The following is a 53,414-nucleotide window of genomic DNA, read 5'->3' on the forward strand; positions in this document are numbered from 1 at the left end:
AAATCCAACAAAAAATAGCTATCAGTTTTGAGCTGTCAGCTGTCAGTTTAAGATATCAAAAAAATAGCTATCAGTTTTTAGTTATATGCTTCAAAACATCGATGATTGATAGGTTTTTACTGACAGCTGACAGCTTCAAACTAAAAGCTTATTACTAAAAGCTTAAAACTCATGCCTCACATTTGCCTCTTTCTGATATTTTACCAATCTGCGTAAGCATTAAATCAGCATAATCCAGTCACGATTGCATAACGAAATTACTCTTTTTATGTCACTTCTGAAGATATTCCAAGCATTGCTGCATTCATTAACTATATTTTCATAGCCATTAAAATATCTATTGGCCAAGCAGTTTTTTCTTAGCCATTGCCACACTTGCTCAATTGGGTTTACTACCAATTGATATAAACCATCGATCATTCTAAAGCGGTTTAATTATCCAGTATCTACGTTGCTTTCAATCCCAATTGCCTGCTATTGCTCGACAATTGCTCCTGCATTGTTCTACTTACGGGCATCCATACCCTAATCAATCAAGCGCCTTGCTACTGAAAATTGATCGATTCATTAAATCAATTGTTATTACTGATAGCTCAAAGTCAATTACTAAAAACTTAAAACATATAGCTTTTGCTGCTAACTATTTAGTTGCAAATCTTCAATGACTGGTAGGTTTTTACTGACAGCTGACAGCTTCAAACTTAAAGCTTATTACACAAACATATTATATTATCACTGATACAAGAATATATAAATTCATCTATAAAGGGCGCGATAGGTAAGCTAAAACCTCTATATTCTATTTTTGTATAAAAAAGCCATTTCTATTCTTTTTCTTTCCGCTAAAATAAGCTTATTCTATCCTTATAAATTAGTAATGGGCGTATATTCGAATGTTGCCGGAACAGAAAAAATTAAACCAAACAATGCTAGATACCAATCAATTGGCTTCTTTCAAGCAAAGCATCAATGATCTTTCTCCGCTACAGTTAGCGTGGGCTAGTGGCTATTTAGCTGCAAAAGCTGAAAACCCTGAAACTGGTGTTGCTCAAGTAGCTGTTTCGAGCGCCGTAGCACCTACGTTAACCATTTTATACGGTTCACAAACCGGCAATGCTAAAGGTGTTGCTAAAAATTTAGCGGCACAAGCTACAGCTGAAGGCTTAACTGTAGAATTAAAAAGTATGGGCGAAATAAAGCCTAAAGCTATTAAGAATATTACGCATTTGCTAATTGTTGCTAGTACAAATGGTGAAGGTGAAGCACCAGATGATGCTATTGCATTACATGAGTTTTTAGCATCTAAGAAAGCACCTAAATTGGATCACTTAAAATATAGTGTTCTTGCTTTAGGTGATACTAGCTATGAATTTTACTGTCAAACAGGAAAGGATTTCGATCTTAATCTTGAAAAGCTTGGTGCGAAAAGAATAGCACCGCGTATTGACTGTGATGTTGATTATGAAGCTGATGCAAAAACTTGGTCAGATGCTGTTATCAAACAAACTAAAGAGCTTTTGGGTAGTGATACTACTACCAATAATGTTGTTGCTTTATCTAATGATTCAACAGCTGAAGATATATATACCAAGCAAAACCCTTACTCTGCAGAGTTGTTAGTTAGCCAAAAAATTACAGGCAGAGACTCAGCCAAAGATGTTAGACATATCGAAATTGATCTAGGCGAGTCTGGTTTAACGTATCAAGCTGGTGATGCGTTAGGTGTTTGGTTTGATAACTCTACTAGTTTAGTTGATGAGCTTATTACTGAGCTTGGATTTGACGACAAAGAACTCATTATTGTAGCTGACCAAAGTATGAGTATTGCTGAGGCGTTAAAGACAACATTTGAGATAACACAAACTTCAATTCAGTTTATCGAATTTTGGGCAATTAAATCACAAGCGATTAGTTTACTTAACTTACTTGAAGATAAAGCAGCTTTACGTGAGTACGCAGCTAATCACCAAGTTGTAGATGTCGTTAAGTCTGCACCGTTAGCAAATGAGACTAAAGTAGGCGCGCAAGATTTCATTGAAGCGTTAAGAAAAATAACACCGAGATTATACTCAATTGCTTCATCACAAAGTGAAGTCGAAGAAGAAGTTCACTTAACTGTAGGCCTTGTTCAGTATCAAGCTGGAGATGCCAGCCGTCAAGGCGGTGCGTCTGGTTTCTTAGCTCACGGCATAGATGAAGGCGGTGAAGTTAAAGTGTTTGTTGAACACAATGATAACTTCCGTTTACCTACAAGTAGTGAAACACCCGTTATTATGATCGGCCCTGGTACCGGAGTCGCCCCTTTTAGAGCTTTTATGCAAGAGCGTGAAGCGACTGAAGCCAGTGGTGATAACTGGTTATTTTTCGGTGATCAAACATTCACTCAAGATTTTCTTTATCAAGTTGAGTGGCAAGGATATTTGAAGTCGGGATTACTGACTAAAATTGATTTAGCTTTTTCTCGTGATCAAGCTGAAAAAATTTATGTTCAAGATAGGTTGTTAGAAAATGCAGATGATATATTTGCTTGGCTTGAGCGTGGTGCACATATCTATGTATGTGGCGATATGAGCCGTATGGCTAAAGATGTTGAAGCAGCGTTGTTATCTATTATAGCGACCAAAGGCCAAATATCTGAAGAACAAGCAACTGAGTACTTAAAAGATTTACGTAACGCTAAGCGTTACCAGAAGGATGTATACTAATGACTGACTTAACCAATAAAGATCAGGCAAACGGCCCTTTAATTGTCGAAGGTAAACATGCTGATAATGAAAGATTAAAAGCAGAAAGTAACTATTTACGTGGCACAATTACTGAAGATTTAAAAGATAATGTTACCGGCGGTTTTACCGCAGATAACTTTCAACTAATCCGAACGCATGGCATGTATCAGCAAGATGATCGTGATATTCGTAACGAACGCGCTAAGCAAAAGCTTGAGCCATTACATAATGTAATGCTTCGTGCTCGTATGCCTGGCGGTATTATTACGCCAACACAATGGTTAGCGATTGATAAATTTGCAGATGAAAAAACCAGTTACGGTAGTATTCGTTTAACAACTCGCCAGACGTTTCAGTTTCATGGCGTATTAAAACCTAATATTAAATTAATGCACCAAACGTTAAACAAGTATGGTATTGACTCAATTGCAACTGCGGGTGACGTAAATCGTAATGTACTTTGTACGACTAACCCTGTTGAGTCTGAATTACATCAAGAGGCTTATGAGTGGGCTAAAAAAATTAGTGAGCACTTATTACCCAAAACACGTGCTTATGCTGAAATTTGGCTGGATGGTGAAAAAATTGAAGAAGGCAAAGACGGTAAAGAAGTCGAACCTATATTAGGTGCAAACTATTTGCCACGTAAATTTAAAACCACTGTAGTAATTCCACCGCAAAATGATGTTGATGTGCATGCAAACGATTTGAACTTCATTGCTATTGCTGAAGCAGGAAAGCTTATTGGTTTTAACGTATTAGTGGGTGGTGGCTTAGCCATGACTCATGGCGATAAATCTACTTATCCACGTAAAGCCGATGATTTCGGTTTTGTTGAGTTAGACAAAACGTTAGATGTAGCAGCCGCTGTAGTTACTACTCAACGTGATTGGGGGAACCGTGTTAATCGTAAAAATGCTAAAACCAAATATACATTAGACCGTGTTGGTGTTGATACTTTTAAAGCAGAAGTTGAAAAGCGTGCAGGTATTACATTCGCACAAAGTCGTCCTTATGAATTTACAGGCCGAGGTGATCGTATCGGCTGGACTGAAGGTTTTGAAGGGAAGCATCATTTAGCACTATTTATTGAAAATGGTCGATTACTTGATAAACCAAACTTACCGTTAAAAACAGGCATGGCAGAAATAGCGAAAATCCATAAAGGTGATTTCCGCATGACAGCAAATCAGAATTTAATAATTGCCGGTGTTGCTAGTGAAGACAAAGCTGAAATTGAACGTATAGCGCGAGCTCATGGCCTAATGGCTGACGATGTGTCTACACAACGTAAAAACTCAATGGCTTGTGTAGCATTTCCTACCTGTCCATTGGCAATGGCTGAAGCAGAACGTTATTTGCCAGGGCTAGTTAGCAATGTTGAAACGATATTAGCTAAACACAATGTGGCAGACGAGAGCATTATTTTGCGTGTTACAGGTTGTCCAAACGGTTGTGGTCGCGCAATGTTGGCCGAAATAGGCTTAGTTGGTAAAGGCCCAAGCAAATACAACATGCATTTAGGTGGTAATATCGCTGGTACGCGAATTCCTAAAATGTATAAAGAGAACCTCAATGAGGAAGATATTTTAGATGAAATCGACAGTTTAGTTGCTCGCTGGGTTGCAGAAAGAAACACAGCTGAAGCGTTTGGCGATTTTGTTATTAGAGCTGGTATTATTGAAGAAGTAATAGTCAGCAAGCGAGATTTTCATGACTAATATTATTCAAGCGAGTAAACCGCCCGTAATAAACAATAAATTCCCTGCATCGTTACCAGAGCCTTGGTTAAAACAGTGGAATGAATTGTTAGAAAAGCAGTCGGCTACTCAACGTGCAGAATGGGCGATGGAAAATTTACCATCGCAATTTGTACTATCGTCTAGTTTTGGTATTCAATCTGCGGTGATGCTTCATATGTTGACGCAAATTGATCCTAATATCCCTGTATTAATAACAGATACAGGGCATTTGTTTCCTGAAACTTACCAGTTTATTGAAAAAATGACTGAGCGTTTAAACTTAAACTTACAAGTGTATAGCGCGAAAGAAAGTGCGGCATGGCAACAAGCAAAATATGGTGAAGAGTGGTCGAAAGACGAGGCTTCTTTAAAGGCTTATAACCGTCGTAATAAAGTTGAGCCACTAGAGCGTGGTTTAAGCGAACTGCAAGCAGGTACATGGTTTTCAGGGGTACGCAGACAGCAATCAAGTCACCGTGAAGGTTTGTCAGTCGTTAGTATTTTACGTGGGCGATTTAAAGTACACCCAATTATTGATTGGACAAATAAAGATGTTCACCAATATTTGACTAAACATAATTTGCCATATCACCCATTATGGGATGAAGGCTATGTCTCTGTTGGCGATGTACATAGTACACGCCCACTATCGGCAGGTATGGACGAAAGTGATACGCGCTTTTCAGGTATGCAAAGAGAATGTGGTTTACATACTGATGGTGATGGTATTTAGCCTACACAATAAAAAAATGCGCTGGTCGCATTTTTTTTTGCTTAAAAATTGTTGAAGAGGATATTCCGTCAATAATATTCACATCATTTAGCCACTAATAGAAAAATTTTCCGAAAGTCCTGTTTTTAAATCCGACAGATAAGTTTCATTTATATTGTCGTTAATCAAATGTGCGAGCTCTGTACCAATTGGCGTGAATTTGTAAAAGGTCAAAATGCAATCGGTTTTTTTCGCAACAAAACTAACGGGTTTACCATTAAAGTTGAACTGAATTTTTTCACCTTTAGCTAGAGGGTGGCTTTCCGTTTCTTGTTCAAACATTAAATGGTTGTCGGCTAAGGTTAAAATATCTGCGTAACTGAGCCCAGCCTGATTAAGATCTACTTGTTGTTGTCGCTGTTTATTAAAAAAGTTAAATAACCTAGGAATTTGATAAGCACCACTGATGACACGAATATTTCTTTTACGTGTATCCGACATAGCTAAACTGCAAGCTTTTGCCAATAATTTAGCTTCTGTTATGCTCATGGTTCGAAACGTTTGTAATGTTTTAAGGGAAAAAGAGCCAGGCTTAGATACTTCGCCTGCTAAAATTTTCGCCCATAAGTCTTGCATACTTTTATTGCTAATTCCTTCGGCTAATGTAATAAAAGAACTAAACCAATCTTGGTCAGCTCTATCGGTAATATTTTCATCAGAACAGTATTGAATAGCGCGTAAAACTATAGCTTCCATATTTTGTTGTTTACGTAATTCATCAATTTTTTTACGCTTTAAAGCTCTATCTTCTATCGGAGCTTGTTTAATTTCAGGCAAAAATGCAGCATTAAGTGAGAATTTTTTAGCTAAGAGTAAAATTTGTTTTTGTGAAGAAGCATTTGCGGTTGAAGTAGAATTTTTATGCTGGGTAGCCTTACCTTCATGTTCGATAATCACAGACTTATTTTGCTCGCTAGTATGCTCAATTATTTTATTTTCATCTGCTGAATTAGACACTCAATGGCCCCTCGAAAACTAAAAATTTGTTATCGAACCAACATAACATCGCCGACAAATTAATCATAGTGTAAAAATTAATGATTCCTACTAGATTTAAGTTTTCAAAAAACCTTACAAACGCTAAAATATTATCTTTAATTTATAAGCGTTTAAGTTTTATTGTATATTAATTAATGTGTTTTTGAATGATTTAGTATCTATACTGCATGTAAATGATAATATTATTAAAACTAAAATGAATTATTGAATAATCTTAACCCTAATTTTATTATATACTTATTATACGGTGACAATTTATAATGAGACCGGTGTTCAAAAATTCAGCTAGTTGTTGTTTACTAGTGCATTGAGGATGATATGCAAGTTTCCGAAAATACCAACGACGATTTTTTGTTTATCGATGATAGCGATGAAGATGAAATATTTGATCCCGCTATAACAGATACCTGGAAAGTATTAATTGTAGATGATGATCCTGAAATCCATTCAGTAACTCAGCTTGCCTTATCAGATCTTGTCGTTTTAGGTCGCCACTTAGAATATATACACGCCTACTCAGGCCAAGACGCTTGTAAATTAATTGAACAACACAACGATATTGTCCTGGTTCTACTCGATGTTGTTATGGAAAGCGATGATGCTGGTCTTCTTGTTGTTAAGCATATACGTGAGCAATTAAAACGTGATGATATTCGTATTGTGTTACGCACCGGACAACCAGGTTACGCACCTGAAGAAAGTGTAATAAAAGACTACGATATAAATGACTACAAAACTAAAACAGAATTAACCCGCCGTAAATTGGTCACTACAATTTATGCTGCTATTCGTTCATATCAGCAAATTGAGTCGGTTACTAAAAATAGACAAGGTTTGGAAAAAATTATTGGCGCTGCTGGTACTTTACTTGGGCAACACACTGTTCATGGCTACGCTAGTGGTGTTTTAGCTGAATTTAACATGTTAGTTGATAGTAACAGCAGTGTTTTTTGCTCGCGAGGGCAAGGTATTATTAATGGTGCTGACGATTTAAGTTTGTATATTTTAGGGCAATCCGGCTTGTCTGAAGCTGCTATAAACACAAAGTTATCTACTTTAGAAGATAAAGATGTCAATAGCCAAATCACCCGTTGTTTTCAACAGAAAAAGCATTTTTTCGACTCGGAGTCTGCAACATTTTATTTTTCTAGTGGGGGCTTTAGAGCCGTAATTCACTTGGCGTTAAATAAAGCCTTAACAACAATAGAAGTTCAACTTATTGAAGTGTTTTTAACTAATATAGCTACAGGTTATGAAAATGTTCATCTTTTTCAAAAACTGCGTAACGCGGCTTATAAAGATTGGTTAACAGACTTACCTAATCGTTTAGACTTTGTAAATTTGCTTGATGATTTTTGTCAAAGTGATAACGATGAACTGGTAACTGCACTCATAGATATTAATCACTTTAGCGATATTAATGACGGTTTAGGGCAAGATATTGGTAACCAGTTATTAATGGCGGTATCAGCTCGTATTCGTACTTTGAGCGAAAAAAATCATTTGGCCAGAATTGGAGCCGATGTTTTTGGTATTATTGGCCCTAAAGAGTGGGTGAACCCAGAAACGTTGACCGCTTTGTTTAGCCAACCTTTTTCAGTTGGTGAGCAAAACTTGTTGATTAATGCTTGTTTTGGATTTTGTGCAAAAAATTCAGCAGGTTCTCGTGGTGTTAAAGTGCTTAATCAAATAAATATTGCACTTAATTTAGCCAAAAAATCATTACATGAACCCTATGTTTATTATCACCAAGAGATGGAAGATAAAACACTTTGGCGCTTAGGGATGATCAGGCAATTACGTACTGACTTTGCTGATAACCGTTTAGAGCTTTATTATCAGCCACAATTAAGTTTGGCTTCTGGAAAAGTTATTGGGGCAGAAGCACTATTACGCTGGAAAACAGCAGAAGGTAAGTTTATTTCCCCTGCTGTATTTATTCCATTAGCTGAATATTCAGGCTTAATCATTGAAATTGGTAATTGGGTTGTTGAGCAAGCGTGCCAACAACTTAAAAAACTAGCAGCCAGCAAATTTAATGATGTCAGCATCTCGGTTAATGTTTCTATCCCGCAATTTAAGCGTGATAATTTTGTTGATACAGTAATAGAAATAGCAAAATTTAATCAAGTAGATACCAGTAAATTAGAGTTAGAAATTACTGAGAATGTCCTGATGGATGAACCTCAAGTTATTATAGATGCTTTAATTAAATTAAAGGCGCAGGGCATTAGCATTGCGCTTGATGACTTTGGAACAGGTTTTTCTTCTCTGAGCTACTTACAAAAACTCCCACTAGATCGTTTGAAGGTCGATAGAGCTTTCGTTAGTGATATTGTGATGCCAGGAGGATCAATAATTGCCGATACAATTATTAACCTTGGTAAGCAAATGAGTTTAAACGTCGTCGCTGAAGGCATAGAAACGTTAGAGCAAGAAGTAGAGCTTAGAAAGCTAGGTTGTGATGAAGTTCAAGGCTTTCATTATGCGAAACCTATGCCTGCAGATGAGTTCTTCAGCTTTTTAGAGAAAGTTAACCGAGAGTAGGTTTAATTGTTCGCGTTATATTGATCTTAAACTTTATTTTTAAGCACTTGTTAACCAAGTGCTTTTTCTTTTCTACGAAACTCTACATTTAGCTTTGGTACTAAAGGCATAAAAAAGGTGAGTAATAAAGAGCAACAAGCAAAGCCTGCTCCAATATAAAATACCCATGATGGATTAACTAACCAAACCATGCCTAATAGCGCAGGAATAACAACTGCCGCAATATGGTTAATGGTAAAGCTAACTCCTGCACTTGAAGCTATATCTTCAGGTAAGGCTATTTTTTGAAAGTAAGTTTTTATGGCAATGGCGAGTGCGAAAAATAAGTGGTCAACTACATATAAAATGGCGGCAAGGTTAGCGTTATCAACCACACCATAAAGCACAAATAGAATCGTTAACCCAATATATTCAAATCTGAGTACATAGCGTTCGCTAACTCGACCAATAAACTTGCCAATTTTTGCGGCAAACAACCAATTAAAGGCATAATTAATCATAAACAATGCACTAACATCTGCTACGCTATAATTAAATTTTTCTACCATTAGAAACCCCGCAAATACGACAAAAACTTGTCTGCGAGCGCCACTAAAAAAAGTTAACGCATAATAAAGTAGGTATCGTTTTCGCAAAATTAAACGACGTGATTGCTCAACAGGAGCCACAAAAGATGGAAATGATATAGCCAACGCGATAGTAAAAACTAAAGCAATACCTCCAAACAATAAATAAGTTGCTTTATAACCCCATGCAAACTGCTCCATTAATATCCATATGCTGCCAAAAGCAAGCAAGGAAGCGATAGATTTTACAGATAAAGCTCTACCTAAAAAGTGTGCGGTATTCTCTTTTTTGATCCACTGTAACGTAAGCGATTGATTAACGGTTTCAAAATAGTGAAAGCCAACTGACATAATAACTGTAGTAAGGTATAAGCCGACAACCGATGGGAAAAAGCCTGTAGCTGCAACGCCTAGGCTCGTTAGGCCGAGTGAAAGCAAGGCTAATCTTTGCTCTTTAATTAGTAATAAAACATAAATAGCGGTAAAGGCAAGAAATCCAGGTATTTCCCTTAAACTTTGCAGTATGCCTATTTCTATACCGGTAAAACTCGCTCGCTCAATAACAAAATTATTTAACATCGCCATCCAAACAGAAAAAACGAGAGGCATAATAAAGGCCATCGCTAATAGTAAATTCTCTGGCGAGCGTAACTTTGTACTTGTTGGCATGTTAATTTCAGTTTTATAGTGTTGATGGGCAGGTTATTGTAAGTTAATTGCGCAGGAAATACATAATGAAAGCTGCATATAAAGGCATGTTAATACTGTTTTAAAATCAACATAAAACCAATTGGAATAAAGCTACTATTGAGGCATTAATGAACATTAACAAAATAGCAGAGCTCAACTATGAATGGGTTGAACGTATGGGGTGGCATAATAAAACTACCTTAGAGGCACTGGCTTTGGTGGCTTCTGAAGTAGGAGAAGCAATTAATGAATGTCGTGGTGAAGAACCAACTCACGACTTTGCTGAAGAGCTTGCCGATATTGTCTTGCGTGTGTTGGATATTGCACATTGGCACGGCATAAATATAGAGCAAGAATTATTGAATAAAATGAAAAAAAATGAGCAAAGAGGGACCCGCGGACGTATTAAGTAGTTACTCGCGTTAAAGTACCCGTAACCGATTTTATGCAACTGCTTAGGTTATATCTAATTGAAAGTAAAAACGTGCAAGGAGTCTGTTGCGGGCTCACACGTTTTCGACTTATGATTGAATACGAAGACCTAATTTCGGGTTATATTTTAAAGTGGGACTTACGTAGATATTGTTACAAGGGCATTTAAGCTGACACAGCAATTAAAACGTTCTACCATAAATCGAGTAAAGGTGTGTTAGCACACCAATTACTCGACTTTGTCATACTAAACTCAAGAGCGAAGCTTAGTTTAGTGGACTTAAGGTAAGGTAATAGTAACGGTTGTTCCTTTGCCTTCTTGACTATCGATTTTAATATCACCAGCTAATTTTTTCTTAACTAAGTCATATGTCGTACTCATACCAACGCCTACGTAGCCGCGGCTGCTTTGAGTTGTAAAAAATGGGGTAAACACTTGCCCTAATGTGGCTTTACTCATTCCTCTACCATCATCAGAGTAAATTATTTTAGCGCCGCCTTTAGGTCCTTTTTCAACTTTTAGTGCTATTTTGCCGTTGCCATTGTTATCAAAGCCATGTTTCAAAGAGTTATTGACTATATTCAATAATATCAATGCAATATAACTTGGTACTGATTTGATGTTTAGTTCTTTCTCACCAGAATAAGTATAAAGAATGTCACTTTGGCTAAATTCAAATTCATAAAGCATCATCATTTTTTGGATGTAAGCGATAACATCAAAGTTTTGAGGGCTAGTGTCGTCTTGGTCTGCGGCAATTAAATTAAAGTTCGTCAATAGGGCCGCAATGGGTTTAAGTGTTGCTGAATTTTTAGTATCGCCAGCAGTCTCAAGTTTAGCTTGTAAATCATCTAAAGATAAACCAACAGCGTAGGTAATATCAGTAGCGATATATCCTATGGCAGCAAAATTTTCTGATTTGATTAATTGTTCTTCTCTTGCAGTTAATAACTGACTGTCTTCATTATTTGAAGGTACGGCAGTTTGCAACGCTGAATCTTTAGCTTTTTTCCATATTATATATGCAGCGACTAAAGCAATAATGGAAATAACAAGGAAAACATAAAATAGCATTTGAAAGCTTGTTTGGCCTTCACTTTCCTTAACGGCTTTAGTTAAGGTTATAACGCTATTACTTTGTATTTGATTTTGCTTTTTAAGCTCTTCATTTTGTTTTTCAAGTGCTTCATTCTTTACTTGAAGTTCATCATTTAGTTCAGTGGATAGTTCAATGGGGGGCGTATCGGTTTCTTCATTATTACCATCAACGTTAATCGCTGAAACTTGCTGATTTTGTTCTAATAGTTCTTTTTGCTCATTAAATTGAGTTTCTAAGCGCTTTAATTTTTCATCTATAGACTTAATTTTTTCACTTTTTTTAGCGTTGTCTTGTTGGACTGTTTCTAAGCGTTCTTCCTTCTGCTGTAAAGCAACGTAATATTTTTGGGAGCTTTCTTTACTTAAAGTTAAAGTTTTATTAAGTTCGCTTAATGCCGATTCTTGGCGCTCTATTTTGCTTTTAAGTGATGATAATTCTTTTGCTCTTTGACTCTTTAGCGCAAAAGTAGGGCTTACTGAAAGTATGTCATCATTCTCTTGGTTATCTACCAAATAAGACAAGTCAGGCATTGTTAATTTTGCATCAAAAATATTGGCCTCAACAACTTTAAAATCAATTTTAGAGTCTTCTTGGTCAAGTGAAATATCAACCATAGCCAAAGGAAGGTTATTAGAATCTTCGGTGATTAGTAAAACGGATGAATCACCAATAAGTCTCTCTATTAAGTTTAATGATCTTTTTTGATTCGGTGATGATATATATAAAATATGGACGTTTTTGGCATCACTAAGCGTGTTTACCACACGTACGGAAATGTCTTTACCCTTAACACCTTTATTTTCAAAAAAATTAGTGAAATATTCATATTTTTCTTCATCTTTGTAGACGCCGATAACAAAATTTCGTTGTTCAGCTTCAGCAGGCCAACTAACGTATCTTGCTAATTTACTAATTAAAATAGCTTTTTCATTATCTATCGTTTCTGCTTGTGCCAGAGTTTGCCCCCCTACAGCTAAGCCCATGCTAAAAATAAGTAACATAAAACTTGATTTTAATCTTAGAAACACCGCTTTCATAACATCCCTTACTAAATATTATTATTATGGCTATATAGTACGTTGAATTTATCTTAAATCAATAAGCTTATTAATAAGTTAACTACCGAGAGGATTAATTCAATTCAGAAGATACCTTGGACTCATTAAAAACAGTACATACGAACAAGTCTAGGGGGATAGAAATTTATTAAGGTAATCATCATTTTCATTATTTTAAGCTGAAATCAATATTAATACACTTAATTAAAACGCTTGTTTAAAAAAGTTTGCTTTCGAGCATCTTTCAAGGCAAACTCAGGGCACTTTATTTCTTTTACACCTTAATTAAATTTAAGGTGTAAGCTTAATATTCACACGCTCGGTAGTAGTCTATGATTACGTATTACCATTGATAGACCCACAAAAGTCAGGAGAGTAGGCATGTTATTTCAAGGCAAAAGCCTTTCTGCCAAATTGTTAGATGATGGCATTGTCGAATTTAAATTCGATGCACAAGGCTCAGTTAACAAGTTTGATCAGGCAACGTTTAAAGAATATATCGCTGTAGTTGATGCGATTAATAATTGCAGTGAAGCAAAAGGGGTACTTGTTACTTCTGGTAAGTCTTCTTTCATCGTTGGTGCTGATATCACCGAGTTTTTAGAGATATTTAAAAAGCCAGAAGCTGAATTAATGCCTTGGATAAAACAAGGCTCTGACGTTTTTGACTCATTTGAAGATATAAATTTACCTACTATTGTCGCTATTAATGGTTTTGCGTTAGGTGGTGGTTGTGAAATGAGCTTAGCTTGTGACTACCGTATTGCTGATACAACGTGTTCAATCGGTTTGCCAGAAGTTAAATTGGGTTTAATACCTGGTTTTGGTGGTACCGTGCGTTTACCACGTGTTATTGGTGCTGATAATGCTGTTGAGTGGATGTCGACAGGTAAAGCTTTTAAAGCTGAGCAAGCAATGGCTGTAGGCTTAATTGACGCAGTAGTAGCGCCAGAGCATTTACGTGAAGCTGCACTAAAAATGTTAAATCAAGCGATTGCAGGCAAATTAGATTGGCGTGCTAAACGTCAGCCTAAGCTAGAAGCATTAAAGCTTTCTCCAGTAGAAACTATTATGACCTTTAATACCTGTAAAGGTATGATCGCCGCTAAAGCGGGTAAACATTACCCAGCGCCTATGGTCATGGTTAAAACTATTGAAGCAGCAGCTGGTTTAGACCGTGCTGGCGCAATGGCATTAGAAAATGCAGGCTTTGCAAAGTTAGCAAAAACTGACACGGCTACGGCACAAATTGGCCTATTCATGGCTGATCAGGTTGTTAAAGGTAAAGCTAAAAAAGCTGGTAAGCAAGCAACTAAAGCCGTGAATAAAGCTGCAGTATTGGGTGCAGGCATTATGGGTGGTGGTATTGCTTACCAGTCAGCCTATAAAGGCACGCCAATTATTATGAAAGATATTAATGATCAAGCGCTTGATTTGGGCTTATCAACAGCTGCAGGTATTTTAACTAAGCAGGTTGAACGCGGCCGCATGAATGCTAAAAAAATGGCTGGCGTGTTAAATAACATTACACCATCATTAAGCTACGACAGCGTGAAAGATGTTGATATTGTTGTTGAAGCTGTAGTAGAAAATCCAAAAGTTAAAGCCATGGTTTTAGCTGAAGTTGAAAGCTACGTTAGCGAAGACGCTATTGTTACCTCAAACACTTCAACTATTTCAATTGACTTACTAGCAGAAAGCTTAAAACGTAAAGACAAATTCTGTGGCATGCATTTCTTCAACCCGGTAAATAAAATGCCACTAGTTGAAGTTATACGTGGTAAAGAAACTTCTGATGAAACCATTGCTGCTGTTGTTGCTTACGCTGCGAAAATGGGTAAATCACCTATCGTAGTAAACGACTGTCCTGGTTTTTATATCAACCGTGTTTTATTCCCATACTTTGCCGGCTTTAGCCAATTAGTACTTGAAGGTGCTGATTTTGTTGCTGTTGATAAAGTTATGGAAAAACAATTTGGTTGGCCTATGGGCCCAGCCTATTTACTAGATGTTGTTGGTATTGATACGGCTGATCATTGTACGGGTGTTATGTCAGCTGGTTTCCCAACCCGTATGACTAAAATTGATAATGACCCCGTAAGTGCTTTATATAACGAAAAACGTTTAGGTCAGAAAAACGGTAAAGGTTTCTACGATTACGGTAAAGATAAGCGTGGTCGTCCAACGAAAGTTGCAGCTCAAGCAGCTTATGACCTGTTTACTAGCGTAGAGAAAAAAGACTTTACTCAAGACGAAACAATCGCTCGCTTGATGATCCCTATGGTTAATGAAGTGGTGCGTTGTCTAGAAGAAGGTGTAGTTGATACTGCAGCTGAAGCTGACATGGGCTTGATATACGGTTTAGGTTTCCCTCCATTTAGAGGTGGTCCAATTCGTTATTTAGAAACACTAGGTTTAGATAACTTTATTGCAATGGCAGATAAGTACGCACACTTAGGCGAAATATACCAAGTTACTGATGGTATGCGCGCAATGGCTAAAACAGGCCAATCATATTTCACTACAGACGTAAAAACAGCTTAGGCGAAGGAGAAAATCATGAAAGAAGTCGTTATTGTCGATTGCATCCGTACCCCAATGGGGCGCTCAAAAGCCGGTGTATTTCGTAATGTTCGTGCTGAAACTTTATCAGCACATTTAATGCAACAATTATTAGTTAGAAACCCTAACCTTGATCCAGCATTAATCGAAGATATTATTTGGGGTAACGTTAAGCAAACTAAAGAGCAAGGCTTCAACATTGCTCGTAATGCTCAATTGTTAACCGATATTCCAAAGTCTACTGGTGCTGTTACGGTAAACCGCTTGTGTGGTTCATCAATGCAAGCATTGCATGATGCCACAACCAACATTATGGCCGGTCAAGGTGATGTGTTTATGGTTGGTGGTGTTGAACACATGGGTCATGTACCTATGATGTACGATGTAGATTTCGATCCAGCGTTGAGTAAACATATCTCACGTGCTGCTGGTAACATGGGCTTAACCGCTGAGTTATTAGGTATGCAACATGGTATTACTCGAGCTGAACAAGACGCTTTTGGCGCACGTTCTCATCAACGTGCTCATAAAGCTACGCTTGAAGGCCGCTGGGCTAACGAAATTGTACCTACTTTAGGTCATGATGCGATGGGTGCGTTAACGCTTATTGAGCATGATGAAGTAATTCGCCCTGAAACTACGATTGAAAGTTTAGCGGGCTTACGTCCGGTATTCGATCCGGTAAATGGTACGGTAACCGCAGGTACTTCTTCTGCACTTTCAGACGGCGCTTCTGCAATGTTAGTTATGTCAGCTGAGCGTGCTAAAGCGATGGGCTTAACACCACGCGTTAAAATTCGTGGTATGGCTATCGCAGGTTGTGATCCATCTACAATGGGCTTTGGTCCAGTGCCAGCAACGAAAAAAGCACTACAACGTGCCGGTTTAACTTTAGCTGATATTGAATTAGCTGAGTTTAACGAAGCATTTGCTGCCCAAGCATTATCATGTGTACGTTCATTAGGTTTAGAAGACAAAATGGATGACATGATTAACCTTAACGGTGGCGCTATTGCACTAGGACATCCACTAGGTTGTTCAGGTACGCGTATCTCAGGTACCTTAATAAACTTAATGGAAGCGCAAGACGCTAACATTGGTTTAGCGACTATGTGTATTGGTTTAGGCCAAGGTATCGCAACCGTATTTGAAAGAGTGTAATTTAACTTATCACTTTTGATGAAAAAATTTAGCTAACTTTTACTCGTTGAATTATTTAAAGCCCAACCTTTGTTGGGCTTTTTTGTATATCTCGTGATTTTGTCTTGAAATGTCCATATACAGTGTTGCATGAGGCGTTAAGAGGCAAAAAAGCCAACTACTGGAGAATAGTTGGCCTTTTAATTTAAATAACGCTATCAAGTTATTTATTTGGTTAAGTATGTCGCTTAGTTGAAACACGTCCTAATTCATAACAACTAAGCTCCACACTTTTATCAACATTAGTCTAAGTAGTAGTGCGCCCACGTTGACCAAGAAGACAAGTAAATGATAATGATTATCATTTACTGTGTCAATAAGTTATTTAAAAATAATGACATTATTTTTAAATAACTTGCCTATCATGGTTGTTGCTTTAACTAATACCAATTGATTTAATGAATCGATCAATTTTAAACGAGGATAAATTTTCAGTAGCAAGGCACTTGATTGATTAGGGTATGGATGCCCGTAAGTAGAACAATGCAGGAGCAATTGTCGAGCAATAGCAGGCTATTGGGATTGAAAGCAACGTAGATACTGGATATTTAAATCGCTTTATAATGATCGATTGTTTATATCAATTGGTATAAGCCAAAAGTACAAGGTCGGTAAAGCACAACTCATTATATTGCGACTTAGGCGTAGTTTCATCATTAGAGGCAGCTCCACAATACCAAATAGAGAGTTGGTTACGTTTTATAAGCTTTAAAAATATAGAGTAGTGCTTCATTTCACAATTTTGTTATCATCTTTAGGTGTTTTGCATGCTGTATAACACAACATCTAAATCGCCAAGTTGTGAGTCAGAATGTGTATATGATTTTATGTATTGCATCCCCATTTTTTTCATTACTGCAATTGAAGCTAGATTATCTTTTACGGCAATAGCGCTAAAGCATTCATTTTCTGGTTGCTTGGCAAGTGCTTGTTGAATATGAATTGCAGCCTCAGAAGCATAGCCTTTTCCCCAAGCCGATTGCATAAATCGCCATCCTAGTTCTATATCATGCCAAACAGGTTGGTCTGAGAAAAAATCCATTGGGCGCACTAAAGTCCAGCCAATATCTTGCTGCGTTTCTATGACCTTTACTTTCCATAAGCCCCAGCCTTTATCAATATTTTTATAGGCGTTAATTCTTGGAATAAACAATGCGTTGATATCTTCTTCGCGAGTCATTTGTCCGCCATTAATATAACGCATAACTTCTGGGTCTTGGTCTAACTGAAAAAGAAACTTGCTATCACTTTCATCAATCAGTTCATAAGTAAGCCGGGCTGAATTTTCAATTTTCATATTTGCATTGTTTTATATAAGATTTTTAATGACTTAATCATAGTATTTACGTGTTAAAATAACATCAACTTTCTATTGTAAGCAAGCCGATGTGGTGGACATAAACTATCGCCTGTCATATTATTGCTAACAAAATATTAACAATGTTATTTTCCTTGGTAAATTATGAATTCTAAAAAATTAGTTTTAAGCTCTGCAGTGCTGATCGCCATGTTTGGTCTGATAGGGTGTAGTCAAAATACAGTGAGCCCTGCAGTTGCTGCTAAAGTGTCTAGTGCCGTCGAAAGTACGAGTTTAACGTATCCAATAACAGAGAAGAAGCCGGTTGTTGACGAGTACTTTGGGACTAAAGTAACCGACAATTATCGTTGGTTAGAAGATGATATGAGTGCAGAAACTGCTGCTTGGGTTAAGGCGCAAAATAAAGCTACTCATAACTATTTAGCACAAATTCCTTACCGCGATAAAATTAAATCCCGTCTTGCAACATTGTTGGATTATGAAAAAGTAGGCATGCCTTTTATTGAAGGTGACTATAACTATTTTTATAAAAATGACGGCTTACAAAACCAATATGTTTTATATCGCCAAAAAGGCGATGCCCCTGCAGAGGTTTTCTTAAACCCTAATGAGTTTAGCGAAGACGGTACGGTGTCGTTATCGCAAATTGAGTTTAGTGAAGACGGTTCACTCGCCGTGTACTTGATCTCAGAAGGTGGTAGTGACTGGCGCAAAGCGCGAGTAATCGATACTAAAACCAAGGAAGTAATAGAAACTGAATTAGTCGATATTAAGTTTAGTGGTTTGTCTTGGGTCGGTAACGAAGGCTTTTATTATTCAAGCTACGACAAACCTAAAGGTAGTGAGCTGTCAGCTAAAACCGACCAACACAAACTTTATTACCATAAGCTAGGCACTCAACAATTAGAAGATGCATTAGTTTTTGGTGGCACTGATGCTGAAAAACACCGTTATGTTGGCGGTGAAGTGACTAAAGATGGTAAATATTTATTGGTCTCTGCCGCGGTTTCAACGTCGGGTAATAAGTTATTTATTAAAGACTTAACAAAAGCAGATTCGCCATTGGTGACGGTTGTCGGTAATACCAATTCAGACACTAGTTTAGTGAGCAGTAAAGGTAATGACTTACTGTTTATTACTAACATGAACGCGCCTAATAAACGTGTAGTGAAGGTAAATGCTCAGCAACCTACAGCTGAAAACTGGCTAGATGTTATTCCTGAAACTGAAAATGTGTTGTCAGTTTCTACCGGCGGCGGCTACATATTTGCTCAATATATGAAAGATGCCACATCGTTTATTCAGCAGTACGAACTTAACGGCAAAAAAGTTCGTGATATTGCTTTACCAGAAGTAGGAACAGCTGGTGGTTTTAGCGGTAAAAAATCTCAAACTAAACTTTATTATGCATTTAGTAACCAAAAAACGCCTTCAACTACTTTTAGCTTAGATCTTAAATCTGGCGAATCTAGCGTGCACATGAAGTCGAAAGTTAAATTTGATAGCGATAACTTCGAATCAAAGCAAGTTTTCTATACGTCTAAAGACGGCACTAAAGTACCGATGATTATTACCCACAAGAAGGGCTTAGTGCTTGATGGTACTAACCCAACCATTCTTTATGGTTACGGCGGTTTTAATATTAGCTTACAGCCACAATTTAGCTCAACACGTGCGGCGTGGTTAGAGCTAGGCGGTGTTTATGCTGTTGCTAACTTACGTGGTGGTGGTGAATACGGTAAAAAATGGCATGACGCAGGCACACAGCTGAAAAAACAAAATGTTTTTGATGACTTTATTGCCGCTGCAGAATACTTAATTGCCGAAAAAGTAACGTCTTCAGACAAGCTTGCGATAATGGGCGGCTCAAATGGCGGATTATTAGTGGGCGCAGTAATGACGCAACGCCCTGAGCTATTTAAAGTGGCGCTTCCGGCGGTGGGTGTACTTGATATGTTGCGCTACCACACCTTTACCTCGGGTGCTGGTTGGGCTTACGACTATGGTAAGTCAGACGATAATGCCGAAATGTTTAACTACTTACTAGGCTACTCGCCAGTACATAATGTTAAAGCAGGTACGCACTATCCAGCGACTATGGTAACAACGGGTGATCATGATGATCGCGTAGTGCCGGCGCATTCATTTAAATTTGCTGCTGAATTACAAGCGAAACAAGCTGGCGTTAATCCGACATTAATTCGTATTGAAACCGATGCCGGACATGGAGCAGGTACACCAATCAGTAAAACCATTGATCAATATGCCGATATTTACGGTTTCACTTTATTTAATATGGGCGTGAAAGATATTTAGTTTTTGGTGCCTATACCCTTTATACCAAGCCCAGCAATGCTGGGCTTTTTTACGCTTGTTAATGCTAAAAACATACAATAACAAGACTACAAGCGATTACGTAATAAACTTCTCAGAGTTTTAAAAATGGCTAAGTCACTATGTCTTTGATGCTGTAATACGTCAACATTCGCCTGCCAACCCATTTCTTCAAACTCTAAAGGCAATTTTACTATCTCTGCTGATTTTATTGAGTCGGCGGCGACATGATTTGGCAACAAACACCAACCATGCCCTTGTATAACTAACTCTAGCAGTAAAAAATAATTGTCTGCAAACCAAACATCAGGACTAATTTTTAATTGGAAACTACTGGTTTGGGTATTACGAGAGCGAATAAGTAACTGACGGTGCAGCCTTAATTCATCAATATTTTTGCATTTTAACTGCGTTAATGGGTGGTTTTTCGCAACATACAAATCAAACGTTACCGTACCAATACATTCAAAGTCTAAATAGGTTGGCATGCCAAGCTCGCTAAAAATAATTCCTGTTAGCGGCTGCTCAGTTTTTAGCATGTCAATAATATCGAAGCTTGAGGCACTTAAAAATTCTAAAGTTACATTCGGGTATTGGCTTTGAAGTTGGTCAATGGCGGCTGTGATACTGTTAAACGGTATACCTTCATCAAGTGCAATAGTAATTTCGCTAGGCGTATTGTCGTTTAATGCAAGCGCAGAATTTTGCAGGCGTTGATGCTGATTTAGTAATGCCTGAGCATGCGATAATAATTTTTGCCCCGCGTGCGTTAATAATGGGTAGCGGCCTGAGCGATCGAACAAGGCGGTATTGCAGTCTATTTCGAGATTTATAATATGTTGACTAATAACCGATTGCGCTTTATTTAATTGCCGTGCGGCAGCTGAAAATGACCCCGTTTCTACCGTTGTTACAAAAGCTTGGAGTTGATCAATATTAAACATATCGTTTTTTCCGATACTACCTGACTGTAATGTATCTTTATTTTGAATGAAAATACCCTTGTCGTCACGAATTAAAGAGTTAAATTATGAAAACAATTGAGCGGATATTTCAGGCTGTATTTTTTGAAGTTTGCATGTTGGCATTTATGGTACCTTTGTCAGCCATAATTACCGGCTTTAGCGCCGGTAAAATGATCACGGTGAGCATTGCGTTATCTATTTTTGCTATGTTGTGGAATTATATTTACAACATAATTTTTGATAAGTTAATGGGGGGAAACCGCATTGACAGAAGCGTAGTTGTAAGAGGTATACATGCCAGCGGTTTTGAGCTCGGTATGGTGATCATTACTTTGCCGGTTTTAGCTTGGTATTTAAAAATATCTTGGTTAGCAGCGATTACTTTAGAGGCCGGATTTTTAATCTTTATATTACTTTATACGTTTGTTTTTAATTGGTTATACGACAGGTATCAGCCCTATAAAAGGTGGTTCAGCAAAGAGGCAATGGGATAATTAAAAACATAACTAAAAGCACAAATTAAAACAAAAATATATTTTTTGAGAGCAACTTAGTTTATTTTTAGCTTACATAAAGGAGTGATTAAAAATGCTTTATTGTATTGTTCATTCAGGAAAGTTCTACCTGTAATTAATCTTAGTTAGAAATAATAAGCGAAACGTTATCAGAGTTCTGTGTAATTAAAAAAGCCTGACGATTGTCAGGCTTGATAATTGTATAACTGCTTAGGATATTATTGCTGTTTACTTAGCAAAAGTGTTTTGCAGTGGTGGCACAACTTGCTTTTTACGACTCATTACACCCGGTAACCAAGCTTTGTTATCAACTAGGCTAATCTCATAAGCTTTTTCAATAATGCTAGTATCGTCACTCACAACGAGTAACTCAGAGCCTTCTTGCATAATGTCAGTAAGTAATAACATCACTGTATGACGATTACCTTCTTCTTTAACCGCTTGTAAGTCAGCATGTAAATCAGCTTTCATCTCATCAAACAAGGCTAGATCAATAACTTCTAGTTGGCCAATACCGACAATGTTATCGCTCATATTAAAATCTTTAAAGTCACGCAATACTAACTCACGTACTGGTGTTCCTTGAACTGAAGACTTAACCGTGAACATTTCCATACCCATGGCTTTGTAATCTTGAATACCGGCAATTTCAGCCAAAGCTTCAACACACTTAATGTCAGCCGTAGTACAAGTTGGCGATTTAAAAATTACCGTGTCAGATAAAATTGCACACATCATAGCGCCAGCGATATTTTTAGGAATTTCAACACCGTGAAAGTCATACATCATTTTAATAATGGTATTAGTACAACCAACAGGGCGAACCCAAATTTCTAATGGTGTAGAAGTCGTAATATCACCCAATTTGTGGTGATCAATAATGCCTAAAACAGTTGAATCGTCAATGTCATCAGGGCCTTGAATGCGGTCTGAGTGATCAACAACGTAAATACCGTCGGTGTCAGCATAGCTCAATTTAAGTTCAGGCTGATCTAGGCCAAACTTTTCTAAAATGAATGCAGTTTCAGGCGAAAGTTCACCTAAACGTGCTGGTCTCACATCTTCACCAATAGTGGTTTTTAAATATGAAAGCGCAATGGCTGAACAAATTGAATCTGAATCAGGTACTTTGTGACCTACGGCATAAGCTGGCATAAATTGCTATCTCCAAGCTCTGCTAAGTTAATAACGGAGCGAATAAATGAGTTCTGTCTAGAATATGGCGCGTATTCTAGCAAAAATTATCAGTGATAGCCTAGTGACTATTTGCACTCTTTTCATACAGTTTTATATGCTTTGCGTTACCTTTTAACTTAGTGACGACGTTTAAAGGTTAAGATTAGCTAAAAATTTTAACTACCAGGCTTAGTGTTTAAGGTTTGTAACCAGGCATGGTAGTTTTTTACTCGTTAAGTTTAGTCGTTAGGCTTAATAGTTAAGCTTGGTAGTTTTACCCCAAAACACTTTATAAGAAAATATTGTGTAGCCAACGATCATAGGCAATACCACCGCAGCGCCAACGAAGATAAACCATAACGACTCTCTTGAGCTTGCTGCTTCAAATATTGTTAGATGAAAAGGCACTATATAAGGGTAAAAACTATAACCCAAACCACAGAAGCACAGAACAAATAACAAAATAGCGGCTAAAAATGGTAACCAACAACCTAGATCATTCTCCATTGGCACTTTACCTAGGTATCGATGTACGGTAATAAAGGTAAAGCCAAGTAAAAATGTTAATGGCACAATTAATATGGCTTGAATACCACCTAACCATTTGTCCATAATTTGTTGATCAATTAATAAATTGGTTATACACACTGCAAAAATTCCAAAGGCCATTAGTACGTTAGTATATTTTGCCCACTTTGCGGCTTTACGTTGTAACTCACCTTCAGTTTTCATTACCAACCATGCTGCGCCAATAAAACAATAACCTGCGGTAACACAAATAGCTGATAAGGCAGAAAAACCGAATGATAACCAGGTATCTTCAAATGATGTGATATAACGCCCTAGCATATAACCTTGAGACAATGTGGCTAGTAAAGAGCCAAATTTAAACGCTAGGTCCCACTTTTTCTTATCGTGACTTGGTGCTTTAGTACGAAAATCAAATGAAACCCCACGTAAAATTAATCCCGCTAACATTAAAGCTGTAGGTAAATACAAGGCTTGAAAAATAATAGAGTGTGCTTTTGGGAAAGCAATTAGCAATAAGCCAATAGCCATAACTAACCAAGTTTCGTTAGCATCCCAAAATGGCCCAATTGAATAGATCATGGTATCGCGTTGTTCTTGGTTATCTAAGGGTAATAAAACCCCCACGCCCAAATCATAACCGTCAAGTATCGCGTAAATTAAAAACGAAAGGCCCATTAAGCCGACAAAAACGATGGGTAGCCAATCTATTGGTGTAGCTGTCATTATTTCGCTCCTTGTTCAGTTAAGGGAACTTGCGGCTCAATAGAAGAACCTGACTCGGTTAATGTTGCATTTGATTGCTCTAATATTACAGCTCGGTTTGCCATAACAAATAAAGTGCGAATATAGGCAATCAATAAAAAGCTATAGATCACCAAATATAAAGTTAAAGACATCACGATATTTTCTGGTGGCGTAGTGGTTACCGCATCTTTTGTGCTTAATACCCCAGTAACTAAATACGGTTGTCGGCCTATTTCTGTAACATACCAACCAGCAAGTGTTGCGAACCAGCCAGAAAATGTCATTCCAACACCTACTTTTAATAGCCAAGTGGGGTAGCGTTTTTTAATAACATATTGATAAGTGGCTAACCAAGAAAATAGTAACATTAACACGCCAACCCCTATCATTATTCTGAAGCTGAAAAATACCGGCGCAACAGGAGGGTGCTTATCTACAAAGTTATTCAAGCCTTGTATTTCGCCTGCAGAATCGTGAGTTAGAATAATACTCGCCATATTAGGCACTTTAACCTCGAAATGGTTCTCTCGATTCTCTTCATCTGGCAAAGCAAACAATAATAAGGGAACATGGGTTTCTGTATCCCATACACCTTCCATCGCGGCAATTTTTGCCGGTTGATTTTTAAAAGTGTTTAAGCCATGTAAATCACCTACAAAAATTTGTATTGGAATTAAAACGGCGGCCAAAACTACGGAAAAATTGAGCGCTTGTTTAACAGACTTTTTATTATCGCCTTTTATAAGCCTGTAGGCTGAAATGCCAGAAATTAGAAATGCCGTTGTTAACCCTGAAGCGAGAAGCATATGCATAAAACGATAAGGCATAGAAGGGTTGAATATTACTTCAAGCCAGCTTGTTACATGAGCCACGCCATCAATCATCTCGAACCCTGCTGGCGTATGCATCCAAGAGTTTAGTGATAAAATCCAAAATGCTGATAACGTAGTACCAAAAGAAACTAATACCGTGGCTATGGTGTGAACACGATTCGATACTCTGTCCATACCAAAAAGCATAATTGAAAGAAAAGACGCTTCTAAAAAGAATGCTGTCATTACTTCATAACCAAGTAAAGGACCGGCAATATTGCCGACGGTTTCCATGTATCCCGGCCAATTAGTACCAAACTGGAATGACATGGTAATGCCACTAACCACGCCAATACCAAAGGTTAAGGCAAATATTCTGACCCAAAATCGATAAACCCGTAACCAACTATCGTCTTGGGTTTGGTTAAAACGGATTTTGAAAAACAACAATACCCAGCATAGTGCGATATTGATGGTAGGAAATAAAATATGAAAACTAATATTGGCAGCAAATTGGATGCGAGAAAGCATGAAACTTGTGTCATTAGCAATTACAGATGCATCTAACACTTGATGTACTCCATTAGGTTATATAGTTAGCGTGAAAATAAATAGTGTAAGTTTATTTGTGTAAGTTAAATTTTAAGTAAAGTTATTCAATGCGAAGTAATCGCTAAGGTTGTGCTGAAAATTACCTGAGTAATAGCTTGTCTTTTACATCTAAAATTTTGCTAATCCCTTCACCCATTTTTAGTAAGGTAGCTAATTTCTCTGACGACATACCCTGCATTTCATTTGTCCAAAGCGTGACCATTTCCATTAAGTCATGCATTTGTTTTACGCGCATTTGAGTATATTCATCAGACTCGTTACTGGGCTGCTCCATCAGTGCATCACGCAAGGTTGAAAGGGTTGGATCTAGTTCGCGCTTTCTGCGTTCAACAACTAATGTGCGAGCTATTTCCCAAATATCATTTGGTGCTGAAAAGTACTCTTTTCGGTCGCCTGGAATATGATGTAACTTGATCAGGTTCCATGATTTAAGTTCTTTTAAGCCCATGCTGACATTCGAACGAGATATTTGTAACGCTTCACTAATTTGGTCAGCATTAAGCGGTGCTTCTGTTAGTACAATTACAGCGTACATTTGGCCTAATGTTCTGTTTAATCCCCAACGTGAGCCCATTTCGCCAAAGTGCAAAACTAATGATTGTGTCATTGCAGTAATTTTCATTTTTGTGTTTTCTGAATTTTCAGTAATTTGTGAAAATTGTAAGCTCTTTTTGATTTAAGTCAAGTTTTTAAGGATAAATAAAAACAATATTAATCAGTTTTTTATTTTAAAGGCAGGTGTTTAATATCTAACCTGAACTCTGGATAATGAGTGCTTGATACTCAAGTGAATTAAAAGCTTAGATGGCAAAATAAATACAATAGCAAGGTGAACATCACGAGTAGACATCATCAATGCTTCTTTTTATGCCATTTCCAAGGCAAAACGTTTATGAATAGCGCGCTATTTATCGACGTTTTAACGCAGAAAATGGGTTAAAAGGGAGGATTGAGCAAGTACTGCTTATCCAGAGTTCAGGTTATCTATGAAAGTAGGGTGCTACGCTGAAAAATTATAAAGTATGCTTTATTTATGATGAGCAATAAAAAATAGCTACACAGGTAGCCATTTTTTTATTAGTAAATACCTTGGTCGTTATGGCGTTATTAACTGAAGTTAGTGCTAAGTTCTTCAATAGCATCGGCATTTTTATTAACTTCTATGCTTTTGCCAGACACCGCTTCAGCTAATTGGGTGTTGCGCTGAGATATACTGTCAATGTTGTGGATACCATGAGTAATTTGTTCAGCAACCGTTAATTGGTGCTCAGATGCTGTGGCAATTTGTGTTGTCATGTCATTAACATTTTGGATATTGTCAATAATATCTTGCATGGCGCTTTTTATAGTTTTTGATTCAATAGAGCACTCATCAGCATTGGTTTTATTTGACATCATGACTTGATTCCAAGCTTTTAACGTACGTTGTAACTCAGTTACTGATAATTGAATTTGTTCTGTGGCACTTTGTGTTCTACTGGCTAAAGTTCTTACTTCATCGGCAACAACAGCAAAACCTCGTCCTTGCTCTCCTGCTCTTGCCGCTTCTATTGCTGCATTTAATGCCAATAAATTTGTTTGATCGGCAATACCTTGTATTTCACTCATTACTGTTGATATTTTATCAACGTCTGTCACCAATTCAGTGGCATTATTTGCGGCATTTTCAACGTCATTAGCAAGTTGGTCGATCTTCGTTTCAGTGCTTTCAATAGTGGCTATATTTTGTAGACAATCAACTTTAACTTTTGCAACTTTATCATTTGTTAACGATGTGCTCTCGCTTACTTCGTTTATGGTTTTACTCATTTGCGCTATGTCTGAAGAAAACTGGCTAATATATTCATTTTCTTCTTTAATACCGCTGAGCATTTCATTCGATGTTTGTGCAAGTTCATCTGCCAGCTTGGCTAATCTTCTGCCTGAGTCATTACTTCGGCCTAATACTGTTTTTATTCTGGCTTTATATAGTTCAGCAGGATAATTAATAATATTAAGAATGCCTTTGCCTAAATAGACATGGCGTGAAGGGCTATCAAACATTGCTTTTGTTTTATTTAAATGCCCCGGTATTTTTATTAATTCTTCGGAAAATATAACGACAATTAATGCGATACAAGCTAGCAGTATAAGCGATGAGGTTAAGCTGCCAGAGATCAGCAAGTTTGTTACCATTGCTACGACCACACAAATAAGTGCAGCAAGCCGTTTAAGTGGAATGTTAGCATGCAAGTCTACAATAGAATTATTACTGTTTAGCGTGTCGTAAAGTAATTGGGCCTCTTTTTTTTGCTGAACAGTTGGAAAAGCACGAACTGATTGATAGCCAGTAATTTTTCCTTTATCAAGTAAAGGAGTTACATAAGCGTCTACCCAGTAATAGTCGCCATTTTTACAACGGTTTTTAACCATGCCACGCCATGAATCTCCCCGTTTTAATTTTTCCCATAAATCTTTAAATGCAGCCTTTGGCATATCAGGATGACGAACAACGTTATGATGTTGGCCGATTAATTCTTCAAGGCTGTAACCAGCCACTTCACAAAACTCAGGGTTAGCATAGGTAATAATACCGTTTAAATCGGTTGTGGAAACTAGTTGCTCTTGTTCGGTGAAGGTACGTTCTACATTGGTGATATGACTCATTATTCCATCGTCCTTGTGAAGGTTTGTTCTTAACTTTGAAGTACTATTATAAATAACAATAGACTCTTTTTTAGAATTAACAATAGAAAAATGTAGTTTTGTGTTGTAACAAATTGTTTTGACTAGTTTAGGGTAAGGTCATAATAAATATAAATAAAAACACCTGATGGATTCAGGTGTTTTAAGGTGTATTTTGAGCTTATAACTATGCGGTAGTTTAAGCTTTATTGGTAGTAGGCTAAACAGGCTTCTACTTCATTTTTCGAGCCCATAATAACTTCAACTCGTTGGTGAATATCTGTTGGCTGTATATCCATAATGCGACCTTTGCTGGTCATAGCTAAGCCACCGGCTTGTTCAATTAAGAAGCTCATTGGGTTGGCTTCATACATTAAACGCAATTTATAAGGTTTTTCTGGGTTTTTATTATCAGCAGGGTAAGTAAATAAACCGCCTCGTGTTAATACACGATGAATATCGCCAACCATAGCGGCAATCCAGCGCATGTTGAAGTTTTTACCGCGTGGCCCGGTATCACCTGCAACTAAGTCGTTGATATAATTTTGCATAGGCGCTTGCCAAAAGCGTTGGTTAGACATATTAATCGCAAACTCTTGCGTATCTTGTGGCACCTGCACATTACGCTCAACCAGAGAAAATCCGCCGTGTGTTCTATCTAAAACATAAAAGTGCGTGCCTTTACCTGTGGTCATTACCAACATGGTTGCCGGACCATAAAGTACATAGCCTGCACAAATTTGTTTAATACCTGATTGTTTAAACATATCAGGATCACTTGCAGCCATATCAGTAGGTGCTTCATGAATAGAAAATATAGTGCCAACTAAAGAGTTAATATCAATATTTGAACTACCGTCTAGTGGATCAAATGAAACAATAAATTTACCGTTTTTTTCGCCAGCTACAGAAGTATCTTCTTCTTCTGACGATATTGCTTTAACTAAGCCTGACTCTAATAAAATATCTTTAAATAAGTCGTTGGCAACGACATCCAGTTTTTTCTGTACCTCACCTTGAATATTTTCATCAACGGTTGAGCCCATAACATCACTTAAGTGAGACTGACTAACAAGGAAAGAGATCTCTTTTGTGGCCGCTAAAATGGTTTCTATCAATGAAATTAAATCTGCTGGAACTTTATCTTCACGTAAGGTGGGAGCTAATCGTTGCATAGGGTTACCTAATTACTTTAGAGTCATACTCTTATGGCAGAGCATATTGTATTTAATTTTCGACATTTTGCTGTATTATCAAAGCATCGAAAGTGCTATTTAATATCCACTTAACCATAATTTACCTGATAATTAATCAAGTGGGTGTTTGGCAATTATAACAATAATAGGCCGCTATTTAGTACCTCTTATCATTTTAATTTTAGCTCAGGGCTTGGTTTATCTAACGCACTTAGTTTGACTCAAAAAAGGATAAAAAATGAAGTTTTTCATTAAGCTGTTGGTGATTATTACATTTGGCGGTTTTTTAGCACATGCTCAGGCTGAAGCTAAAACCAGTTACGCTGAATTTGTTAAAGGTAAACAAGCTCAACAAGGATACTTTTCTTTTTATCTCGACGATGAAACAGCTAAGGTATACTTGGAAATTGAGCAGTTTGAACAAGAGTTTTTATTTCAGAGTGCCTTGCCACATGGCATTGGTTCCAATGATATTGGCTTAGACCGCGGACAACTTGGCGAAACAAGATTAGTGCGTTTTGAGCGCGTGGGCAATAAAGTTTTTCTGCGACAACTCAATACCTATTTTCGAGCCAATACAAACAACCAGCTAGAACAACAAGCTGTTGATGAAGCATTTGCAAGCTCAATAATTTGGGGCTTTGACGTAAGTTACACCAATGCAGATAACAGTAAAACGCTAATTGATTACACGCCTTTTTTATTATCAGATATACATAATTTATCAGCACAATTGCAACGTACTAAGCAGGGGAGTTATGCGATTGACTCTTCTAGAAGCGGTGTTTATAAAAAACGCACGAAAGCCTTTCCAAATAACACTGAATTAGAAGCAACACTAACTTATAAAGGCAGTAAAGCTGGCGAGTATTTGCGTTCAGTAACCCCCGATGCATCTGCCGTTACCGTAAACTTGCACCATTCATTGATTAAGCTACCTGACGATAATTATAAAACCCGCGAATTCCACCCTTACAGTGGCTTTTGGCAACATGCTTATGCTGATTATGCTAGCGCAATTGATGAACCGTTGATTAAGCGCATTATTCCACGTCATCGTTTAAGTAAGAAAAACCCGCTTGCTAAGGTGAGTGAACCCGTTAAGCCCATTATTTATTATTTAGATGCTGGTGTGCCAGAGCCTGTAAAAAGTGCCTTGTTAGATGGTGCTCGTTGGTGGGATCAGGCCTTTTCTGCTATTGGTTATAAAAATGCGTTTCAAGTGAAGATGCTACCAAGTGACGCCGACCCGATGGATGTTCGATACAATGTTATTCAATGGGTACACAGAGCAACGCGTGGTTGGTCTTATGGTGCTTCGGTTATTGATCCTCGCACCGGCGAAATTATCAAAGGTCATGTAACTTTGGGTTCTTTGCGTGTCCGTCAAGATTACTTAATTGCCTTAGGGTTAACATCGCCATTTAATCGTATTGATACCGATACTTCTGCCATGAAAGAAATGGCTTTAGCACGTATTCGACAATTATCGGCCCATGAAGTAGGGCATACTTTGGGGATAGCGCATAACTTTGCCGCGAGTGTAAATAATCGCGCCTCAGTAATGGATTATCCGCACCCATTAATCACCCTTGAGAATGGCATTATTAGTTTAGACGATGCTTACGCAACGGATATTGGAGTGTGGGATAAATATGTGGTTGCTTATGGTTATGCTGACGTAGCACCCTCAAAAGAAATTTCATTTTTGGCTGAATTGGTTACTAAAACTCAACAAAGTGGTTTGCAATATGTTTCAGATCCAGATGCACGATCACAATCAAGCGCTCATGCAACAGGGCACTTGTGGGATAACGGGGAAGATGCAGCAGCAGAGTTAACACGCGTACTCGAAATAAGAGCGCAAGCACTGGCTAATTTTGGGTTAAACAGCATAAAAATAGACACGCCTATGTCTGAACTTGAGCAAGTGTTGGTGCCTATTTATAATTTTCACCGCTTTCAAGTACAAGCGGCAGCGAAGCTTATCGCGGGTGTCGATTACGGTTATCAATTACGTAGCGAGCAATTTACTAATCTACAAAAAATGGTTTCGGGGAAAGCGCAACTTGCTGCTCTTGATGCATTAATCGCTACCATTTCAACAAAAACATTAACGTTACCCGCTAGAATAACGGCATTGATTCCGCCTAAGGCATACGGTTATAGCCGTAACAGAGAAAGTTTTACTAGCCAAACAGGCTTAACGTTTGATGCCATTAGTGCAGCTCAAGCAAGTGCCAAACATACGCTTTCGCTATTACTAAACGCTGAACGGTTAGCGCGCTTGCAACAACAAACCATGCTTGATGAAGATATTCCATCTGTTGGCTTTGTATTAGATAAGTTAGTAAAAAGCACTGTGATGTCAGCACCTAAAGCCTCAACAGAACTTTTAGTGCAACAACGTGTAAATCAGCAGTTTATTGAGCATTTATTAGCGCTTTGGCACAATACAAATGTAGTGCCAGAAGTTCGATCAGAAGTGTATTTAACATTAACAAATTTAACCCAATGGTTATCTGATAAACGCAGTACGCGAAAATATAAAGGCTACCAAGCTCACTTTTTGTTACTAGCACAACAAATAAATTACAGCCTTGCGCATGACAAATCGTTTACGCCGGCGTCAAAAATAACCTTACCTCCAGGTTCGCCTATTGGTGGCTATTAATTACTTAATAATTATGAATTAGTTACCTAACCTGAACTCTGGATAATGAGTGCTTGAAACTCAAGTGAACCAAAAGCTTAGGTAATAAAGTAAATGCTATAGCCAGGTGAACATCACGAATAGATATCATCAATGCTTCATTTTATGCCATTTCCAAGGCAAAACGTTTATGAATAGCGCGCTATTTATAAACGTTTTAACGCAGAAAATGGATTAAAAGGGAACATTGAGCAAGTGCTGCTTATCCAGAGTTCAGGTTACCTATATAGGCTAGTCGTTAACCGTTGAACAGCGATAGAGGCACTTTCTAGATAATAATTGAAAATGCCTCAGCCTCAGTTTCAACCTAAACTATGTGTTAGCCAAAAAAGCTATTCCAAGGTGAAAATATGACAGATAATTCAAGCTTTAATGTTGCGCTGCTCGGCATACCATTTGATGATAATTCTTCTTTTGAACGCGGCCCAGCACTCGCGCCCGGTAAAATTCGTGAAGTACTTAATAATGGCTCACTTAATGGTGCGACGGAATTAGGTGTTAACCTGCGAGAGTCAGCACTTTGGCTTGATGCGGGCGATGTTAACATTGCAGCAGCAGATAACTTTATTAACAATATAGAGCAACGATGTGATGAGTTACTGGCTCAAAATACGCGCTTATTAAGCTTAGGTGGTGATCATAGTATTAGTTATCCACTCTTAAAAAGTTATCGTAAATTTTTTGATAAACTGTCGATTTTACACATAGATGCTCATTCAGACCTGTATGACTCTTTTAAAGGTAATCGCTACTCGAACGCTTGTCCTTTTGCCCGGGTTATGGAAAACGGTTTGTGCGATCGTTTAGTACAAGTGGGTATTCGAACTTTAAACTTGCACCAAAATGAGCAAATAAAAAAGTTTAATGTTGAGTCTTTAGAAATGAGAAACTGGCCATTAGCTCAACCTTTAGTATTTGATCATCCCGTATATTTATCTTTAGATATTGACGGTATTGACCCGGCATTTGCACCCGGTGTATCGCACAGAGAGCCGGGTGGTTTAACAACCCGTGAAGTTATTAACTTGATCCATCAAATTAATATGCCATTAGTTGGTGCTGATATAGTTGAATTTAATCCAAATAAAGATATCGACAATATGACCAGCCAATTAGCCGCAAAATTAGTAAAAGAAGTTGCAGGTAAAATGCTGCAGGCTAATGCTTAAGTGCTGTTGTAAATCTGTAAATCTTACGTTGGCTATCTTTGCTGTAAAACAATACCCTTCAAACCTCTAGTATTAGCAGCAACACTAAATACGTTTTGCTGCTATTAGTATTTATTTTTTAAGTAAATGTATCTCTAGAAAACGTTCTATCGAGCTTAAGGTATTTAATCTGTTTTTTTCAATACTCAAATGGTGATTACCATTCTCAAGCTCAATATACTCGACTTCTTTATTTTTCTGCGTTAACGCTTGATACATTTTCTGACTGTGCTCTACCGGCACCACTGTATCAAGATCACCATGAATGAGCATGACAGGAATATTTATACTCTTGGCAAAGTTAATGGGGGAATTTTTTTCGAGCACGTCAGCATCATCACCAATTTGTTTTTCTACTACTTTATGATTGGTAAAGTTGCGCGATTTTCTTAGCAGATATTCTAAGTCAGATACGCCTGCAAAGCTGACAGCACATTTAAAAATACTTTGTTGTGTAGCTGCTGCCATTAGCGCCGCATAACCACCGTAGCTAGCGCCAACAATACAAATATTGTTTTTGTCGACTTGATAGTTCTTACTTAACCAGATTGCAGCGTCAGCTAAGTCAGTTTGCATCGCACCACCCCAACTTTGTATAGCAGCAGTTTCAAATTTGAACCCATAACCAGAAGAGCCCCTAAAATTAGGCTCTAATACTAGATAGCCACGACTAGCAAAAAATTCAGAAAACCAATCGAATCCCCCGTAAGTTCGGCTCATGGGACCTCCGTGAGGAATAATAATAGCAGGGCGATTTTCTTCGGCTAAATGTTCTGGTAATGTCAAATAAGCTTCTATTGTTAAGCCATCGCTGGCTTGATAGGTTTTTTTAGTTTTTCCTCTTAGATTGGTTTGGTTTAACTGAGGATATTGATAGATAAGTGGTTGTAACTCTCCAGAGTCTCGATCACCAAAATAGTACCTCCCTGCAGACTCCATACTCGATGTATGTAATATATATTGGCGCTCATTTTCGCTGAAGCTAGTAATGTGTGTGCTTGAATTTGGAAATGCCTGATTTAATGCTTGTTGAAATTTTTCATAATCAGGGTTGAAGTAAATTTTATTATCTTCAGACTCGCCATGATAAACACCGATCACATCGTTGCTCAAACGCGAGTATATTAAACCACCTTCAATGTCGTAGTCTTTATCCGCATAAATTAGAGTTTGAGGCAAATCTACTTGGCTAAGGTCAACGGTAAAGATGGCATAGCGGCCTTGATGATCTGCTCTTATATAAAGTTCATCAGGGTTTAAACCAAAGCCGAGAGGGGTAATGTCTGGTGCATCAAAAATCTCATAATCCCATATTCTTCGCCATTTCTTACTTTTTAGATCAAAGAGAGTGTAAAAGATACGTGTTTCATCAATACCAAAACCTAATCTAACCCTATGTTGTTGGTCAGTCATCCAATGAGTTATGTCATTCCTGCCACGCACGAGTCGTGATCTTGTATTTTTTCTCTCTAAATTAATTTTATATACATCTGGGTAATTACCATTCTTATAATCAATTTCCATTAAAATATGATTAGGCTCGTTAGGTAAAATATCTATTATGGTGTTTTGGTATTGCGCGAATCGCTCTCCGTTTTTAGGTACGCTGACTTGGCGCATTTTTTCTGATCCATCAATCTTTATTTTATATAAACGTGCTTCTGTATACTTTCGATGCATACGATGTACTGGATAATGAGCACTGATAAGTAACATTTCATTATTTGCCCAGCGAAACCAATCAATTTTAAATTTTTCATTATCCGTGTAAGTAATAAAATTGGTAGTTTTCTTAAGTCGGTCAGTTACACCTATATAAGTTGCACCTTCATGATTGCGTATAAATGCAATGAAATTACCATCTGGAGACAGTCTCATTTGAGTTGCAACAGGTAATTTACCATAGGCTTCGAGTGGTGTTTTTTCTGCAAAAGCAGTAAAGCTGATATAGAGCGATAGCAATATTATTATGCGGTTCATAGGGGCTGAAATTGTGTTTATTTTGTTAATAGAGTACCAGAAAATATTTATAAATTAATACCTTTGATTGATTTTAAGGCAATAAAAAACGGTACAGAATAGGAAGGTATTCTGTACCGCTGTGCAAAAAGTAAATACTGTGAAGTTAACCGTGCACAAAAATTTAATCGTTAAAGCTTAGTTAAAGCTTAGTTAAAGCCGAGTAACCAAAACTAAGTAGCCTACACTTAGTAGCCCAAACTTATAAACGTTGTGTCTTTAATGGCGTTTCGTGAATAGCTAATTGTTCAGTTTCTTTATGATCAGCTGCGTTATCTTCAGTTTTGTATTGCTTATCATTAATCTGCTCAATATTTACTAATGGTTTTTTTGATCGCATTAGCACTACTAGGTTACCCACTAAGATGAATAGCAAACCAACCATGGTATAGGTTGTCCAAGCGAAATCTTCTACAATTGTTGAAATAATCACGGCAACCGCGGGGAACATAACTGATGCATATGACGCTTTATGTGCGCCAATACGATTGAGTAAGGTTAAGTAACTAGCAAAGGCGATTACTGAGCCAAAAATAGCTAAGTAGAGTAATGAAATGACATACGAGAAGGTATAGTCAAAGCTGAAACTTTTACCCTGTAAGATAAAAATTACTGCCATAGAAATTGCTCCGTAAGCCATGCCCCAAGCCATAGCCGGTAAAAGTGGTAAGTTTTGCTTTTGATTTCGCATCGAAATCATGTTGCCAGTAGAAGCAACTGCAGTCCCTGTTATACAAAACCCCAAACCTAATAAGGTTTCTGCACCAAATTGCGTATCACTTATCTGCGGCCAAAAGAGTGTAATTATACCGAATAAGCCGAGTGCGCCACCAAGGTACACTCGATGAGTTATTTTAGTGCCATACCAAATACGGGCATTGAAAACATTAAAAAACATGATCATTGAAAAAGCGATACACGTTAGTGCTGAGTTAATATGCTGTTGTGCTGAGTAGAGCAAATAATAATTAAAGCTGAATAGCGTTAGTCCAAAAAAGAAAAATTGCAGATGATTACGAAATGAAAAATTTACAGTTAAGCCTTTAACTTTACAGTAAGAAAACAAAATAATCGCAGCCAGTGCAAAACGATAAACGATAGAAGCTTCGGGTGCTACATTGCCAAGTTGGTAATTAATAGCGATCCAAGTTGAGCCCCATATCAACACGGTGATTAGGTATAAAAATGTGTTGTTCATTTGTAATTCCTCAGCATTATTAGCTGCAAAGTTTTTGTGAAAAAAACTAAGTAATACGAAAATAGCTATTTGTTTTATAAATAACGAATAATTAGCAAAGCGTAGACATTTTACCTTTTTGTTGTTGTAATAACATATACAGAAAAATGAAAATGAAACCTATACAGTTATGCGGCTAATTGACAAATCTTCTTCCGACTTTTTATATCAGCAGGTTATCGACTTCGTTGAGCAACAGGAAAAAACGGGGGCTATTCGCCCAGGAGATAAGTTACCTAGCTTACGTAAACTGAGCCAACAATTTGATATAAGCGTGCCTACTGTTAAGCAGGCTTACCTTGAGCTTGAACGCCAAGGTAGCATTTATGCTCGCCCGCAATCTGGATATTATTTACAAGCAAAGCAGGCACGAACGTTAATGCCAATGCGTGCAAAGTGGGCAGGTGGTGAACCTACAGAAATATCATGTCGAAGCTTAATAGAGCAAGTTTATGATGCTGTGCATATGCCAGACTCCGTAGCTTTAGGTATTTCAAATCCGGTTAATGCACACCCACCAGATAAAACGCTTGCGAGATTAATGCGCTCTGTTCTGAGCAAGGTTTCTGAAAAAGCAGTAAGTTATGGGCCAATTAACGGTGATCCTAAATTACGTTTAAATTTAGCTTTTCGTTATCAAGAGCAGGGTGTATCGGTTAATCATGAAGATTTAATTATTACTAATGGCGCACAAGAAGCGCTATGTATCGCTTTGCAATGCGTGGCTGAGCGTGGAGATGTTATTGCCGTTGAATCACCTTGTTTTTTTGGACTAATTGAGCTGATCGAGAGCTTGGGTATGAAAGCCTTAGAAGTTTATACCTGCACAGAAGAAGGCGTCTGTGTTACTGAATTAGCTAAGGTTATCAAACAACATCCAATTAAAGCCTGTTTGTTTTCAACGGCCATTAGTAATCCTCTAGGATCAATGATGACCAATAACCAGCGACAAACCATGGTAAGGTTGCTGGAAAACAATAATATCGCGTTAATAGAAGATGAAGTGTATAGCGACTTATACTTTACTGAACATCGACCTGTACCTGCACAGTTATATTCAGAAAAAGGCTTAGTGTTAACCTGTTCATCTTTCTCAAAAACGGCTGCGCCGGGCTATCGAGTTGGTTGGTTATTACCGGGTAAGTTTGAAGAAAAAGCTAAGCGAATAAAGCGAGCGCAATCGTGTTCAACGTCAATGCTACAACAGTGGACAATCAGTGATTATTTAATGACCGGTGAATACGACCGGCACTTACATGTACTCAGGAAAACCTTGCGATATAACTGCGAACGTATGCGCGCATTAATTGCTCAACACTTTCCAGAGCAGGTGTGTATTTCAAAACCTAAAGGCGGCAGTGTGTTATGGGTTAGGTGTCGTTCTCATGTTGATACCCGCCAGCTATTTAACCAAGCCATTTCACAAGGTGTTAATTTTGCACCCGGCGAAATTTTTTCGCCCTCAGGCAAATATAAAAACTATATGCGTATTAGTTATGGTGTGCAGTGGAGTGATAAAATTGAACATGCAGTGCAAGCACTTGGCAAACTCGTTCATGAATACCCTGAAACTGAAATATAAGAGGAAAAACCAGCCGTGACCGAACACAGCACAAAAATTTCATTAGGTTTAATTTTACCCTTACTTGCCGCTATTATTGCTGTTTCTCCTTTGGCTATCGATATGTATCTTCCTGGTATGCCAGAAATTGCTGAATATTTTTCAACAAAAATGCCATTAGTTCAAAACAGTCTTAGCGTTTATTTACTCGGTTACGCTGTTGGCTTGCTTGTATTTGGCCCTATGGCAGATAAATACTCACGCAGGCGATTAGTAATGATAGGCTTGCTTGGTTTTATTTTGACGACCTTAGCGTTAACCTTCGCACAAAATATTGAACAATTTATTGCATTACGCTTTATGCAAGCCTTTATCAGTAGCGCCGCGACTGTAGTTGTACCAGGTATTATTCGACAACTTTACGGTAAAGATACAGCCAAAGGTTTATCTTATGTCAGTATGATCATGATGTTGGCACCTATGATTGCACCAAGTATTGGCAGTTTATTGTTGATCGATAGTTGGAAAATGATTTATTATGCCTTAGCGACTTATGCCACCTTAATTTTTATTTGCAGTTATTTCTATTTACCTGATGTTAAAACCCTTAAATCAAGCGTGAATTATAGCATTGCCAAACGTTATAAAATTGTTTTTAGTAATCGTGCAGCGCGATTTGATCTGCTAAGTATCGTATTAATATCATTAGCATTTTTTAGTTATATAACCGCTATTCCCTTTGTATATTTAACGGTGTTTGAGGTATCTGAGTTCGAGTTTAGTTGGTTATTTGGGCTTAATGTTTTTGGTTTAATGATCGCACACTTTATCAATACGCGACTAGTGAGCAGAATGGGCTCGAGGAAAATGCTTTACAGTGGTGTTGCTCTTTCAGTGTTAGCGGCTACTAGCTTATTAATCGCCTATGTTTTTTCGTTATCGTTAATGTATTACGTTTTGTCTGTTTTACCGTTAATGGCAAGTTTATCGATGATTTCGGTTAATGCTGATGCACTGGTTTTACAAGAATTTGCCGAACATGCTGGTACTGCTACTGCGGTAAATGGTACTTTGCGCTTTGGTATTGGCGCATTAGCGGGGCCAATTTTAGCGCTGTTTTACGATGGTAGCACTTTACCTTTTGTATTATTAATGGTGGTGCCAGTTTATTTGGTCTTGATATGTCAGTTACTTCAAAATAAGAGAAATAAAGCCATAGTTTAAAGTTACACTCAAACAACTTAACAGGCCTTGCTGAATAACAATAAAAATAACAAGGTTTAAGCTAATATTTTAAGAGAAATACAGACATTAAGTCGAAGATTATCTTAAATAACAATTGAAATGAACATTCAAAATTGTGGTATTTAAGCTGTTTTCTTTACGCTTTCGTACTTAAGTTTTCACATTTAGGTGTTCGAATGTAAATTGTTGCTTTCTTCCGCCGCCTTTAATTCAACTTGTTGTAAGCGCCACTTCTTTCGCTCGGCGTAATAATGGTCCCAAACACAAGGGTTACATGCACCGCCGCCACAACAATCGTCGTCAGCAGGTGGGGTAGGTTTTTCGAATAATTCAGTCATTATTTTTTCGTTTGAGTATAGATTTGGAATGATTATAAATAAAAAAAGCCCTGCACGCAGAGCTTTTTGTAAAATAAAAAACTAAGCTTTTATTCGTATTCAGAAAGCTTCTTCTCAAGATAATGGATATTGGCACCACCATTGATGAAGCCTTGATCGCTTAAAATATCTTGATGTAAAGCGATGTTAGTTCTAATGCCGTCAATAACCAACTCGCTCAATGCGTTACGCATACGAGCAATAGCGACATCACGATTATCACCCCAAGTGATCAATTTACCGATCATAGAGTCGTAATGTGGCGGTACAGAATAATCAGCATAAATGTGCGAGTCCCAACGAACACCTAAACCACCTGGCGAATGAAAACGTGTAATTTTACCCGGCGATGGAATAAAAGAACGCGGATCTTCAGCGTTAATTCGACATTCAATTGAATGGCCCGATACTTTTATATCGTCTTGCGTATATGACAAAGGTTGGCCAGCTGCAACACGCAGTTGTTCTTTAATTAAGTCAACACCGGTAACCATTTCTGTAACTGGGTGCTCTACTTGAATACGCGTATTCATTTCAATGAAGTAGAACTCACCATTCTCGTAGAGAAATTCGAATGTTCCCGCACCACGGTAGTTAATTTTGATACAAGCATTACAACAACGCTCGCCAATTTTTGCACGCATTTCAGGTGTAATACCTGGTGCTGGCGCTTCTTCAACTACTTTTTGGTGACGACGTTGCATTGAACAATCACGTTCGCCTAAGTGAATTGCTCCACCTTGACCATCAGCCATTATTTGAATTTCAACGTGACGTGGGTTTTCAAGGAATTTTTCCATGTAAACCATATCATTATTGAAAGTAGAACGAGCTTCAGATTTGGTTAACTGAATTGCTTCAATTAAATCTTCTTCGCTACGAACTACACGCATTCCACGACCACCACCGCCACCAGAAGCTTTGATAATAACCGGATAACCAATGCGGCGACCATGGGCTAAATTAGCTTCAGCATCTGAAGTTAAAGGACCATCAGAGCCAGGTACACAAGGAACACCTGCAGCTTTCATTGCTTTAATGGCAGAAACTTTATCACCCATTAAGCGAATACTTTCCGCCTTAGGACCAATAAATGCAAAACCAGATTTTTCAACTTGCTCAGCAAAATCTGCATTTTCTGCAAGAAAGCCATAGCCTGGGTGAATAGCTACAGCGTCAGTAACTTCGGCAGCAGTTATAATAGCAGGAATGTTTAAGTAACTATCCATTGCTGAAGGCTTACCAATACAAATGGTTTCGTCAGCTAATAGCACGTGTTTAAGGCCTTTATCGGCTGTTGAGTGCACAGCAACCGTTTTAATACCAAGCTCTTTACAAGCGCGTAATATTCTTAAGGCAATTTCGCCGCGATTGGCGATAACAACTTTATCTAACATGAAAATACCCTTAATGGTTGGGCTTATTCAATGATGAATAGCGGTTGATCAAATTCGATAGCGTCTTCGTTTACTGCTAAAATTTGCTTGATAACACCTGATTTATCGGCTTCGATTTGGTTCATCATCTTCATTGCTTCTAGAATACATAATGTATCACCGGCATTAACATGTTGACCTACTTCTACAAACGCTGGAGCGTCAGGCGAGCCTGCTGAATAGAAAGTACCCACCATTGGAGAGCGAACAACGTGACCAGTTACAACAGGAGCTGCAGATTCAGCTGCAACTGGAGCCGCTACAGGTGCTGGGGCTGCTACAGGGGCTGCTTGCATCATAGGTGCAGCTTGCATAACTGTGCCACCACGACTAATACGTACTGACTCTTCGCCTTCAGAGATTTCTAGCTCGTTGATGCCCGACTCTTCAACTAGTTCTATTAATTTTTTTATTTTACGAATATCCATTTGAATACCTTTTTTGATCATCATTAAAATTATGTGTGAAAACTCAAGTGCATTAAGGCACTTGTAGTGGTTATTTATTATTTTCTAAAAAATCTGTTGCTGCTGCTAAAGCATATTCGTAACCCTTAGCACCTAAACCGCTAATTACGCCTACAGCAATATCTGATAAATATGAATGTTGTCTAAAAGCCTCACGAGCATGCACATTTGATAAATGCACTTCAATAAACGGTATGTTTACTGATAATAATGCATCTCTTAGCGCCACACTTGTGTGAGTGAATGCTGCTGGGTTTATAATAATAAAATCTACTTTTTCAAAACTGGCATGTATCGCATCAAGCAACGTGTGTTCAGCATTTGACTGTTTATGACTTAAGCTCACATTTTTCTCATTTGCAATGTCAGTTAAGCTTGCCATAATTTCAGCAAGAGATAACGAACCATAAATAGCAGGTTCACGCTTACCTAACATATTTAAGTTAGGACCATTCAGGACTAAAATGTTAAACTTTGTAGTCATCTTCGGCAAAAACACCTTTATTATTGAGTAATGATAGCATCATGTCATATTTTATCTTGAGATTGTATTAAAATTGGTCTAAAACCAAAATTAAACTCATTTGACGATTATTATAGTGTTTTCGCAGAATATAGCAGCAAAATACTGGTCTAATGACTTGTGAGCTAAAAAAAAGTTATAAATATTAGGTAAGTTGTAATAAATTTACTAAAATAAACGCAATAGGAAATTTAATTAATTCATTGATTTAACTAGGTACTGCTCTGGAAACTGTTAGTTAAATGTTGTCGTGTTCTCTCCTGTTGATCACAAGGAAGAAAATATTAAAACCATATTTAGTTATATTATTGTCATTACTTTGTTGTTTAGTTCCAAAGTGAGTGCAATAAATATTATTTCAAACTTAACAGCTGATACCACTTCATTATCGGTTGCCCAGTTGCGTCGCATTTATTCTATGAGGCAAGTCCATTGGCAAAATGGTATTCCTATAGTCGTTTACGTCTTAGCAAGTAAAAATCCCCTTCATCAACAATTTTGTCGAGAGCAGTTACGTTTATTTCCTTACCAACTTGACCGAATATGGCACAAGCTAACCTTTTCTGGCTATGGTGTAGCGCCGATCGAAGTGGATACACAGCAAGCGCTTATCGAAGCTGTTAAAAACACTAAAGGTGCTATTGGTTACGTGGAAAATATATCGGAGGTCAAGAATGTTAACATCATTAAAGTTGAGGATTAAACCAGCTCATTTTAATCAATCCATCTTTATTTCAGCTTGTAGTTTATGTTTTTCAGTCGGCCTTAATGCTGCTGAGGTTAACGTTGATCCTTTGCAGGTTCATGGCTTTGTGGCACAAGGGATTATTGATGTAGATAATAGTAACTTCGTTAACGAGAGTGAGAATATTTCATTAGAATTAACAGAAGTGGGTATTAACGCTTCATATCAACTCAATGACGACTTTCGCCTTGCTGGACAGGCGGTTTATTTAAATGGTGGTAATAGATATGCAGCAGGTTCAAGAATTGATTACTTACTTCTAGAATGGGATGCTGCACATAACGAAAATTGGCAAACAAGCTTTTATTTTGGACGAGTAAAGAATAATCATTGGCTCTATTCGAGCGCTCGCGATATTCCTTTCGCGCGACCTTCTATTATTATTTCTCAAGTGACTTATTTCGATGGTTTGCGTGATCTAGCTGTCGGTGGTGATGGCGCAGCAGTTAAAGTGAAATATAATAATGACGAATTAGGTGAGTTTGATCTTAACTTTAGCCGAGGGAAGAGCCCTATTTCAGGTAAGCAGGTCGACATAATTGCAGGAAAGCAAGCGCAAGGCCAACTGAAACATGATTTAGATGCGCAATTAAGCATTTATTGGCGTCCTAGTTTTTCGGCTTGGCAGTTTGGTCTGTCTGCTAACGATGCTTCGTTTAGCTACCACTCTGCACAGAAGGATGCATACGTTAATAGTGATTTTACTTTACAATTTTATACCGCCAATGCACTTTATGAAGGTGAGTTCTGGCAGTTAAGTGCAGAAATTATTCAAGAAAGACTTGTAACACAAGGGTTTTATTTCCCTGGTTTTCACCGAGATCAAATAGGTCAAGGTTATTACTTACAGGCTAGGTATCAAGTAGATAACGACTTATCTGTTCAGCTTAGAACTGAAAGGTACTATAGCAATAAAGATGATAAAAATGGCAGCAAGTTAGCGCAAGTTTCTGGCGGGTTAGTTCCATCTTACTTTGCCTTTCACAATGATTTAATGCTTGGGATGTCTTACGATTTTACCAATAATTTTCGAGTAAATGCTGAATATCATTGGGTAGAAGGCACAGCGAGGTTATCGCCTATTGTCCAACCTGATCCTATCGCCAACAATAGCAAAAACTGGCAGGTTTGGGCTATTCAATTTATGTATTGGTTTTAGTGATGAAAATGAGCTTTGTAAGTGTAAGTGTTAAGCTATTCGCACTTGTTGTTAGTGCTTTATTATTACTGAGCTTATCTATTTCTGTATTATCAGTTGCTAGGTTAGATCAAGAGTTTTCTCAATACCAAAGTAATAAATTACGCCAAGGTCATGTTCAGTTTGAAACACAAAGTAAACTTGTTAGAGAGCAAATACGTAGTTGGTTAGAATCTTTTACTGATCTTATTCAGCTTAAAAATCAAAATAACTTTGACCGTGCAGCTCAAGCACTAGAACAGCAGTTTGATGCTCTACAAATTAACCACAATGTTGAAAATATATGGTTAATGTCAGCTGAATTACAACCTATCTATCAATCAGCTCCATATACTCAACAAGTTATGCATAGCGTCAAGAATGTTCAAGAAACTTATGCGCCAGTTCATTACTTAAGTTGTGTAGAGCAATGCCAACAGTTAGTGTCGATTCCTATATTGAATGCTAAAGGAGATATGGCAATTGTTACTATGGCCATATCTTTGGTAGATGTTGTGTATGCGATTAATCAAGCGCTTGAAAACCAAATTGCCATTGTTGCTTTTGATAAGTCACAAGATGTAACTTTAGCACAAGCCAATATTATAACCTCGTCGGCTACACATCTCATGTATGCACTATTTAGATTAAATGAACCCTCTGACTTGTTAGCGACAGTAAAAGAATCAGGCTTGCAAGTTGAGTATCAACAAAATAGCTATTTAATTAATATGTTGGAATTAGCGTCTTCACCGTCGCAAGATTTCTATATGGCACAAGTTGATAATGTCAGCTCTTTTACAGATAAATATCAGACTTATCGCATGCAGTTTATTTTATCTACGCTAACCATTTTTATTATTCTAGCGCTATTAGTAAATTTTGTGGCTGGGCCTTTTACTAAAAGGCTATTAATACTGTCAGATATACTGCCATTACTTGCACGCAAAAAATTTGACCAATTTCGGGCTGTACAAATAACTCAATCAAAAGTTTTTCCTGATGAAATTGATGTATTAATTAATGCCACAACCGATTTAAGCTATGAATTAGAACAGTTAAATATTGAAGTAACACAAAAAACTAAGGAATTAGAGAATATTGCTATGTATGACCTGTTAACAGGCTTACCTAATCGCAATATGCTGAATTTTCAATTACGCAAACAATTAAATAACAAAAGCAGTAATAATGTTAATGTCGGGATTTTATTTCTTGATTTAGATGACTTTAAGAAAGTGAACGATAGTCATGGTCATGGCGAAGGCGATAAGTTATTGGTTGAGGCGGCCAACAGAATAAACCTCAGTGTAACAAATATTGGTATGTCTTGTCGGTTTGGTGGCGATGAGTTTGTTGTTTTATTAAATGAAAACACCTCTAATGAAGTGGCAGAAGAGTTAGCTAAAGCAATTTTAAAAAGCTTTCAAGCACCAATAAAAGTAAACTCGGCAATGTTTTATGTAACTTGTAGTATTGGGATTGCCATGACTGAAGGGCTCGATATAAAAGCGAGTGAGCTTGTAAGCCATGCCGATATTGCTATGTACGAAGCCAAAGAATATGGTGGAGATCGTTACTTTATTTATCATGGAGATATGTTCCAACGTGTCGCTCATCGCGTGATGATGGAAGGGGAAGTTAAACAAGCACTAGCGAAAGGGCAATTTAGTTTAAGTTTGCAGCCTCAATTAGCAGCCAAAACTAACAAAGTTCATGGTTTTGAAGCCTTGTTGCGCTGGAAACACCCTGAGCGTGGAATGGTATCACCTGACGATTTCATTCCATTGTTAGAAAACTCAGAGCATATGATCGATCTAGGTTATTGGGTTATTCGACGCTGTTTTGAACTTTATGATGAAATGCGAGCGGCAGGGCTTGGCGATATCATTATTGCTATCAATTTGTCTGCAGCCCAATTCGCTGATGTAAATTTACATCGCTTCCTAGAAGATTTACTCGAAGAATTTAAATTAAATGCAGAAAACTTTGAACTTGAACTGACTGAACATACCTTGGTGAAAGATATTGATAAAGCTATTGTGACCATGGATGCGCTTAGAAGCATCGGTTTTAGTTTTGCTATTGACGATTTCGGTACAGGTTATTCATCATTAACTTATTTAAAGCGTATGCCTGTTGACGTGATTAAAATAGATAGAAGCTTTATCGTTGGCATGTTAGAAAACCATGCTGATTTTCAAATTATTATGTCAACAATTGCTATGGTAAAAAACTTAGGTTTAACCGTTATTGCTGAAGGCGTAGAAACACAAGCTCAGTTACGCACCTTAACAGAAAATGACTGTGATCTTATTCAAGGTTATTACTTTTCAAAACCTATACCTGAAGCAGACTTAATCGAATTTATTAATCGAGAAATTATTGATGGTAATTGGCGAGTTAATGTAAGTACAAGCTCGTAGTTAAGCTAGTTTACCAGATTTTGCTATTTAAAATAAAAGCGCCAATTGGCGCTTTTATTTTGGAAGTTTATAAAGTATTACCTTACCAGTGAAGGCTTAACGCCTAAGTTTGTTAATCATAATGCAAAGGTTTTATTTACATGAGCAGCAAACTCTTCGGCAGCCATAAACCCTGTCACCCTACGTTGTAGTAATTCGTTAGCGTTTAAGTCAAAGAATAAAATTGATGGTAAGCCAAAAACATCAAAGGTAGACATCAACTCTATACTATCTTTTGAGCCCGTATCGGTTAAATCAACTTGCAATAACACTGAGTTAGAAAGTGCTTTTTGCACATTACTTTCAAAAAAAGTATATTCTTCAAACTCTTTACAGGCTGCACACCAGTCGGCATACAGGTCAACCATAACGGTTTTCCCTTGTGCATTGGCTTTTGCAATTGCTTGATTCATCTCAGTTAGATTCTTAACATGCTCAAATTCAATAAGGTGAGATTGCTTCGACATAGCGGTATTTGTTGTTGGATAAACTAGTTGATAGGCTTTGTTTGCTCCAATAAAGAAGATTAAAAAGATTAAAATGCTGCGCAGACCAAAGCCAAAGGTTTTTTTCGTATCTTGATTAACCGTATAAAAATAACCTGCGGTTGCTAAAATAAGTACCATCCACAATACGTTGATAATAATTACAGGTAAAAAACGTTCAAGTAAAAATATTGGTACGGCGAGTAGTAATAAGCCAAAGATGTTTTTAATTACAGTCATCCAATTACCTGCTTTAGGTAACAGTTTGCCGCCCGAGCTTCCTAATACAAGCAGAGGTAGTCCCATACCTAAACTCAACGCATAAAGCGCTGATGCTCCTAGTAATATATCGCCTGATTGTGAAATGTATAACAAAGCACCTGTTAACGGCGCTGTGGTGCAAGGTGAGGCAACCAAGCCTGAAATAGCCCCCATAACAAGCACACCAAAATAAGAACCACCTTTTTGATTGCTGCTTAACTGATTTAACTTATTCTGCCAACTACTTGGCAATGCTAAATTAAACAGTCCAAACATAGAAAGTGCCAAAAATATAAATAATACACTTAACACGATAAGTACAATCGGGTGCTGAAACATCGCTTGAAATTGCGCACCAGCAATGGCGACAACAATACCGAGTAAAGTGTAAGTAACTGCCATGCCTTGCACGTATGCAAAAGATAAAGCGAAAGCGCGTTTTGTTGAAAGCTTGTTACCTTGGCCGACAATAATGCCGGTTAAAATCGGATACATAGGGAAAACACAAGGGGTAAAAGATAATAGTAACCCCCCGATAAAAAATGCCACGAGTGTTAGCCAAACACTGTCACTTTTTAACATGTCGACTAATTGATGTTGCTCGCTGCTATCAGCTGAACTATCAACTGAATTAGCTGCTAACGCTTTAACCGCTTCGGCATTTGGGCTGTTAAGTGCCGACAAAATATTTTCAGCACTAGTGGTAGAGTTTGTAAAGGCAGTTGTTAATTCAACCTCACTTAAATCAAGCGTTTTCTTTGTTGGTGGATAACATAAGCCTTTATCAGCACAGCCCTGATAACGAATGGTAATATTTGCATCGCTTTTAGCTTCAGTAATATCAATAGTAAAGTCTAGTTGGCCGGTGAATATTTGTTGCACACCAAAAAACTCATCTTCATGATGCTCACCTTCAGGCAATATAACCGGAATAATGGTGGCGTTTTCGGTGGTAAACTTGAACTGATGACGATACAAGTAATAACCATCAGCAATATTAAAGCTAACTTGCAGCTTGTTTTTTTGTTGATGAAAATCAAAAATAAATGCCTTATCAATTTTTAAAAATTCGTCATCATTGCTGAAAAGTGAGGCAGGAGAGCTAAAAATAGATTCCTGAGCATTTGCAATGGGCGACATAGCAAAAGAAAAGCTTGTAAGGATTAACCAAAGAACAGTAACTACTTTTTTCATAACCGTTATTTTAAAACTCGTTGATCCAGTTTACATAAAGATAACCACCTTGCTGGATGTTCAAAGTGATAACGTCAAGAAAGTTGCATAACCGAGCAACTCTAATTTTATTAGTTTACGCTAATATTTTTCATTGAGTAAGGTGTCAGTATAAAGGATACAAACCCAATGAAAATAGTTAAACAGCTTACTTGCTTGAAAAAGACCCGATAACCCCCATATTAGTTTCATTAAAGATTTTTAGGAGCGCTCATGTTTCGCCTGTTATTTATATTTTTTATTATTATTCCTATTATTGAAATCACTGTTTTAATGCAGGTTGGAGCTGTGCTAGGTGTTTGGCCAACTATTGCCATTGTTATTTTAACTGCATGGGTAGGGGCGAAGTATGTTCGACAACAAGGCATAGCAACCTTAAATTCGGTACAAACAAAAATGGCTCAAGGGCAAATGCCCTCTGATGAAATTGTTACTGGCTTAGTATTATTAGTTGCCGGCGTGTTATTAGTTACACCGGGTTTTGTTACTGATTTTCTTGGTTTGAGTTTATTAATTCCCGCGGTGCGACAAACTATTGCGGGCAGTGTTAAATCACATATAAACACTAACAGTGCCCAACAGCAAAGTTTTCACTTTAATGACCAAGGTAACGTTTATGAACATGAAGACGTTTCCGGCCAGAAAGATAGTCCGTTTCAAGCGCATATTCAGCCACCCCACAAAGCACAAACGTTAGATGGTGAATTTGAGCGTAAAGATTAAAAAATATAACCCGATGGGCTTGTGAAGTTTTATTTAATCCCCATCTCTGAAACAACAAAATTAAAACCCTAAATTTAATTATTAAATTGAACATCTCAGGAGATAGAAATGAGTATTCGTCCATTACACGATCGTGTGATCATCAAACGTAAAGAAATAGAGTCAAAGTCTGCCGGCGGTATCGTATTAACAGGTAGTGCGGCTGAAAAATCAACACGTGGTGAAGTAGTTGCTGTAGGCAAAGGTCGTATGCTAGAAAACGGCGACGTGCGCCCACTAGATGTAAAAGTTGGCGATCAAATAATCTTCAGTGAAGGTTACGGCATGAAAACTGAAAAAATTGACGGTGAAGAAGTACTAATTTTGTCAGAGTCTGACATTTTAGCCATCGTTGAATAATTAATAATTTTCTACTCATTTTATTGTACGGATTAAGTTCGGTACAAAACAGAATATAAGGAACCATGAAAATGGCAGCAAAAGACGTATTATTTGGTAACGACGCCCGCGCAAAAATGCTTAAAGGCGTTAACGTACTAGCAGATGCAGTAAAAGTTACATTAGGTCCAAAAGGCCGTAACGTAGTGTTAGATAAATCATTTGGCGGCCCAACAATCACTAAAGATGGTGTATCTGTTGCGAAAGAAATCGAATTGGAAGATAAATTCGAAAACATGGGCGCACAAATGGTGAAAGAAGTTGCTTCTAAAGCCAATGATGAAGCTGGTGACGGTACAACTACGGCGACTGTATTAGCGCAAGCGATTGTAAACGAAGGTTTAAAGTCGATTGCTGCAGGTATGAACCCAATGGATCTTAAACGTGGTATCGACAAAGCAGTTATTGCTGCCGTTGAAGCACTTAAAGGTTTATCGCAAGAATGTGCTGACAACAAAGCCATTGAACAAGTAGGTACTATCTCTGCTAACTCTGACGAAACTGTTGGTAAAATCATTGCTACAGCAATGGAAAAAGTAGGCACTGAAGGTGTTATTACTGTTGAAGAAGGCCAAGCATTAACTGATGAGCTAGACGTTGTTGAAGGTATGCAGTTTGACCGTGGTTACTTATCACCATACTTCATTAACAACCAAGAAAGTGGTGCGGTTGAATTAGAAAACCCATTCATTTTATTAGTAGACAAAAAAGTATCAAACATTCGCGAATTGCTAACAACACTTGAAGGTGTTGCTAAAGCAGGTAAGCCACTATTAATTATTGCTGAAGATGTTGAAGGCGAAGCGCTTGCAACATTAGTAGTAAACAACATGCGCGGTATCGTGAAAGTTGCTGCAGTTAAAGCACCTGGTTTTGGCGACCGTCGTAAAGCTATGTTACAAGACATTGCTACATTAACTGCTGGTACTGTAATTTCTGAAGAAATTGGCATGGAGCTTGAAAAAGCAACATTAGAAGATTTAGGTCAAGCAAAACGTGTTGTTATCTCAAAAGACAACACAACAATTATTGACGGTATTGGTGAAGAAGCTGAAATTCAGTCTCGCGTTGCGCAAATTCGTGGTCAAATTGAAGACTCTTCTTCTGATTACGACAAAGAGAAACTTCAAGAACGTTTAGCTAAATTAGCTGGCGGTGTTGCTGTTATCAAAATTGGTGCTGCTACTGAAGTTGAAATGAAAGAGAAAAAAGCCCGTGTAGAAGATGCATTACATGCAACTCGTGCAGCGGTTGAAGAAGGTGTAGTTGCTGGTGGTGGTGTTGCTCTTGTTCGCGCAGCAGACGCTATTAAAGACTTAGAAGGTATCAACGAAGACCAAACGCACGGTATTAACGTTGCAATTCGTGCTATGTCGGCTCCTTTACGTCAAATCGCGACTAACTCAGGCGACGAAGCTTCAGTTGTATTAAACGAAGTACGTAACGGCGGTACAGGTAACTACGGATACAATGCTGGCAACAGCACTTACGGCGATATGCTAGAAATGGGTATACTTGACCCAACGAAAGTAACACGTAGCGCACTACAATTTGCAGCCTCAGTTGCCGGCTTAATGCTAACAACAGAAGCCATGATCACAGACGCACCAGTGAAAGACGCTGGCGCTGCTGGTGGTATGCCTGATATGGGCGGCATGGGTGGTATGGGTGGAATGGGCGGCATGATGTAATAAAAACATCAAAATAACACCCTAGTAAAATCAATAGCTTACAGTTGAAGTATACAGAAAGGTACACACTAAAGTATCCAAAAGGTACACAAAAGTACACAGTGAATTTAATTAGGTAATTGATTACGCTAATACGAAAATACGAAAGGCGTTGAGTTTAATCTCAGCGCTTTTTTTTGTCTTCTTTATGATGGTAGAAAGGGCTACTAGAGGTCTTGTAAGCTATCTAATTTCTCAAAAAAACGATAGGGGATGATAGTACTGTTATTGTATCCATCATGTTTAATTAATCTGCATAGTCATTTATATTAATTGTGAATCGTAAGATATTAAGGAAGAATTATTCTCTGCGTTAAATAGGTAAGGACTATTGTATTTCAACTATATTGGCTGCTACATTTGATGTCTTTAATTGTTCTAGATAACGTTTAAAAATATGCGCTTACATGTTAATTGTGCTTTAATTATTTAGGGGATTCTGCTGTAGGCGATTTGAGCGTAAGTAGGATATAGTGCTTTCTCTTAAACAATTGCTCATAGTAAATTAGTCGATACCTACTATATTTTTATCGCTGCCTCTATCATTGACCAATTCAAATATTCACTAAAACACATCAAGGGTTATTTATGAGTTTACCTATTCCTGCAACCAATAATTTTAATGTCATGATGTTCTCATTAGGTTTGGTAATGCTTGTGTTTAGCATTGGTTTTTATTACACAAAGGCTGAAGAGTTGAACAAGTTGAACATAGAAGTGTTTAGAGAGTCAGAAAGAGTTGAGTCGAAGTTAGCCGAACAATCAATAATGCGAGAAGGTATTATAAATTTACTGAGTTATATTAAGAATCAAAAATTACCTGAATCATGCAACCATTCAACAAAGTTAGCGCATGCACTTAAAGGAAAAAAAAGTGGTGATTTAGATAATTTCACTCTGTCGATACAAACGTGCTTTGATGATATCACCAGCCTATCTAAGAACTTAAAGAAGCAAGAAGTATTATTTGAATCAATAAAAAATAATATAGAACTTGCTGAGGGACATATTTCTAAGTTTGATAAAGATAGTTCAAAGCTTCGGGATGAAATAACGTCTTTACAAATTAAAACCGACAACTTAGATTCTATGGATTCTAATATAAAATCATTAAGGTTTATCTTAGCAATTTTGATTGTAATTAGTCTGATTCTTATAGGGATTTTTGGAATGAAATGGCTTAGAGTACAAAAAGTATTAGATAATAGGGAAATCAACCGTTCAAGTTGATTGACTTAGTAGCTCATATCTAATCAGGTGGTCTATAATAATAGGCTTCGGCATTTTCTCGCAGGTCGCTTTGAGCAGTGAGTACTATCGGTCAATACAAAGCCTTATTTAAATAAAGTAAGTGTCGATACTAAGCAAAGAAAAGCGCACTGTAAAATATTTGCAGTAATTGAGGTCACATATCGTTTTACAGCCTTTATGTCCTTTAGATTAAAATTAATAGTTATAAGTTGATTTTTAAGTACAACTTAAAGCTCATTAACATTATCTAGAGCTTTATTTACTCAATTAAATTAACAGTAATTATCAATGTTATTAGAAGCTTCATTCCAACCTTAAGAGAGCTTTAAGACCTAGTAATTTACTTAATAATATTATTACAAAGTTAAATGACTATAAGAGCCTAATGTTATCTTAAAGTTAAGCCCCCTTACCCCCAATACTAACTATAAGTGCCCCCTTAATGCGTCTTATAGTAATGATAGTAATGTAGATATATGTAATTAATTCTATGGCTATCTTATAGTTATCTTATAGATATCTTTTTCTTTTCTTTTAGTTTTCTACCCATAGGTGAGGGACATTAATTATTGTTTATTAATCAAGTGTTTAGTGATGGTGTTGAAGTTAATGCTTTTCACTGTAATTTCAGGTGATAGCGACTCGATTAAAGTGTATTTAGCTGTGATATGTAATCAGGTTTCGAGCTTGTAGAGTGCTTTAATAATTTGCCTTCTGTAAGCCATTTTTAGATGTCTTGATTCACCACCAGTATGATTGCCTGCCTAGCCTTTAAAATTACGCTTACAGATCCATTTAGGAAGCTCTAGGGTATCTTTTAGTTGTTAGATAGGCTGCTTATAGCCACATAAAGTAAGTA

38 protein-coding genes and 1 pseudogene are annotated in these 53,414 nt (G+C 37.5%); 20 read left to right on the forward strand and 19 right to left on the reverse strand.

Annotated elements, in window-relative coordinates:
* Window positions 1-219: 219 nt before the first annotated feature.
* Window positions 220-405: pseudogene (locus AC27H3_RS16245) on the reverse strand (IS630 family transposase); the annotation flags it as partial.
* 488 nt (window positions 406-893) lie between these two features.
* Here AC27H3_RS16245 and AC27H3_RS16250 point away from each other — a divergent pair.
* The 3 genes from AC27H3_RS16250 to AC27H3_RS16260 are packed head-to-tail and all read left to right on the forward strand — an operon-like array spanning window position 894 to window position 5,201.
* On the forward strand, window positions 894-2,705 hold the full coding sequence (locus AC27H3_RS16250; RefSeq protein ID WP_487107820.1) for an assimilatory sulfite reductase (NADPH) flavoprotein subunit: 1,812 nt from the start codon (window positions 894-896) through the stop codon (window positions 2,703-2,705).
* Entirely contained in the window at window positions 2,705-4,447 is a 1,743-nt protein-coding gene (gene cysI, locus AC27H3_RS16255) for an assimilatory sulfite reductase (NADPH) hemoprotein subunit (protein WP_487107821.1), read from the forward strand. Before AC27H3_RS16250 ends, cysI begins: the two co-directional genes overlap by 1 nt.
* The gene (locus AC27H3_RS16260) at window positions 4,440-5,201 is read left to right on the forward strand and encodes a phosphoadenylyl-sulfate reductase (protein WP_487107822.1); all 762 of its coding nucleotides are present in this window, start codon (window positions 4,440-4,442) and stop codon (window positions 5,199-5,201) included. Before cysI ends, AC27H3_RS16260 begins: the two co-directional genes overlap by 8 nt.
* A gap of 87 nt (window positions 5,202-5,288) precedes the next feature.
* Here the strand turns inward: AC27H3_RS16260 and AC27H3_RS16265 are convergent, their stop codons facing one another.
* Window positions 5,289-6,197: a TIGR03899 family protein gene (locus AC27H3_RS16265; protein ID WP_487107823.1), complete on the reverse strand. Its 909-nt coding sequence runs from the start codon at window positions 6,195-6,197 to the stop codon at window positions 5,289-5,291.
* 360 nt (window positions 6,198-6,557) lie between these two features.
* Between AC27H3_RS16265 and AC27H3_RS16270 the strand changes: the two genes are divergently transcribed.
* Entirely contained in the window at window positions 6,558-8,786 is a 2,229-nt protein-coding gene (locus AC27H3_RS16270) for a bifunctional diguanylate cyclase/phosphodiesterase (RefSeq protein ID WP_487107824.1), read from the forward strand.
* Between the two features lie 50 nt (window positions 8,787-8,836).
* On the opposite strand, the gene AC27H3_RS16275 is transcribed toward AC27H3_RS16270, so the two are convergent.
* Complete coding sequence (locus tag AC27H3_RS16275; protein WP_487107825.1) at window positions 8,837-10,021, reverse strand: MFS transporter; 1,185 nt, start codon at window positions 10,019-10,021, stop codon at window positions 8,837-8,839.
* Window positions 10,022-10,170: 149 nt separating this feature from the next.
* On the opposite strand from AC27H3_RS16275, the gene AC27H3_RS16280 reads away from it, so the two are divergent.
* A complete protein-coding gene (locus AC27H3_RS16280; protein WP_085305777.1) occupies window positions 10,171-10,455 on the forward strand; it encodes a MazG nucleotide pyrophosphohydrolase domain-containing protein in 285 nt (94 codons plus the stop codon).
* Between the two features lie 299 nt (window positions 10,456-10,754).
* Here AC27H3_RS16280 and AC27H3_RS16285 read toward each other — a convergent pair whose 3' ends face one another.
* Complete coding sequence (locus AC27H3_RS16285) at window positions 10,755-12,611, reverse strand: YfiR/HmsC family protein (RefSeq protein ID WP_487107826.1); 1,857 nt, start codon at window positions 12,609-12,611, stop codon at window positions 10,755-10,757.
* Window positions 12,612-13,013: 402 nt separating this feature from the next.
* Here AC27H3_RS16285 and fadB point away from each other — a divergent pair, with 402 nt between their 5' ends.
* Both fadB and fadA read left to right on the forward strand, forming a co-directional pair.
* Complete coding sequence (fadB, locus tag AC27H3_RS16290) at window positions 13,014-15,176, forward strand: fatty acid oxidation complex subunit alpha FadB (RefSeq protein ID WP_487107827.1); 2,163 nt, start codon at window positions 13,014-13,016, stop codon at window positions 15,174-15,176.
* Between the two features lie 15 nt (window positions 15,177-15,191).
* Complete coding sequence (fadA, locus tag AC27H3_RS16295) at window positions 15,192-16,355, forward strand: acetyl-CoA C-acyltransferase FadA (RefSeq protein ID WP_487107828.1); 1,164 nt, start codon at window positions 15,192-15,194, stop codon at window positions 16,353-16,355.
* Window positions 16,356-17,148: 793 nt separating this feature from the next.
* Here the strand turns inward: fadA and AC27H3_RS16300 are convergent.
* On the reverse strand, window positions 17,149-17,691 hold the full coding sequence (locus AC27H3_RS16300) for a GNAT family N-acetyltransferase (protein ID WP_487107829.1): 543 nt from the start codon (window positions 17,689-17,691) through the stop codon (window positions 17,149-17,151).
* A gap of 165 nt (window positions 17,692-17,856) precedes the next feature.
* Between AC27H3_RS16300 and AC27H3_RS16305 the strand changes: the two genes are divergently transcribed.
* Window positions 17,857-20,028 (forward strand): prolyl oligopeptidase family serine peptidase, encoded by a 2,172-nt coding sequence (locus AC27H3_RS16305; RefSeq protein ID WP_487107830.1) that lies wholly within the window; start codon window positions 17,857-17,859, stop codon window positions 20,026-20,028.
* An 86-nt stretch (window positions 20,029-20,114) separates the two neighbouring features.
* Here the strand turns inward: AC27H3_RS16305 and AC27H3_RS16310 are convergent, their stop codons facing one another.
* A complete protein-coding gene (locus tag AC27H3_RS16310; protein WP_487107831.1) occupies window positions 20,115-20,990 on the reverse strand; it encodes a LysR family transcriptional regulator in 876 nt (291 codons plus the stop codon).
* Window positions 20,991-21,076: 86 nt separating this feature from the next.
* Here AC27H3_RS16310 and AC27H3_RS16315 point away from each other — a divergent pair, with 86 nt between their 5' ends.
* Window positions 21,077-21,505, forward strand: a complete 429-nt coding sequence (locus AC27H3_RS16315; RefSeq protein WP_487107832.1) for a PACE efflux transporter — start codon at window positions 21,077-21,079, stop codon at window positions 21,503-21,505.
* Between the two features lie 249 nt (window positions 21,506-21,754).
* Here AC27H3_RS16315 and AC27H3_RS16320 read toward each other — a convergent pair whose 3' ends face one another.
* The 6 genes from AC27H3_RS16320 to AC27H3_RS16345 form a co-directional block, all read right to left on the reverse strand.
* Window positions 21,755-22,681, reverse strand: coding sequence for a manganese-dependent inorganic pyrophosphatase (locus AC27H3_RS16320; RefSeq protein WP_487107833.1), 927 nt, complete (start codon window positions 22,679-22,681; stop codon window positions 21,755-21,757).
* A gap of 273 nt (window positions 22,682-22,954) precedes the next feature.
* Complete coding sequence (locus tag AC27H3_RS16325) at window positions 22,955-23,956, reverse strand: cytochrome d ubiquinol oxidase subunit II (RefSeq protein WP_487107834.1); 1,002 nt, start codon at window positions 23,954-23,956, stop codon at window positions 22,955-22,957.
* Window positions 23,956-25,320, reverse strand: coding sequence for a cytochrome ubiquinol oxidase subunit I (locus AC27H3_RS16330; RefSeq protein ID WP_487107854.1), 1,365 nt, complete (start codon window positions 25,318-25,320; stop codon window positions 23,956-23,958). The genes AC27H3_RS16325 and AC27H3_RS16330 overlap by 1 nt, the downstream gene beginning before the upstream one ends.
* A 160-nt stretch (window positions 25,321-25,480) precedes the next feature.
* On the reverse strand, window positions 25,481-26,023 hold the full coding sequence (locus AC27H3_RS16335; RefSeq protein ID WP_487107835.1) for a GbsR/MarR family transcriptional regulator: 543 nt from the start codon (window positions 26,021-26,023) through the stop codon (window positions 25,481-25,483).
* A gap of 485 nt (window positions 26,024-26,508) precedes the next feature.
* Window positions 26,509-28,047, reverse strand: coding sequence for a methyl-accepting chemotaxis protein (locus tag AC27H3_RS16340; protein ID WP_487107836.1), 1,539 nt, complete (start codon window positions 28,045-28,047; stop codon window positions 26,509-26,511).
* Window positions 28,048-28,271: 224 nt separating this feature from the next.
* Window positions 28,272-29,240: a class 1 fructose-bisphosphatase gene (locus tag AC27H3_RS16345; protein WP_487107837.1), complete on the reverse strand. Its 969-nt coding sequence runs from the start codon at window positions 29,238-29,240 to the stop codon at window positions 28,272-28,274.
* A 259-nt stretch (window positions 29,241-29,499) separates the two neighbouring features.
* Here AC27H3_RS16345 and AC27H3_RS16350 point away from each other — a divergent pair, with 259 nt between their 5' ends.
* Both AC27H3_RS16350 and speB read left to right on the forward strand, forming a co-directional pair.
* On the forward strand, window positions 29,500-31,935 hold the full coding sequence (locus tag AC27H3_RS16350; RefSeq protein ID WP_487107838.1) for a zinc-dependent metalloprotease: 2,436 nt from the start codon (window positions 29,500-29,502) through the stop codon (window positions 31,933-31,935).
* Window positions 31,936-32,324: 389 nt separating this feature from the next.
* Window positions 32,325-33,143, forward strand: a complete 819-nt coding sequence (gene speB, locus AC27H3_RS16355; RefSeq protein WP_487107839.1) for an agmatinase — start codon at window positions 32,325-32,327, stop codon at window positions 33,141-33,143.
* A 111-nt stretch (window positions 33,144-33,254) separates the two neighbouring features.
* Here the strand turns inward: speB and AC27H3_RS16360 are convergent, their stop codons facing one another.
* Both AC27H3_RS16360 and AC27H3_RS16365 read right to left on the reverse strand, forming a co-directional pair.
* On the reverse strand, window positions 33,255-35,162 hold the full coding sequence (locus AC27H3_RS16360; protein ID WP_487107840.1) for an alpha/beta hydrolase family protein: 1,908 nt from the start codon (window positions 35,160-35,162) through the stop codon (window positions 33,255-33,257).
* Window positions 35,163-35,403: 241 nt separating this feature from the next.
* Window positions 35,404-36,399 carry a DMT family transporter gene (locus AC27H3_RS16365; RefSeq protein ID WP_487107841.1) on the reverse strand — a complete coding sequence of 332 codons (996 nt, stop codon included), beginning with the start codon at window positions 36,397-36,399 and terminating at the stop codon, window positions 35,404-35,406.
* A gap of 169 nt (window positions 36,400-36,568) precedes the next feature.
* Here AC27H3_RS16365 and AC27H3_RS16370 point away from each other — a divergent pair, with 169 nt between their 5' ends.
* The gene (locus tag AC27H3_RS16370) at window positions 36,569-38,020 is read left to right on the forward strand and encodes an aminotransferase-like domain-containing protein (protein ID WP_487107842.1); all 1,452 of its coding nucleotides are present in this window, start codon (window positions 36,569-36,571) and stop codon (window positions 38,018-38,020) included.
* A 15-nt stretch (window positions 38,021-38,035) separates the two neighbouring features.
* Window positions 38,036-39,223: a multidrug effflux MFS transporter gene (locus tag AC27H3_RS16375; protein ID WP_487107843.1), complete on the forward strand. Its 1,188-nt coding sequence runs from the start codon at window positions 38,036-38,038 to the stop codon at window positions 39,221-39,223.
* 185 nt (window positions 39,224-39,408) lie between these two features.
* On the opposite strand, the gene AC27H3_RS16380 is transcribed toward AC27H3_RS16375, so the two are convergent.
* The 4 genes from AC27H3_RS16380 to aroQ all read right to left on the reverse strand — a co-directional run bounded on the left by AC27H3_RS16380 (window position 39,409) and on the right by aroQ (window position 42,008).
* Complete coding sequence (locus AC27H3_RS16380; protein ID WP_487107844.1) at window positions 39,409-39,582, reverse strand: oxidoreductase-like domain-containing protein; 174 nt, start codon at window positions 39,580-39,582, stop codon at window positions 39,409-39,411.
* 89 nt (window positions 39,583-39,671) lie between these two features.
* Window positions 39,672-41,018, reverse strand: coding sequence for an acetyl-CoA carboxylase biotin carboxylase subunit (gene accC / locus AC27H3_RS16385; protein ID WP_487107845.1), 1,347 nt, complete (start codon window positions 41,016-41,018; stop codon window positions 39,672-39,674).
* A gap of 23 nt (window positions 41,019-41,041) precedes the next feature.
* Window positions 41,042-41,485, reverse strand: a complete 444-nt coding sequence (gene accB / locus AC27H3_RS16390) for an acetyl-CoA carboxylase biotin carboxyl carrier protein (RefSeq protein ID WP_487107846.1) — start codon at window positions 41,483-41,485, stop codon at window positions 41,042-41,044.
* Between the two features lie 70 nt (window positions 41,486-41,555).
* Entirely contained in the window at window positions 41,556-42,008 is a 453-nt protein-coding gene (gene aroQ / locus AC27H3_RS16395) for a type II 3-dehydroquinate dehydratase (protein WP_487107847.1), read from the reverse strand.
* Window positions 42,009-42,297: 289 nt separating this feature from the next.
* Between aroQ and AC27H3_RS16400 the strand changes: the two genes are divergently transcribed.
* Genes AC27H3_RS16400 through AC27H3_RS16410 form a run of 3 tightly spaced genes read left to right on the forward strand, consistent with a single transcriptional unit; the run spans window position 42,298 to window position 46,395 of the window.
* Window positions 42,298-42,750, forward strand: coding sequence for a type 2 periplasmic-binding domain-containing protein (locus tag AC27H3_RS16400; RefSeq protein ID WP_487107848.1), 453 nt, complete (start codon window positions 42,298-42,300; stop codon window positions 42,748-42,750).
* Window positions 42,722-43,951: a hypothetical protein gene (locus tag AC27H3_RS16405; RefSeq protein ID WP_487107849.1), complete on the forward strand. Its 1,230-nt coding sequence runs from the start codon at window positions 42,722-42,724 to the stop codon at window positions 43,949-43,951. Before AC27H3_RS16400 ends, AC27H3_RS16405 begins: the two co-directional genes overlap by 29 nt.
* An 8-nt stretch (window positions 43,952-43,959) precedes the next feature.
* A complete protein-coding gene (locus AC27H3_RS16410; protein ID WP_487107850.1) occupies window positions 43,960-46,395 on the forward strand; it encodes a bifunctional diguanylate cyclase/phosphodiesterase in 2,436 nt (811 codons plus the stop codon).
* A gap of 116 nt (window positions 46,396-46,511) precedes the next feature.
* Here AC27H3_RS16410 and AC27H3_RS16415 read toward each other — a convergent pair whose 3' ends face one another.
* Window positions 46,512-48,374: a protein-disulfide reductase DsbD gene (locus AC27H3_RS16415; protein WP_487107851.1), complete on the reverse strand. Its 1,863-nt coding sequence runs from the start codon at window positions 48,372-48,374 to the stop codon at window positions 46,512-46,514.
* 252 nt (window positions 48,375-48,626) lie between these two features.
* Between AC27H3_RS16415 and AC27H3_RS16420 the strand changes: the two genes are divergently transcribed.
* From AC27H3_RS16420 to AC27H3_RS16435, 4 genes are all read left to right on the forward strand, one after another.
* On the forward strand, window positions 48,627-49,136 hold the full coding sequence (locus AC27H3_RS16420) for an FxsA family protein (protein WP_487107852.1): 510 nt from the start codon (window positions 48,627-48,629) through the stop codon (window positions 49,134-49,136).
* A gap of 108 nt (window positions 49,137-49,244) precedes the next feature.
* On the forward strand, window positions 49,245-49,535 hold the full coding sequence (locus AC27H3_RS16425) for a co-chaperone GroES (RefSeq protein ID WP_085305830.1): 291 nt from the start codon (window positions 49,245-49,247) through the stop codon (window positions 49,533-49,535).
* A gap of 71 nt (window positions 49,536-49,606) precedes the next feature.
* A complete protein-coding gene (gene groL, locus AC27H3_RS16430) occupies window positions 49,607-51,265 on the forward strand; it encodes a chaperonin GroEL (RefSeq protein WP_085305832.1) in 1,659 nt (552 codons plus the stop codon).
* Window positions 51,266-51,892: 627 nt separating this feature from the next.
* Complete coding sequence (locus tag AC27H3_RS16435; RefSeq protein ID WP_487107853.1) at window positions 51,893-52,534, forward strand: hypothetical protein; 642 nt, start codon at window positions 51,893-51,895, stop codon at window positions 52,532-52,534.
* Window positions 52,535-53,414: the final 880 nt, after the last annotated feature.

The organism is Colwellia sp. NW0002-52-1 (assembly GCF_057550865.1).

Coding starts and splice junctions, on each gene's coding strand:
- AC27H3_RS16250 (WP_487107820.1), top strand. CDS start 894: ATGTTGCCGGAACAGAAAAAATTAAACCAAACAATGCTAGATACCAAT.
- cysI (WP_487107821.1), top strand. CDS start 2,705: ATGACTGACTTAACCAATAAAGATCAGGCAAACGGCCCTTTAATTGTC.
- AC27H3_RS16260 (WP_487107822.1), top strand. CDS start 4,440: ATGACTAATATTATTCAAGCGAGTAAACCGCCCGTAATAAACAATAAA.
- AC27H3_RS16270 (WP_487107824.1), top strand. CDS start 6,558: ATGCAAGTTTCCGAAAATACCAACGACGATTTTTTGTTTATCGATGAT.
- AC27H3_RS16275 (WP_487107825.1), bottom strand. CDS start 10,021: ATGCCAACAAGTACAAAGTTACGCTCGCCAGAGAATTTACTATTAGCG.
- AC27H3_RS16280 (WP_085305777.1), top strand. CDS start 10,171: ATGAACATTAACAAAATAGCAGAGCTCAACTATGAATGGGTTGAACGT.
- AC27H3_RS16285 (WP_487107826.1), bottom strand. CDS start 12,611: ATGAAAGCGGTGTTTCTAAGATTAAAATCAAGTTTTATGTTACTTATT.
- fadB (WP_487107827.1), top strand. CDS start 13,014: ATGTTATTTCAAGGCAAAAGCCTTTCTGCCAAATTGTTAGATGATGGC.
- fadA (WP_487107828.1), top strand. CDS start 15,192: ATGAAAGAAGTCGTTATTGTCGATTGCATCCGTACCCCAATGGGGCGC.
- AC27H3_RS16300 (WP_487107829.1), bottom strand. CDS start 17,691: ATGAAAATTGAAAATTCAGCCCGGCTTACTTATGAACTGATTGATGAA.
- AC27H3_RS16305 (WP_487107830.1), top strand. CDS start 17,857: ATGAATTCTAAAAAATTAGTTTTAAGCTCTGCAGTGCTGATCGCCATG.
- AC27H3_RS16310 (WP_487107831.1), bottom strand. CDS start 20,990: ATGTTTAATATTGATCAACTCCAAGCTTTTGTAACAACGGTAGAAACG.
- AC27H3_RS16315 (WP_487107832.1), top strand. CDS start 21,077: ATGAAAACAATTGAGCGGATATTTCAGGCTGTATTTTTTGAAGTTTGC.
- AC27H3_RS16320 (WP_487107833.1), bottom strand. CDS start 22,681: ATGCCAGCTTATGCCGTAGGTCACAAAGTACCTGATTCAGATTCAATT.
- AC27H3_RS16325 (WP_487107834.1), bottom strand. CDS start 23,956: ATGACAGCTACACCAATAGATTGGCTACCCATCGTTTTTGTCGGCTTA.
- AC27H3_RS16330 (WP_487107854.1), bottom strand. CDS start 25,320: ATGCTTTCTCGCATCCAATTTGCTGCCAATATTAGTTTTCATATTTTA.
- AC27H3_RS16335 (WP_487107835.1), bottom strand. CDS start 26,023: ATGAAAATTACTGCAATGACACAATCATTAGTTTTGCACTTTGGCGAA.
- AC27H3_RS16340 (WP_487107836.1), bottom strand. CDS start 28,047: ATGAGTCATATCACCAATGTAGAACGTACCTTCACCGAACAAGAGCAA.
- AC27H3_RS16345 (WP_487107837.1), bottom strand. CDS start 29,240: ATGCAACGATTAGCTCCCACCTTACGTGAAGATAAAGTTCCAGCAGAT.
- AC27H3_RS16350 (WP_487107838.1), top strand. CDS start 29,500: ATGAAGTTTTTCATTAAGCTGTTGGTGATTATTACATTTGGCGGTTTT.
- speB (WP_487107839.1), top strand. CDS start 32,325: ATGACAGATAATTCAAGCTTTAATGTTGCGCTGCTCGGCATACCATTT.
- AC27H3_RS16360 (WP_487107840.1), bottom strand. CDS start 35,162: ATGAACCGCATAATAATATTGCTATCGCTCTATATCAGCTTTACTGCT.
- AC27H3_RS16365 (WP_487107841.1), bottom strand. CDS start 36,399: ATGAACAACACATTTTTATACCTAATCACCGTGTTGATATGGGGCTCA.
- AC27H3_RS16370 (WP_487107842.1), top strand. CDS start 36,569: ATGCGGCTAATTGACAAATCTTCTTCCGACTTTTTATATCAGCAGGTT.
- AC27H3_RS16380 (WP_487107844.1), bottom strand. CDS start 39,582: ATGACTGAATTATTCGAAAAACCTACCCCACCTGCTGACGACGATTGT.
- accC (WP_487107845.1), bottom strand. CDS start 41,018: ATGTTAGATAAAGTTGTTATCGCCAATCGCGGCGAAATTGCCTTAAGA.
- accB (WP_487107846.1), bottom strand. CDS start 41,485: ATGGATATTCGTAAAATAAAAAAATTAATAGAACTAGTTGAAGAGTCG.
- aroQ (WP_487107847.1), bottom strand. CDS start 42,008: ATGACTACAAAGTTTAACATTTTAGTCCTGAATGGTCCTAACTTAAAT.
- AC27H3_RS16405 (WP_487107849.1), top strand. CDS start 42,722: ATGTTAACATCATTAAAGTTGAGGATTAAACCAGCTCATTTTAATCAA.
- AC27H3_RS16410 (WP_487107850.1), top strand. CDS start 43,960: ATGAGCTTTGTAAGTGTAAGTGTTAAGCTATTCGCACTTGTTGTTAGT.
- AC27H3_RS16415 (WP_487107851.1), bottom strand. CDS start 48,374: ATGAAAAAAGTAGTTACTGTTCTTTGGTTAATCCTTACAAGCTTTTCT.
- AC27H3_RS16420 (WP_487107852.1), top strand. CDS start 48,627: ATGTTTCGCCTGTTATTTATATTTTTTATTATTATTCCTATTATTGAA.
- AC27H3_RS16425 (WP_085305830.1), top strand. CDS start 49,245: ATGAGTATTCGTCCATTACACGATCGTGTGATCATCAAACGTAAAGAA.
- groL (WP_085305832.1), top strand. CDS start 49,607: ATGGCAGCAAAAGACGTATTATTTGGTAACGACGCCCGCGCAAAAATG.
- AC27H3_RS16435 (WP_487107853.1), top strand. CDS start 51,893: ATGAGTTTACCTATTCCTGCAACCAATAATTTTAATGTCATGATGTTC.